Annotated in this window: 57 protein-coding genes and 1 tRNA gene (2 of these 58 cut by a window edge); 32 read left to right on the top strand and 26 right to left on the bottom strand. The window is 65.1% G+C overall.

The annotated features are described in order from the left end of the window. From KUV82_RS02880 to KUV82_RS02845, 8 genes are all read right to left on the bottom strand, one after another. Positions 1-893, bottom strand: partial view of a DUF3604 domain-containing protein gene (locus tag KUV82_RS02880; RefSeq protein WP_219956185.1) — the 5' portion only. Its footprint begins 1,042 nt before the window's first position; 893 of the gene's 1,935 nt are visible here — the first part of the coding sequence; it begins with the start codon at positions 891-893; the stop codon falls past the left edge of the window. Between the two features lie 65 nt (positions 894-958). Further along, complete coding sequence (locus KUV82_RS02875) at positions 959-1,552, bottom strand: exopolysaccharide biosynthesis protein (protein WP_219955402.1); 594 nt, start codon at positions 1,550-1,552, stop codon at positions 959-961. 52 nt (positions 1,553-1,604) lie between these two features. Further along, positions 1,605-2,312, bottom strand: coding sequence for a ParA family protein (locus KUV82_RS02870; protein WP_258319817.1), 708 nt, complete (start codon positions 2,310-2,312; stop codon positions 1,605-1,607). Positions 2,313-2,453: 141 nt separating this feature from the next. Then, positions 2,454-2,903 (bottom strand): MaoC family dehydratase, encoded by a 450-nt coding sequence (locus tag KUV82_RS02865; RefSeq protein WP_219955400.1) that lies wholly within the window; start codon positions 2,901-2,903, stop codon positions 2,454-2,456. Then, a complete protein-coding gene (locus KUV82_RS02860; RefSeq protein WP_219955399.1) occupies positions 2,903-4,321 on the bottom strand; it encodes an aldehyde dehydrogenase family protein in 1,419 nt (472 codons plus the stop codon). The genes KUV82_RS02865 and KUV82_RS02860 overlap by 1 nt, the downstream gene beginning before the upstream one ends. Before the next feature lie 25 nt (positions 4,322-4,346). Then, positions 4,347-5,426 (bottom strand): CaiB/BaiF CoA transferase family protein, encoded by a 1,080-nt coding sequence (locus tag KUV82_RS02855; protein WP_219955398.1) that lies wholly within the window; start codon positions 5,424-5,426, stop codon positions 4,347-4,349. A gap of 10 nt (positions 5,427-5,436) precedes the next feature. Continuing rightward, the gene (locus KUV82_RS02850; protein WP_375541230.1) at positions 5,437-6,588 is read right to left on the bottom strand and encodes an acyl-CoA dehydrogenase family protein; all 1,152 of its coding nucleotides are present in this window, start codon (positions 6,586-6,588) and stop codon (positions 5,437-5,439) included. A 67-nt stretch (positions 6,589-6,655) separates the two neighbouring features. Next, positions 6,656-6,729 (bottom strand) — tRNA-Gln (locus KUV82_RS02845). Between the two features lie 190 nt (positions 6,730-6,919). On the opposite strand from KUV82_RS02845, the gene KUV82_RS02840 reads away from it, so the two are divergent. Together KUV82_RS02840 and KUV82_RS02835 are read left to right on the top strand one after the other, a co-directional pair. Beyond that, positions 6,920-8,131, top strand: a complete 1,212-nt coding sequence (locus tag KUV82_RS02840) for a Ppx/GppA phosphatase family protein (RefSeq protein ID WP_219955396.1) — start codon at positions 6,920-6,922, stop codon at positions 8,129-8,131. 178 nt (positions 8,132-8,309) lie between these two features. After that, complete coding sequence (locus KUV82_RS02835; protein ID WP_219955395.1) at positions 8,310-8,969, top strand: RlmE family RNA methyltransferase; 660 nt, start codon at positions 8,310-8,312, stop codon at positions 8,967-8,969. Between the two features lie 83 nt (positions 8,970-9,052). Here KUV82_RS02835 and KUV82_RS02830 read toward each other — a convergent pair whose 3' ends face one another. After that, positions 9,053-9,745, bottom strand: a complete 693-nt coding sequence (locus KUV82_RS02830) for a c-type cytochrome (RefSeq protein ID WP_219955394.1) — start codon at positions 9,743-9,745, stop codon at positions 9,053-9,055. A gap of 137 nt (positions 9,746-9,882) precedes the next feature. Between KUV82_RS02830 and KUV82_RS02825 the strand changes: the two genes are divergently transcribed. Genes KUV82_RS02825 through KUV82_RS02815 form a run of 3 tightly spaced genes read left to right on the top strand, consistent with a single transcriptional unit; the run spans position 9,883 to position 11,896 of the window. Continuing rightward, complete coding sequence (locus KUV82_RS02825; RefSeq protein WP_219955393.1) at positions 9,883-10,776, top strand: prephenate dehydratase; 894 nt, start codon at positions 9,883-9,885, stop codon at positions 10,774-10,776. 47 nt (positions 10,777-10,823) lie between these two features. Next, entirely contained in the window at positions 10,824-11,018 is a 195-nt protein-coding gene (locus KUV82_RS02820; RefSeq protein WP_219955392.1) for a hypothetical protein, read from the top strand. 8 nt (positions 11,019-11,026) lie between these two features. Then, on the top strand, positions 11,027-11,896 hold the full coding sequence (locus tag KUV82_RS02815; protein WP_258319816.1) for a fatty acid desaturase: 870 nt from the start codon (positions 11,027-11,029) through the stop codon (positions 11,894-11,896). A gap of 9 nt (positions 11,897-11,905) precedes the next feature. Here KUV82_RS02815 and KUV82_RS02810 read toward each other — a convergent pair whose 3' ends face one another. After that, a complete protein-coding gene (locus KUV82_RS02810; RefSeq protein ID WP_219955391.1) occupies positions 11,906-13,006 on the bottom strand; it encodes an isoaspartyl peptidase/L-asparaginase family protein in 1,101 nt (366 codons plus the stop codon). 110 nt (positions 13,007-13,116) lie between these two features. Between KUV82_RS02810 and KUV82_RS02805 the strand changes: the two genes are divergently transcribed. The 3 genes from KUV82_RS02805 to KUV82_RS02795 all read left to right on the top strand — a co-directional run bounded on the left by KUV82_RS02805 (position 13,117) and on the right by KUV82_RS02795 (position 17,482). Beyond that, entirely contained in the window at positions 13,117-14,358 is a 1,242-nt protein-coding gene (locus KUV82_RS02805) for a mechanosensitive ion channel (protein ID WP_219955390.1), read from the top strand. A gap of 104 nt (positions 14,359-14,462) precedes the next feature. Further along, positions 14,463-16,523 (top strand): S9 family peptidase, encoded by a 2,061-nt coding sequence (locus KUV82_RS02800; protein WP_219955389.1) that lies wholly within the window; start codon positions 14,463-14,465, stop codon positions 16,521-16,523. Beyond that, complete coding sequence (locus KUV82_RS02795) at positions 16,520-17,482, top strand: SDR family NAD(P)-dependent oxidoreductase (protein WP_219955388.1); 963 nt, start codon at positions 16,520-16,522, stop codon at positions 17,480-17,482. Before KUV82_RS02800 ends, KUV82_RS02795 begins: the two co-directional genes overlap by 4 nt. Here the strand turns inward: KUV82_RS02795 and KUV82_RS02790 are convergent. From KUV82_RS02790 to bufA2, 3 genes are all read right to left on the bottom strand, one after another. Then, positions 17,479-18,249 (bottom strand): HvfC/BufC N-terminal domain-containing protein, encoded by a 771-nt coding sequence (locus tag KUV82_RS02790; protein WP_219955387.1) that lies wholly within the window; start codon positions 18,247-18,249, stop codon positions 17,479-17,481. The two genes, KUV82_RS02795 and KUV82_RS02790, sit on opposite strands and share 4 nt — an antisense overlap. After that, positions 18,246-19,082 (bottom strand): MNIO family bufferin maturase, encoded by an 837-nt coding sequence (gene bufB, locus KUV82_RS02785; protein ID WP_219955386.1) that lies wholly within the window; start codon positions 19,080-19,082, stop codon positions 18,246-18,248. The genes KUV82_RS02790 and bufB overlap by 4 nt, the downstream gene beginning before the upstream one ends. A gap of 117 nt (positions 19,083-19,199) precedes the next feature. Continuing rightward, on the bottom strand, positions 19,200-19,484 hold the full coding sequence (bufA2, locus tag KUV82_RS02780) for a BufA2 family periplasmic bufferin-type metallophore (protein WP_219955385.1): 285 nt from the start codon (positions 19,482-19,484) through the stop codon (positions 19,200-19,202). Positions 19,485-19,688: 204 nt separating this feature from the next. Between bufA2 and KUV82_RS02775 the strand changes: the two genes are divergently transcribed. The 5 genes from KUV82_RS02775 (at position 19,689) to KUV82_RS02755 (ending at position 23,514) form a co-directional block, all read left to right on the top strand. Beyond that, positions 19,689-19,973, top strand: coding sequence for a BufA1 family periplasmic bufferin-type metallophore (locus tag KUV82_RS02775; protein WP_219955384.1), 285 nt, complete (start codon positions 19,689-19,691; stop codon positions 19,971-19,973). Positions 19,974-20,006: 33 nt separating this feature from the next. Continuing rightward, positions 20,007-20,465 carry a DoxX family protein gene (locus KUV82_RS02770; RefSeq protein WP_219955383.1) on the top strand — a complete coding sequence of 153 codons (459 nt, stop codon included), beginning with the start codon at positions 20,007-20,009 and terminating at the stop codon, positions 20,463-20,465. 27 nt (positions 20,466-20,492) lie between these two features. Further along, a complete protein-coding gene (locus KUV82_RS02765; protein WP_219955382.1) occupies positions 20,493-21,023 on the top strand; it encodes a sigma-70 family RNA polymerase sigma factor in 531 nt (176 codons plus the stop codon). Position 21,024: 1 nt separating this feature from the next. Then, complete coding sequence (locus KUV82_RS02760) at positions 21,025-21,666, top strand: DUF1109 domain-containing protein (RefSeq protein ID WP_219955381.1); 642 nt, start codon at positions 21,025-21,027, stop codon at positions 21,664-21,666. Positions 21,667-21,747: 81 nt separating this feature from the next. Beyond that, the gene (locus KUV82_RS02755; RefSeq protein WP_219955380.1) at positions 21,748-23,514 is read left to right on the top strand and encodes a DUF885 domain-containing protein; all 1,767 of its coding nucleotides are present in this window, start codon (positions 21,748-21,750) and stop codon (positions 23,512-23,514) included. A 13-nt stretch (positions 23,515-23,527) separates the two neighbouring features. On the opposite strand, the gene KUV82_RS02750 is transcribed toward KUV82_RS02755, so the two are convergent. Together KUV82_RS02750 and KUV82_RS02745 are read right to left on the bottom strand one after the other, a co-directional pair. Next, positions 23,528-24,253 (bottom strand): hypothetical protein, encoded by a 726-nt coding sequence (locus KUV82_RS02750; protein WP_219955379.1) that lies wholly within the window; start codon positions 24,251-24,253, stop codon positions 23,528-23,530. A 185-nt stretch (positions 24,254-24,438) separates the two neighbouring features. Beyond that, complete coding sequence (locus KUV82_RS02745; RefSeq protein ID WP_219955378.1) at positions 24,439-25,110, bottom strand: OmpW/AlkL family protein; 672 nt, start codon at positions 25,108-25,110, stop codon at positions 24,439-24,441. A 200-nt stretch (positions 25,111-25,310) separates the two neighbouring features. On the opposite strand from KUV82_RS02745, the gene ispG reads away from it, so the two are divergent. From ispG to KUV82_RS02730, 3 genes are read left to right on the top strand one after another with little or no spacing between them, the layout of a single operon-like run. Beyond that, complete coding sequence (gene ispG / locus KUV82_RS02740; protein WP_219955377.1) at positions 25,311-26,453, top strand: flavodoxin-dependent (E)-4-hydroxy-3-methylbut-2-enyl-diphosphate synthase; 1,143 nt, start codon at positions 25,311-25,313, stop codon at positions 26,451-26,453. A gap of 1 nt (position 26,454) precedes the next feature. Further along, positions 26,455-27,894, top strand: a complete 1,440-nt coding sequence (locus KUV82_RS02735) for an NAD(P)-binding protein (protein WP_219955376.1) — start codon at positions 26,455-26,457, stop codon at positions 27,892-27,894. Between the two features lie 58 nt (positions 27,895-27,952). Next, positions 27,953-28,504 (top strand): retropepsin-like aspartic protease family protein, encoded by a 552-nt coding sequence (locus KUV82_RS02730; RefSeq protein ID WP_258319815.1) that lies wholly within the window; start codon positions 27,953-27,955, stop codon positions 28,502-28,504. On the opposite strand, the gene KUV82_RS02725 is transcribed toward KUV82_RS02730, so the two are convergent. Next, positions 28,501-29,730 carry a hypothetical protein gene (locus tag KUV82_RS02725; RefSeq protein ID WP_219955375.1) on the bottom strand — a complete coding sequence of 410 codons (1,230 nt, stop codon included), beginning with the start codon at positions 29,728-29,730 and terminating at the stop codon, positions 28,501-28,503. The genes KUV82_RS02730 and KUV82_RS02725 overlap by 4 nt on opposite strands. Positions 29,731-29,841: 111 nt before the next feature. Between KUV82_RS02725 and KUV82_RS02720 the strand changes: the two genes are divergently transcribed. Continuing rightward, positions 29,842-30,549, top strand: a complete 708-nt coding sequence (locus KUV82_RS02720; protein ID WP_219955374.1) for a murein L,D-transpeptidase catalytic domain-containing protein — start codon at positions 29,842-29,844, stop codon at positions 30,547-30,549. Between the two features lie 6 nt (positions 30,550-30,555). Here KUV82_RS02720 and KUV82_RS02715 read toward each other — a convergent pair whose 3' ends face one another. Beyond that, positions 30,556-31,923, bottom strand: a complete 1,368-nt coding sequence (locus tag KUV82_RS02715; RefSeq protein ID WP_258319814.1) for a L,D-transpeptidase family protein — start codon at positions 31,921-31,923, stop codon at positions 30,556-30,558. 209 nt (positions 31,924-32,132) lie between these two features. On the opposite strand from KUV82_RS02715, the gene KUV82_RS02710 reads away from it, so the two are divergent. Then, entirely contained in the window at positions 32,133-33,011 is an 879-nt protein-coding gene (locus KUV82_RS02710; RefSeq protein ID WP_219955372.1) for a DMT family transporter, read from the top strand. Here KUV82_RS02710 and KUV82_RS02705 read toward each other — a convergent pair. Continuing rightward, on the bottom strand, positions 33,008-33,163 hold the full coding sequence (locus tag KUV82_RS02705; protein WP_219955371.1) for a hypothetical protein: 156 nt from the start codon (positions 33,161-33,163) through the stop codon (positions 33,008-33,010). The two genes, KUV82_RS02710 and KUV82_RS02705, sit on opposite strands and share 4 nt — an antisense overlap. Before the next feature lie 218 nt (positions 33,164-33,381). Between KUV82_RS02705 and acnA the strand changes: the two genes are divergently transcribed. The 4 genes from acnA to KUV82_RS02685 all read left to right on the top strand — a co-directional run bounded on the left by acnA (position 33,382) and on the right by KUV82_RS02685 (position 37,865). Continuing rightward, positions 33,382-36,057, top strand: coding sequence for an aconitate hydratase AcnA (gene acnA, locus KUV82_RS02700; RefSeq protein ID WP_219955370.1), 2,676 nt, complete (start codon positions 33,382-33,384; stop codon positions 36,055-36,057). Further along, entirely contained in the window at positions 36,057-36,479 is a 423-nt protein-coding gene (locus KUV82_RS02695) for a rhodanese-like domain-containing protein (protein WP_219955369.1), read from the top strand. Before acnA ends, KUV82_RS02695 begins: the two co-directional genes overlap by 1 nt. Before the next feature lie 99 nt (positions 36,480-36,578). Beyond that, a complete protein-coding gene (locus KUV82_RS02690) occupies positions 36,579-37,364 on the top strand; it encodes a hypothetical protein (protein WP_219955368.1) in 786 nt (261 codons plus the stop codon). A 105-nt stretch (positions 37,365-37,469) separates the two neighbouring features. Next, positions 37,470-37,865, top strand: a complete 396-nt coding sequence (locus KUV82_RS02685) for a hypothetical protein (RefSeq protein WP_219955367.1) — start codon at positions 37,470-37,472, stop codon at positions 37,863-37,865. A 607-nt stretch (positions 37,866-38,472) separates the two neighbouring features. Here KUV82_RS02685 and ruvB read toward each other — a convergent pair. From ruvB to ruvA, 5 genes are read right to left on the bottom strand one after another with little or no spacing between them, the layout of a single operon-like run. Further along, positions 38,473-39,498, bottom strand: a complete 1,026-nt coding sequence (ruvB, locus tag KUV82_RS02680) for a Holliday junction branch migration DNA helicase RuvB (protein ID WP_219955366.1) — start codon at positions 39,496-39,498, stop codon at positions 38,473-38,475. Continuing rightward, entirely contained in the window at positions 39,495-40,037 is a 543-nt protein-coding gene (locus KUV82_RS02675; RefSeq protein ID WP_219955365.1) for a DsrE family protein, read from the bottom strand. The genes ruvB and KUV82_RS02675 overlap by 4 nt, the downstream gene beginning before the upstream one ends. 12 nt (positions 40,038-40,049) lie before the next feature. Next, positions 40,050-40,601, bottom strand: a complete 552-nt coding sequence (locus tag KUV82_RS02670) for a DsrE family protein (protein WP_219955364.1) — start codon at positions 40,599-40,601, stop codon at positions 40,050-40,052. Further along, positions 40,594-40,992, bottom strand: coding sequence for a GFA family protein (locus KUV82_RS02665; protein ID WP_219955363.1), 399 nt, complete (start codon positions 40,990-40,992; stop codon positions 40,594-40,596). Before KUV82_RS02665 ends, KUV82_RS02670 begins: the two co-directional genes overlap by 8 nt. Continuing rightward, on the bottom strand, positions 40,989-41,591 hold the full coding sequence (gene ruvA, locus KUV82_RS02660) for a Holliday junction branch migration protein RuvA (protein WP_219955362.1): 603 nt from the start codon (positions 41,589-41,591) through the stop codon (positions 40,989-40,991). The genes KUV82_RS02665 and ruvA overlap by 4 nt, the downstream gene beginning before the upstream one ends. An 80-nt stretch (positions 41,592-41,671) precedes the next feature. Here ruvA and aroC point away from each other — a divergent pair, with 80 nt between their 5' ends. The 6 genes from aroC to KUV82_RS02630 all read left to right on the top strand — a co-directional run bounded on the left by aroC (position 41,672) and on the right by KUV82_RS02630 (position 48,751). Next, on the top strand, positions 41,672-42,739 hold the full coding sequence (aroC, locus tag KUV82_RS02655; protein WP_219955361.1) for a chorismate synthase: 1,068 nt from the start codon (positions 41,672-41,674) through the stop codon (positions 42,737-42,739). Between the two features lie 48 nt (positions 42,740-42,787). Further along, on the top strand, positions 42,788-43,141 hold the full coding sequence (locus KUV82_RS02650) for a thiol-disulfide oxidoreductase DCC family protein (protein ID WP_219955360.1): 354 nt from the start codon (positions 42,788-42,790) through the stop codon (positions 43,139-43,141). Positions 43,142-43,284: 143 nt separating this feature from the next. Continuing rightward, positions 43,285-43,851 (top strand): alkyl hydroperoxide reductase subunit C, encoded by a 567-nt coding sequence (gene ahpC / locus KUV82_RS02645; RefSeq protein WP_219955359.1) that lies wholly within the window; start codon positions 43,285-43,287, stop codon positions 43,849-43,851. Positions 43,852-44,021: 170 nt separating this feature from the next. Next, positions 44,022-45,611, top strand: coding sequence for an alkyl hydroperoxide reductase subunit F (gene ahpF, locus KUV82_RS02640; protein WP_219955358.1), 1,590 nt, complete (start codon positions 44,022-44,024; stop codon positions 45,609-45,611). A gap of 200 nt (positions 45,612-45,811) precedes the next feature. Then, complete coding sequence (gene katG, locus KUV82_RS02635; RefSeq protein ID WP_219955357.1) at positions 45,812-48,028, top strand: catalase/peroxidase HPI; 2,217 nt, start codon at positions 45,812-45,814, stop codon at positions 48,026-48,028. Positions 48,029-48,136: 108 nt separating this feature from the next. Next, complete coding sequence (locus KUV82_RS02630; RefSeq protein WP_219955356.1) at positions 48,137-48,751, top strand: Pr6Pr family membrane protein; 615 nt, start codon at positions 48,137-48,139, stop codon at positions 48,749-48,751. On the opposite strand, the gene KUV82_RS14255 is transcribed toward KUV82_RS02630, so the two are convergent. From KUV82_RS14255 to KUV82_RS02615, 3 genes are all read right to left on the bottom strand, one after another. Then, positions 48,735-49,088, bottom strand: a complete 354-nt coding sequence (locus tag KUV82_RS14255; protein WP_309148091.1) for a Smr/MutS family protein — start codon at positions 49,086-49,088, stop codon at positions 48,735-48,737. The two genes, KUV82_RS02630 and KUV82_RS14255, sit on opposite strands and share 17 nt — an antisense overlap. Positions 49,089-49,294: 206 nt before the next feature. Next, positions 49,295-50,488: a murein transglycosylase A gene (gene mltA, locus KUV82_RS02620; protein WP_219955354.1), complete on the bottom strand. Its 1,194-nt coding sequence runs from the start codon at positions 50,486-50,488 to the stop codon at positions 49,295-49,297. A gap of 28 nt (positions 50,489-50,516) precedes the next feature. Continuing rightward, on the bottom strand, positions 50,517-51,170 hold the full coding sequence (locus tag KUV82_RS02615; protein WP_219955353.1) for a Tim44/TimA family putative adaptor protein: 654 nt from the start codon (positions 51,168-51,170) through the stop codon (positions 50,517-50,519). A 267-nt stretch (positions 51,171-51,437) separates the two neighbouring features. Between KUV82_RS02615 and secB the strand changes: the two genes are divergently transcribed. The 4 genes from secB to KUV82_RS02595 form a co-directional block, all read left to right on the top strand. Beyond that, the gene (gene secB / locus KUV82_RS02610) at positions 51,438-51,974 is read left to right on the top strand and encodes a protein-export chaperone SecB (RefSeq protein ID WP_219955352.1); all 537 of its coding nucleotides are present in this window, start codon (positions 51,438-51,440) and stop codon (positions 51,972-51,974) included. Between the two features lie 27 nt (positions 51,975-52,001). Further along, positions 52,002-53,597: a murein biosynthesis integral membrane protein MurJ gene (gene murJ / locus KUV82_RS02605; protein ID WP_219955351.1), complete on the top strand. Its 1,596-nt coding sequence runs from the start codon at positions 52,002-52,004 to the stop codon at positions 53,595-53,597. Positions 53,598-53,776: 179 nt separating this feature from the next. Then, on the top strand, positions 53,777-54,793 hold the full coding sequence (trpS, locus tag KUV82_RS02600) for a tryptophan--tRNA ligase (protein WP_219955350.1): 1,017 nt from the start codon (positions 53,777-53,779) through the stop codon (positions 54,791-54,793). A gap of 166 nt (positions 54,794-54,959) precedes the next feature. Next, positions 54,960-55,182, top strand: the 5' end (the start) of a protein-coding gene (locus KUV82_RS02595; RefSeq protein WP_219955349.1) for a DUF4136 domain-containing protein. The gene runs 491 nt beyond the window's last position; the window shows 223 of its 714 coding nt (coding positions 1-223); the start codon lies at positions 54,960-54,962; the stop codon falls past the right edge of the window.

The raw sequence follows: 55,182 nt of genomic DNA, 5'->3' as shown, positions 1-55,182 counted from the left end.
TTGATCTGCGTCGCCTCGACCACCGGTTCGTAGCGCGCGCGGCGACGGGCGTAATCCGCGCTCATCGCTCCGCCATCGGGGCCGACAAGGTCGAACATGATGCCGTTCGAAAGATTAGAGTTGTGTGGAATGGCGAGAACCTGCCCGCCGGTGTTGGCCTCATAGGCCTCCATGTAGTCCCACAGCTGTTCAACCTGCGTGTCGAGGCCTGGGAAAGGCACAACCTGCCCGGTCTTCACGCTACCGTCCCTGAACATCACCACGCGGTGGAGGTTGTTGCCATCGGGCATGAGCGTCCACTCGAACCCGGCGAAAGCGGTGAACTCGCCCGGCCGGTTGTAGCGGTCGAGCAGCGCAAGGTGGTTGTCCCATAGATCGCGCGTCGCCTTCGCCTGGCGTTCGGGATCGCGCAGGGCTGCCGGAATTTCGTCGTTGGCCGCCGCGGTGATGAGCTCTGCCACGGCGCGCGTCGACTGCTCCGGGCTTTCGTGCATCATGTCGTACCAGCGCCTGAGCGTCGGGTCGCGCACGAGGATGCGGGGCGAATCGTACAGCCGGCGCGTCGCGCCCATCGCGTCCGAGTGGTCGGAGATGACCAGGAAATCGAGCGGCCGATCGAGCTTGGCCTCCATTCCGGTTGTCGCGGTCACGGTGTCACCGCGGGCGAATTTCAGGGCCTCTTCGGCGCCCAGGCGCACGCCGAAGCCGAACGCATCGACCGACACATCGGTATGAAGGTGGGTATCGCCCCAATAGGGCCGGTCCGGGAACTCGGCGAGCTCGATCGTATCGGTGCCGTCACCGCGCTGCGCTTCGGTCGCCTCGCCGCCGCCGGCAAGATCGCATCCCGCAACCGCCAAAGCAGCCAGCGCGACCCAGCTCTTGCTTATCATCTTCACCGGCTCTCCCCTCCCGATCGCCAATCCGGGCCGAGTGTGCGCCACGCAGGCGGGCGGGGTCAAGCGTTGAGGTAGGCGGCGATGCCAAGCGTCGTGGCGATGAGCGTGAAGACGAGGGAGCCGAGAACCAGCGCGCCGTCGCGTACCGTCAGGGCGAGGCCGAGGATCGCGATCGCCAGCATCGGGATGGTGCTTGCGAAGGGAAGGAATTCAAGCGGCGGCACCGTGCAGCACAAGGCGATTATCGCGATCGCTATCACCTTGATGGCGGGCCCTTCGGTCAGCCGTTCCAGGCGCCCTTCGCTGTGCCGGTCGAGGAATTCGCCCACGCCGCGCAGCTTTTGGACCGCCTTGTGCAACTTGCGCGAGCCGACCGCGCGTTGCTGGACGAAATCGGGCATCCACACATGGTCCCTCGACAAGAGCAACTGAACCGCGATCAGTGCGATGATCAGCGCGAGCGCCGTCGGAACTCCAGGAATGCCGCCGACCGGGGTCATTTCCAGAAGCGCAGGGATCATGATGAAGGGCCCGAAACTGCGCCCCCCGAAATCGTCGAGGACGTCGGCAACGCGCACGGTGTCGCCATGCGTGGAAAGCTCGTCGAGCTCGCCAAGCACTTCGCTCACACTGGCCAGTTCATGATCGGTCACAGTTGCCTCTCTCGCCACCCCAACGTTTGGAGCCGCCAAAGGTTACCGCAGGTCAAAAACAGTCGAGCTGCATCATCTTCACCTCGACCGCAGCGTAGAGCCGCCCCATCGAGCGCGACGCTTCGGACCAGTTGGCGAACTCGGGGAGCGGCTTGCGATGCCAGGCTGCCTGTTCGACCAGGCTGGATTGCGGAATGGTCGGCCAGCCCTTGGCTTCGCTTTCGGCAATCTCGCGGTGCTTGGTGCGCCGCACATCGTACATCGAGAGCACCGGCAGGATCGGGGGGTGCGAACCGGCCGCCCGCTTCACTTCGCTGCGGACCTGGCCGAGCGCTCGGCGCGCAAGGGGCGATGCGGTGACCGGGCAGACGATCACATCAGCTGCGGCGATGATCTGCTCGCTGACCTCGTTCATCATCGGCGGGCAGTCGAGCACGATGCGCCGATAGCGGGCGCGCAGCAGGGCGATGAGATTGGCAAGCTTGGTACGGTGGCCGATCCGCGCGAATTGCAATGGCAGGCTGCGCAGGCTGTCGTCCGACTGTAGGATGTCGAGCCCCTTGTAGTGGGTCGGCTCGATTAGGTCTTTCGGCTTTCCCTCGCGGTGGAAGAGCGAAGCAGCCCGGCCAACCTTGCGCGGATTGGCCTGGTAGAGGAAACCCGAACCACCCTGCGGATCGAGGTCCCAGAGCAGCGTCCGGTGGCCGCCTATCGCCGCGCAGCGATAGGCCATATCGGCAGCCAGGGTCGTTTTGCCCACGCCCCCCTTCACGCTGTAGATCGCGATCACTGCCATCTTGTGTGCGAACCCGCCCCCACGGTTTTGCCTTCTGTCAAGCAAAGCCGGGGTCGGGTCAATCGCGCAATAGCGGCAGGGGTCGCGTCTCCGAGCGGGACGGAGTCAGGCCGATTTCTTTAGCAACGCCGCACGTTCGCAGCGGCACACGACCTCGCCGCGCTGGTTAACCGCCTCGTGCAGGAAGGTGACGATCCCGGCATCGGGCCGGGAGCGGCTTTCCTTCAGGCCGATCACCTCGCTCGTCGCATGCAGCGTATCGCCGATGAAGACAGGCTTGGGCATCACGAGCTTGTCGTAGCCGAGGTTCGCTACCAGGGTGCCCAATGTGGTGTCGCCTACGCTCAGTCCCACCATAAGCGAGAACGTGTAGGTCCCGTTGACGAGGATCTGCCCGAACTCGCTTTCCTTCGCCGCTTCCACATCGAGGTGCAGCGGCTGGGGGTTGTGGGTCATGGTGGTGAAGAAGAGGTTGTCCGCCTCGGTCACCGTGCGCCGGATTTCGTGGGTCAGCTTGTCGCCGATTTCCCACTCGTCGAAGAACTTGCCCGCCATCAGCTGTGGCCCATTACGGCTTTCACTTCGAGGAAGTCGTGGAAGCCCCACTCGCCCCATTCGCGGCCGTTGCCTGACTTCTTGTAGCCGCCGAAGGCTGCGTTCATGTCGTAGCCGCCGTTGATCGCGACGCGGCCGGCACGGATGCGCTTCGCAAGGCTTCGGGCAAGCTCAATATCCTCACCGGTGATCGCGCTCGCGAGGCCGTATTCAGTGTCGTTGGCGATGCGGATCGCGTCCTCGTAATCGTCATAGCCGAGGATCGTCAGGACCGGCCCGAAGATCTCCTCGCGCGCGATGGTCATGTCGTTGTCGACATCGGCAAAGACGGTCGGCTTGACGTAGTGGCCGGTCTCCAGACCCTCGGGCTTGCCGGGACCGCCCGCGACCAGCGTCGCGCCTTCCTCGATACCCTTCTCGATCAGGCCCTGGATCTTGTCCCACTGCGTGCGGCTGACCACCGGGCCGATGGCAGCGTTGCCCTTGGGATCGCCGGGAATCACGCCCTCGGCGGCTTCCTTGGCAGCGGCCTTGGCCTCTTCCATGCGCTTGTGCGGCACGAGCATGCGGCTCGGCGCGGTGCAGGTCTGGCCCGAATTGCCCATCATCGCGACGGTGCCCTTGGCAACCGACTGGGCAAAGGCGCCATCGTCGAGCACGATGTTCGGGCTCTTGCCGCCCAGTTCCTGCGCCACGCGCTTGACCGTGTCCGCCGCATTCTTGGCGATCAGCACGCCCGCGCGGGTCGAGCCGGTGAAGCTGACCATGTCGATATCGGGATGACCCGAAATGGCCTCGCCCACGCCGGGCCCGTCGCCATTGACGAGGTTGAACACGCCCGCGGGAACGCCGGCCGCGTCCATGATCTCGGCAAAGATATAGGCGTTGAAGGGCGCGATTTCCGACGGCTTCAGGACCATGGTGTTGCCGGTCGCGAGCGCGGGGAAAACCTTGCAGGCGATCTGGTTCAGCGGCCAGTTCCACGGGGTGATCATGCCGACCACGCCGATCGGCTCCCACACGTGGAGCGTCGGGCCGTCCTGGCGTTCGAATTCGAAACCTTCGAGGATCTCGATGGCCTTGGCGCAGTGCCCGGCGAGAAGGCCGACGTGCGGCCCATTCGCAAGGCTCATCGGCGCGCCCATCTCGTCGCTGACAGCGGTCGCGAGCTCTTCCTTGCGGTTCTCGATCTCGGCCTGGATCGCGCGCAGCAGGGTGAGGCGCTCTTCCTTGCTGGTCAGGCTGAAGCTTTCGAAGGCACGGCGCGCGGCGGCAACCGCCTTGTCGACATCGGCCTTGGTACCAAAGCTGATGTGGCCGATGGTCTCTTCCGTCGCCGGGTTCTCGACCGGGACGGTGTTTTCCTCGACCGGATCGACCCACTGGCCATCGATGTAAAACTTGGTGCAATCGCGCATCAGAATCTCTCCTTTGCGCGCAGCCCTAGCTCCCTTCGGCCCAGCGCGCCACCACCGCATCGCCATCTTCCGCACTGTCGCGGATGGTGTTGGGTGTGCGATCGAAACGCGGTGCAGGCGCCGTGTGCCAGCGGCCGCCATGCTCCACGAAAGCGCCGCGCGCCTTCATGTGCGGATGGTCCTTCGCGTGGTCGAGCGGGACAACGGGCGCGAAGCAAGCATCGGTCCCTTCGAGCAGCTCGCACCACTCGTCCTGCGTTTTCGTGGCAAAGAGTTCGGCGAGATCATCGGCGTAGCTGTCCCACCTGGACGGATCCATCTGCGCCTCGCGCAGGTGCTCGGGTGCATCGGCTCGCTGGAGCAGCTCGGCGTAGAACTGCGGCTCGATCGCGCCGACGCTGACTTCCTTGCCGTCCTTGCAGGTGTAGCAGCGGTAGAAATGCGCCGCCCCGCCGAGCAGGCCCGCGCCGCGTTCGACTGTGCGCAGCGCGCTGTGCGGCTGGCCGTAGAAGAAGCTCATCAGGCTGGTGACGCCGTCGACGATAGCCGCGTCGACCACCTGCCCCTTGCCGCTCGACTGCCGTTCGAACAGCGCAGCGAGGATACCCATGGCGCAATACATCGACCCGCCGCCGAAATCGCCGACCAGGTTCTGGGGCGGCACGGGCAGCTCGCCGCGCTTGCCGATGGCGTCCAATGCGCCCGTGATCGCGATGTAATTGAGATCGTGTCCGGCGGCCTGCGCCAGCGGGCCGTCCTGCCCCCAGCCGGTCATGCGCGCATAGACGAGGGCGGGATTGGCGGCGAGCATCTCGTCAGGGCCGAGGCCAAGGCGCTCCATCACGCCGGGTCGGAACCCTTCGATCAGCACATCGGCATGGGCAAGCGCGTTCTTGACGAAGGCCTGCCCGTCCTCGCTCTTGAGGTCGACGGCGACGCGGTGACGCGCGCGTTCGACCACGGTGTTCATCGGCTGGTGGCCGGCGCGCTCGATACGCACGACTTCGGCGCCCATGTCGGCGAGCATCATCGCCACGTGGGGGCCGGGGCCGATGCCCTGGAATTCGACAACCTTCAGGCCGGTCAGCGGACCGTTGCTCGACATATCTCTCTCCTCAGAAGCTCTTGGGCAGGTCCAGCACATGCGTGGCCACATGGCTGAGGATCAGGTTCGTGCTGATCGGGGCGACCTGGTAAAGGCGCGTTTCGCGGAACTTGCGTTCCACGTCGTATTCTTCGGCAAAGCCGAAGCCGCCGTGGGTCTGGATGCACATGTCGGCCGCGGCCCAGCTGGCCTCGCTCGCCAGCATTTTCGACATATTGGCCTCGGTCCCCGCGGTCTCACCCGCGTCGAACATGCGCGCAGCCTTGGTGACCATTTCGGCAGCCGCCGACAGTTGGACATAGGCCCGCGCGATCGGGAACTGCACGCCCTGGTTCTCGCCAATCGCGCGGCCGAAAACGTTGCGTTCCTTCGCGTAGGCGCTGGCCTTATCGATGAAGAAGCGCCCGTCACCAATGCACTCGGCTGCGATCAGGATGCGCTCGGCGTTCATGCCCGACAGGATATAGCGGAAACCCTTCCCCTCCTCGCCGATCAGCGCCGATTTGGGTACCCTGAGATCGTCGAAAAACAGCTCGGTCGTTGCATGGTTCAGCATGGTGCGGACGGGCCGGATGGTCAGCCCGTTGCCGACCGCCTCGCGCATGTCGACGAGGAGGACGCTCATGCCCTCGGACGGCTTGGCGCAGTCCTCGCGCGGCGTGGTGCGGCAAAGCAGGACCATGAGGTCCGAATGCTCGGCGCGGCTGATCCAGATCTTCTGGCCGTTGACCACGTAATGGTCGCCCGCATCCTTGGCGAAGGTTGAGATACGCGTGGTGTCTGTCCCCGCACCCGGCTCGGTCACACCGAAGGCCTGCAGGCGCAGCTCGCCGCTGGCGATCTTGGGCAGGTACTCGCGCTTCTGCTCCTCGCTGCCGTGCTTTAGCAGCGTACCCATGGTGTACATCTGCGCATGGCAGGCCCCGCCGTTGGAGCCCGAGCGGTGGATTTCCTCCAGCACCGCGCAGGCCGCTTCCAGTCCGAGGCCCGAGCCGTCATATTCTTCCGGAATCAGTACCGAGAGGAAACCCGCCTCGGTCAGCGCCTGCACGAATTCGGTCGGATAGGCCCGCTCGCGGTCCAGCGCGCGCCAGTACTCGCCCGGGAACTTGGCGCACAGCCGCCGCACCGCATCGCGGATTTCCGGAAAGGTCTCGCTCAAATGTCCGTCTCCCATTGCAACCTGTCTGGCGCGGGAAAACGGCTTTGGCAACGGGGGTATGGGAGAATGGATGCCCCGTGAGGATTCGAACCTCAATTGACGGAGTCAGAGTCCGTAGTCTTACCATTAGACGACGGGGCATCAGCCATCCGGGCGGGCGAGAATCGCGCTGCGCTCCGGAAGAGAGGCCGCGCATCTAGTTTCGACGCTGCGCAAGGTCAACCCCGTCTTGCGCCGCTGCCCTTGCCCCTCCCCCGCTTCGCCGCTAGCATCGCCGCCAAGTCCCCGTGCACGGTGGTTTGCGCGGGAGGAACAAGAAAGCTCTCGACACATGGCGGACCATCCTCCGCCGGACACGAAAAGGGGGCACGGGAAACATCGGGGCGGCAAGTCCGGCAAGGTAGCCGATTTCCGCTACAAACGCCCCTCCCGGCCCGACGCCAAGAACGGCGAGCGGCGCGGTGCGCCGCGCCGTGATAGCGTTCCTGCAAACAGCCCGCCCTTTCACACGCAATCCGGCAATCCCCCACGCAAGCAGGCTTACGCCGCGCTTGACCTCGGCACGAACAACTGCCGGCTGCTGATTGCGCGGCCCTCGGGCGAGAACTTCACCGTGATCGATGCTTTCAGCCGCGTCGTGCGCCTTGGCGAAGGCCTGGCCGCAAGCGGCAAGCTGTCGGACGAGGCGATGGAGCGCACCATGGCCGCGCTCCACGTCTGCGCGGAAAAGCTGCGCCGCCGGAACGTCAGGCTCGCGCGCTCGGTCGCCACCGAAGCCTGTCGCCGTGCGTCCAATGGCGAAGCCTTCATCGAGCGCGTGAAGCGCGAGACGGGCATCATGCTCGACATCATTTCCGCGCAGGAAGAAGCGCGCCTTGCCGTCCTTGGCTGCCATGTCCTGCTCGAAGAAGGCAACGGGCCTGCCATCATCTTCGATATCGGCGGCGGATCGACCGAGCTGGTGCTGGTGCAACCGGGCGAGAAAGTCCCGCGCATTCTCGACTGGCTGAGCGTGCCCTGGGGCGTCGTATCGCTGACCGACACCGTCGGCGGCTCGGACGCGAGCGAGGACGAACGGCTCGACCGCTATGTCAAAATGCGCCGCACCGTGGGACGCAGCTTCGCCGAATTCGCCGAGCGCATTCGCGAGCACACCAAATCGCCCGAGCCCATCCGCCTGCTGGGCACCAGCGGCACCGTGACCACTCTGGCCAGCCTGCACCTGGAACTGCCGCAGTACGACCGCCGCGCCGTGGACGGGCTGATTGTCCCTTCGCAATCGATGCGCGACATCTCGACCCGGCTGTCCCGCATGAGCGCACCCGACCGCAAGCAGCTGCCCTGCATTGGCGACGACCGCGCGAACCTCGTGATTGCCGGCTGCGCGATCCTCGAATCGATCCTCGACATCTGGCCCGCCGAACAGCTTGGCGTGGCCGACCGCGGCATCCGCGAAGGCATCCTGCGCAGCCTGATCGCGGCCGACGCCGAAGGCGAACGCAGCCGCGCTGCGCTCCAGAGAATGCGAGAACAGGATGTTTGAGTGTGGTGTTCTCGGCGTACGGGCCGGACATCCGTCCGTCCCGTGCTGTGCCATCCCTCGCCCCCTCCCGGCCACCCACGGCACGGTATCTTATGGGTGGCCGGGAGGGGGCGAGGGATGGCACAGCCGCAAGCTATCGACGGATGTCGATAGCGCACCCAACAAGGACACATAACTAATGTCACGCTCGGGCAAGGACCGCGACACGCGCGTACGCACCGCCAAGAAACGCACAGCCAGCTCGACCCGCTGGTTGCAGAGGCAGTTGAACGACCCCTACGTCAAGCAGGCCAAGGCCGAGGGTTATCGCAGCCGCGCGGCCTACAAGCTGATCGAGCTCGACGAGAAGTTCGAGCTGTTGAAAGGCGTCACCCGCGTCGTCGATCTCGGCATTGCGCCGGGCGGATGGAGCCAGGTGGTGCGCAAGGTGAAGCCCCAGGCGCATGTCGTGGGGATCGACCTGCTCGAAGTCGAGCCAATCGAAGGCGTCACGATCTTCCAGATGGACTTCATGGACGACGAGGCCCCGCAGGTTCTCGAGGAGGCGCTGGGCGGCAAGGCCGAGCTGGTTATGAGCGACATGGCGGCCAACACGGTCGGCCACAAGCAGACGGACCACCTGCGCACCATGGGGCTTGTCGAAGCGGGCGCGTGGTTCGCTATCGAGAATCTTGCACCTGGCGGAACCTATCTTGCCAAGGTGCTGGCCGGCGGGACCGACAACGACCTGCTCAAACTGCTCAAGCAGCACTTCAGGACGGTGAAGCACGCCAAGCCGCCTGCCAGCCGCAAGGGCTCGAGCGAGTGGTACGTGATTGCGCAGGGGTTCAAGGGCTAGCCTCCCCACTTCCTGAGGCCTGCATCCCACACAAAAAACCCCGCACGAAGCGGGGTTTTTCATAGCAGTCCTGATCGAAGCGATCAGTCGATCTTGGTCGCGCCTTCGTTGTCGCCAGCAGCGTTTGCCGCAGCGACCGGCTCGTCAGCACCCATGGCGCCAGCGGCTTCGGCTTCGCTCGGCTCTTCGCCGGCAACCGAGGCAGCGCCTTCAGCGCCCTCTTCGGCTTCCGCTTCCGGAGCCGCCGGTTCAGGCTTCGCCGGAGCGCCGCCGTAGGTGGCCATGAATTCCATGACATTGGCGCGGTCTTCCGGCTTGCTGAGGCCAGCGAAGCTCATCTTGGTGCCGTTGGCAAAAGCGCGCGGGCTGGTCAGCCAGGCGTCCATCGCTTCCCAGGTCCATTCGCCGCCCTTGTCGGTCAGAGCCGAGGAGTAGGCGAAACCGGCGTGGCCGGCGATGGCCTTGCCCATGGTGCCGTAAAGGTTCGGGCCGATGCCGTTGGCGCCGCCCTGGTCGATCGTGTGGCAGGCCGTGCACTTGGCGAACACGCGCTCACCGGCAGCGGCGTCGGCGCTGGCAAGCAGGGTGCCGAGGTCGGGACCGGCATCGGCACCGCCTTCGGCGGCTTCACCTTCGATGAAGTAACCCGGCTCTGCGCCTTCGGGAAGCTCGCCGCTGTCGGCGTGGAAGAACATGCCCGAGGCGATGGAGCTACCAAGCGCCACGATCCCTGCGAAAAGAACCCAGCCAGCGGCGGTGTTGAAACGATCGTCCATTGCGTAAAATACCCGGCGAAAATCGGTTGGTCTGATGGTTGCGCGCCGCTCTAGTGCGCGCACGCGCCTTTCGCAAGTGCGCAAGCCGCAATAGCGCTTGATGCGAGGGAAACGGCCCCCTAACGCTGCGCGCCACCATGCGTCAGTTCGCCAAGCCTGCCCTCGCCCTCGTCGATTCGATGCGCGCCGCCGCCGCGCAGGACCCGATGCGCGCGATTGCCTTTGGCGGTGCGCCGGGGTCGAATTCGCACCAGGCGGCGATGCAGTTCGCGCCCGATGCGCTGCCGCTGCCCTGCTTCAGCTTCGAAGACGCGCTGGAGGCGGTCGAAAGCGGCGCGGCGGGCTGCGCGATGATCCCGATCGAGAACAGCCAGCACGGGCGCGTGGCGGACATCCATTTCCTGCTGCCCGAAAGCGGCCTTTCGATCGTGGCCGAGCATTTCATGCGCATCACGCACTGCCTGATGGCGCTGGGTCCCGGCCCGTTCGAGGCCGCCTACAGCCACCCGCAGGCGCTCGGCCAGTCGCACAAGTTCCTGTCCGAGCGCGGGATCGTGGGCCTCAGCCACGCCGATACGGCGGGCGCGGCGGCCTATGTCGCCGAGGGCGGAAAGAAGGACGTCGCGGCGATTGCACCCGAACTGGCGGCGGATCTCTACGGCCTCGACATCATCGAACGCGAGGTCGAGGACGCGCACGACAACACCACGCGTTTCGTCGTGCTGGCCAAGGAACCGCTCGATCCCGCAGCCCTCGAAGGGGCGCAGGCGATGACCACATTCATCTTCGAGGTGAAGAACATCCCAGCCGCGCTCTACAAGGCGCTGGGCTGCTTTGCCACGAATGGGGTCAACATGACCAAGCTGGAAAGCTACCAGAAGGGCGCCAGCTTTGCGGCCACCCAGTTCTTCGCCGATATCGAAGGCGCGCCGGGCGAGGCGCGGGTGGATACGGCGCTGGAGGAACTGGCTTTCCAGACCAACGCCGTCCGCCTGCTGGGCAGCTACGTCCAGGCCCGCAAGCGGGGCTGACAGTTAGGTTGCTATTTGCTATCCATCTTCCGCAGAGGGAGTGGACGATGCAGGCAATCCTCAAATCCATAGTCTGGTTGCTGCCGCTGATTTTCGGTGTCGGCTTTCTCGCGCCGGTCATCTCCGGGGGGATGATGGCCACGGGCATTGAAGCCCCCTTCGGATTGAGCGCGCTGGCTTTCGGCCTGCTCGTCGGGGGCACCTGGGGAGCATTCGCAACCCTCAAGGGGCGCTGGATATGAATGCGCCAGTGACCATTCCTGCCGACCTTTCCACGCTGTCAGACGCAGAACTGCGCAAGCTGGAAAACAAGATCGCCCGCAAGCACTCGGGGATGGTCCCCTGGGGTATCGTCGCCTGGGCTTTCGGAAATCTCATGGTCTGGTTGGCGCTTTGGCCCCTGGTGATCCTCGATGTGATCCCCTTGTGGCTCGGCTTCGTGGCCGCCACTTTCAATATGACGCTGGTGTATCTGCCGACGCATGATGCGCAGCACTACATCATCGGCAAACCCGGATCGAAACTGTTCTGGCTCAACCAGCTCGTCGGTCATGCGACCAGCTGGATGATGGTCTATCCCTACGAAGTCCTGCGCGTCACGCACATGGACCACCATCGGCATACGAACGATCCCGAACTCGACGTCGACATCACCAGCCACGCCGACAGCGGATGGCAGGCGGTCTGGCAATCGATCCGCCAGCGCCAGCCCGACGGCAAGCGCGCGGGCGACTATCTGCGCTGTCTAGAGAGGAACGGCCGGTCCGACCTCATCCCGCTGGCGATCGGATACAAGCTGGGCTTCGTTGCAATCCTCATCGCACTGGCGTGGAGCGGCTTTGCGCTAGAGGCATTTTTCCTGTGGTGGCTGCCCTACCAGGTCGCAATCACCTATCTGCTCTTCTTCCTGAGCTGGGCACCGCATAGCCCTGGCATGGGACAGGGGCGCTACCGGGATACCAGGAACTGGCGCTCGAAAGTCGGCAACATTCTCAGCATGGGCATGCAGTATCACGTCGTACACCACCTGCACCCCTATATCCCGCTGATGCGCACGCCAGCCGCCTACCGCGAAATGCGGCCCATTCTGGAAGCGCGCGGCGTAGAGCTGGAAATCTAGGCTCTAGGCTTACTCGTCCGAATAAATCGCCACCTCTCCCGGCCCATCGCTGGTCATGCGGCCGCGATACATGCCGCTGGTATTCATGCTGAAAAGTGCGTGGCCTTCTGAAGTGATGACGATCACGCCGCCATCACCACCTAGCGCGCCGACTTCGCCGATCACCGCGTCGATTTCTTCCTGGGCCTGACCCGCTTCGAGCGCGAACTCGCTGGCGTGGATGATATAGCTCGGCTCGCCATCGCTGGTCAGCGGCACCTCGCGCTGCGCCGCGTCGATTTCCAGCTGATAGCGGTAGCGAAGCCGCGTGCAGATTTCCTGCGCCACGCCGACGCGGATGAAGAACTCGCCCCAGCCGGTGGCCGACACCGCGCAGCTGCGGTTGTCGGCATAGGTGCCCGCGCCGATAATGGGCGCATCGCCAATGCGGCCCCAGCGCTTGCCGGTCATGCCGCCGGTCGAGGTTCCGGCGGCCATATTGCCATCCTGGTCGATGGCGACCGCGCCCACCGTGCCGAATTTGACGTCCACATCGATGGCCGAGAGGCTTTGGGCCTTCATCCGTTCGAGCGATTCGCGCCTGCGCTCAGTCTCGAACCAGTCCAACGGCATGGTCTCGAGCCCCTGCTCCTCGGCGAAGGTTTCCGCGCCCTTGCCCGAAAGCATCACATGCGGGCTGTCGGTCATCACCTTGCGCGCCAGATCGATCGGGTGGCGCACGCCTGTGACCCCGGCTACCGCGCCCGCATCGCGCGTGCGTCCGTCCATGATTGAGGCGTCGAGCTCGATCGCACCGTCCCAGGTCAAAACCGCTCCGCGACCGGCGTTGAACAGCGGGTCGTCCTCCATCGGCTCGATCGCCGCCTGGATCGCGTCCATGGCAGTTCCGCCCTCGCGCAGCACGGCCGCTCCCGCGTCGAGCGCCCGCTGCAGCGCCGCGCGATAGGCGGCGTCCTGTTCCTCGGTCATGTTTTCCCGCGCGATAGTCCCTGCGCCACCGTGGATGGCGATCGACCAGCGCGGCTCCTCCTCCTGCGCAGAAACCGGAACGGCAAATGTGGCGAAGAGCGCGGCCAGCGCGCCGACGATGGGGGTGAAAAATCCTCTCATGGGAAGGGGATAGCACGCCAAGTTATCCACTCAATGCCCGGCCCGCATTTTGTAGATTCCCGACACGCGTGATAGCCCTGACGCTACGGAAACCAATGGGGAGAGGTTTCATGATTTTCGACCGCTATCGTTTCGACGAACAGCTGGCGATGGAACTGGGGGAGAAAATCCTTCTGGCCGTCGTCGCGCTCGTCATCACCTGGCTTGCGGCGCGCGCCGCGAAATGGGCCTTTGCCAAGCTCGTCGACACCGTCGACTTCTTCAAGCGCGGGACCGGCAGCGGCCAGTCGCTCGGGGAATCGCTCGGCAAGATCGTCGGGCTGCTGATCTGGCTGTTCGGCCTGCTCATCATCCTGAACATCCTCGAACTGGGCGGGGTCGCAGGGCCGATCGACAGCCTGCTCGAGAATGTCGTCGACTTCGTGCCCAACCTGCTGTGGGCCGGCCTGATCTTCTTCATCGGCATGATGGTGGCCCGGATCGTCAAGGACCTGGTCGTCACCACGCTGCAGACCGTCGACTTCGACAAGTGGGCCAACCGCGGCGGGGTCGACAACGTCACCGGCAACACCGCGATCAGCAAGACGATCGGCACGATCGTCTACGTCCTGATCGCCATCCCGGTGGCCATCGCCGCGCTGGAACAGCTCGGCATCGATTCGATCAGCGCGCCGGCCTCGGAAATGCTGCGGATGATCTTCGCCGCTGTCCCGAACATCATCGCGGCTGCGGTGCTGCTCGGCATCGGTTACCTCATCAGCAAGTTCGTGGTGCAGATCATCAAGGAAGTCCTGCCGGGCCTCGGCGTCGATCGGGCGCTGGCGGAAACCGGCCTTGTGGGTGAAGGCACGACCGCGTCGGGCATTATCGGGCGCATCGTCCAGGTGGCGATCATCCTGTTCTTCGCCATCGCCGCCACGCGCCTGCTCGGTTTCCCCGAGCTCACCGCGATTCTCGACCAACTGCTCGAACTGGGCGGACGGGTGATCTTCGGAGCCGTGGTCATCGCCTTCGGCTTCCTGATCGCCAACCTGCTGGCCCGCCTGATTGCGGGCGATGCCGGCGGGACCACGGCCGCCACCATCGTGCGCTGGGCGACGATCATCCTGTTCGTCTTCATGGGCCTGCAGTTCACTGGCATCGGCGGGATGATCCCGGCCAACGCGCTTACGATCCTGATCGCAGGCATCGCGGTGGCCGGCGCGCTCGCCTTCGGCCTCGGCGGCCGCGACTGGGCGGCGCGCAAGCTGGAGCAGATGGACAGCGACCTTGGCGGAGGCGCAGCGCCCAAGCCCAAGGCCAAACGCAAGGCCGCGCCGAAATCGGACGATACGCTGCCACCGGGAGCCTGACACCAAACACCCTTCGGGAACGCACGGAAAGGGGCGCGGGATTTATCCTCCCGCGCCCCTTTTTGCTGTGCTAGGCCTGCTCCTTGAAGAGGGAGAGAAGCTCGATGAAAGGCGTTTTTAGCGGCCTGGCGCTGGCTGGTTGCACAGTGGTGTCGGGTGCGGCGATGGCGCAGGCCCCGGCCACGTTTTCGGCCGAAGATGTCTTCGCGCTCGAGTTTGCGGACAGCCCGCGTATTTCGCCCGATGGCCGCACCGTGCTCTTCGTGCGGCGTTCCAACGACATCATGTCCGACCGCACCGAGGGCTCGCTCTGGGTGGTGCCCTTTGCGGGCGGCGATCCGCGACTGCTGGTCGAAGGGGCCGGGGGCGGCGAGTGGGCGCCCGACGGCCGCCGGATAGCCTTCACTGGCCGCGACAGCGACGAGCGCGCGGCGATCTTCACCCGCTGGATGGACAGCGGATCGATCGAACAGGTTGCCAGCCTGCCAAGCACCGCGCGCGACCTTGCCTGGTCGCCCGATGGCCAGTGGATAGCCTTCACTGCCAATGTCGAGGCGGATGTGAAGCCGCTCGCCAAGATGCCCAAGAAACCCGAAGGGGCCGAATGGTCCCCGCCGGTGAAGGTCATCGACCACGCACAATTCCGCCGCGACGGTGCCGGTTTCCTCGACCTTGCCTTCCGCCACGTTTTTGTCGTCCCGGCGAGCGGGGGCACGCCCCGCCAGCTCACCACCGGCCGGTTCGACCACGACGGGCCGGTTTCCTGGAGCCGCGATGGCCGCCAGATCTATTTCTCGGCCAACCGCAACGAGGGCTGGGAACTGCAAACCATCGAAAGCGATATCTACGCTGTCGATGTCGCCAGTGGCCGGCTCGACCAGTTCACCTCGGGCAGCGGCGCGGAAGTGAACCCGCAGGTCTCCCCGGATGGCGCCCGCGTCGCCTTCGTCTGCATGCCGCATGTGAAGCGCCCGGTGTGGCAGGTCGATGTCTGCGTGAAGAACCGCGATGGCAGCGGGGCCCGCAACCTCACCCAGAGCCTCGACCGCGAGGTCGGCGATATCCGCTGGGGCGGCAACCGCGCGATCCACTTCACCTATGACGATCGCGGCATGAAGAAGATCGGGCGGGTCACGCTCGACGGGCGCGTCACGACCGTGGCCGAGGGCCTTGGCGGTACCACCCTGGGCCGCCCCTACACCAGCGGCACATACGACGTGGCGGCCGATGGCTCGCTTGCCTGGACCGCTGGGACCAGCCAGCGCCCGGCCGACCTTGCCGTTCGCCGCAGCGGACGCACGCGCACGCTGACCGCGCTCAACGAAGACATCCTGGCCCACCGTGCGCTTGGGCAGGTGCACGAGATCACATACAGGTCCAGCTTCGACGGGACCGAGATCCAGGGCTGGTATGTCACCCCGCCCGGCTTCGATCCGAGCAAGAAGTACCCGCTGATCCTCGAAATCCACGGCGGCCCGCATGCGGCCTATGGTCCGCATTTCAGCGCCGAGGTCCAGCGCTTCGCCGCCGAGGGCTATGTCGTGTTCTACGACAACCACCGCGGCTCGACCTCCTATGGCGAGGACTTCGCCCTGCTGCTCGAACACAAATATTCGAGCGAGGAGGATGCGGCCGATCACATGTCCGGCGTCGATGCGATGATCGCCAAGGGCTTCATCGATGAAGACAATCTGTTCGTGACGGGCGGGTCGGCGGGCGGGATTGCCACGGCTTATCTTGTCGGGCTGACGGATCGCTTCAAGGCGGCGGTCGCGGCCAAGCCTGTTATCAACTGGCTTTCGAAAACGCTGACGGCGGATAGCTACATCTTCCAGACCTACCACCAGTTCCCCGCCCTGCCGTGGGAAGACCCGATGCACTACTGGAAGCGTTCGCCGCTTAGCCTTGTTGGCAACGTGACCACGCCGACCATGCTTTTGACCGGCGAGGAGGATCACCGCACGCCGATCACAGAGAGCGAGCAATTCTACCAGGCGCTCAAGCTTCGCGGGGTCGACACCATGCTGATCCGCGTGCCAGGCAGCGCCCACGGGATTGCGGCCAGGCCCTCGCGCCTTATCGCCAAGACAGAAAACATCCTCGCCTGGTTCGCCCGCTACCGGACGGACCTTGGCGAGGCAGAACAGACGGGAGAGAGCAAGTGAGCAAGTTCGGTTTCGAAAGCACGGCGGACGAAGTCCTCGAAGGCCAGGACCTTTCGGGGCGCACCGCGCTGATCACCGGCGGCTATTCGGGCCTCGGCAAGGAAACCGCGCGGGCCATGGCGGCAAGAGGCGCGCATATCATCCTTTCCGGACGCGATGCGGCCAAGCTCGACGAAGCGGCCGCCGAAATCGCTGGCGAAACCGGGGCGATGGTCGATACGCTGGTGTGCGATCTCGCCTCGCTCGACAGCGTGCGCACAGCGACCGACGAGGCCAAGGCGCGCTTCGACAAGATTGACCTGCTGATCAACAACGCCGGTGTCATGGCCTGTCCCCTGGGACGCACGGCCGACGGGTTCGAGATGCAGTTCGGCACCAACCACCTCGGCCATTTCCTCTTCACCAACCGCCTCGTGCCGCTGGTCGAGAAGGGCACGGCGCCGCGTATCGTCAACCTGTCGAGCCGCGGCCACCATATCGACGAAGTCCATTTCGACGACCCCAACTACCACGAGCGCGAATACGAAAAGTGGCAGGCCTACGGGCAGTCGAAGACCGCCAACATCCTCTTTGCTGTCGGCCTTGAACAGCGGCTCGCCGATAAGGGCATCCATTCCTATGCGCTGCATCCCGGCGGCATTCACACAAACCTCGGGCGCCACATGTCCGAAGAGGACATGGCCAGCCTGATGGAACGCATCCGCAAGTCGGCCGAGGAAAGCGGCCAGAAGCCGCAGCCGATGAAGACCATCCCGCAGGGCGCAGCGACGACCTGCTGGGTCGCGACCACCGATGCGGTAGCCGACAGTGGCGGGCTCTATTGCGAGGACTGCCACGTCGCCGACCAGGACGACGAGGATACGATGGGCGGTGTGCGCAGCTACGCGATCGACGCGGACAAGGCCGAGCGTTTGTGGGCGATGAGCGAGGAAATGGTCGGCGAGAGCTTCGCCTACTAAGCGAGTTGTTCGACCAGCCCTTCGCCAACCCAGCGAGCCAGCATGGCGCCTGCCTCGGCGATGGCGGCGTCTTCGCCCAGGGTATCGACCAGGCCTGCGCAAACCTCGGCAAAAGTCGCGCCTCGCTGGAAGGCGAGCAGAGCCGCGCCTTCCCACGCGGGCCGCAGCACGAAGACCGGCCGTTCTCCTTCGCGCCAGACTATCGCGCAGTGCGCGCTTTCGAGCGCGGCAAGGTCAGCCTCTCCTTCCTCGCTAGCGAGCGAAGACCAGAGGCGCACGAGGTCGAAAGAGGCTTCCAGCACCGACACGCCCGGAACAAGGGATAGCCTGAGGCCTTCCCAATCCGCTTCGCCGAACCCGGCGCAGGCCGTACCGAACTCCGCCACGCCGAGCGCCTGCGCATCGCGCACCACGAAGACCGTGTGCATGGCCCATTCAAGCGCCGCCAGCTCGGCAACATCGGGGTCGTTTGCGAAAAGCTCCGCGCAGGTTTCCGGAAATCCCGCGCCGGCCAGGTCCAGGGTCCAGCTGCTAGGCGGATGGGCGATGCAGTGATGCGCCGCCGCCTGACGGAAGGCGGCCTCACCCACCAGCCGTTCGGTTCGCTCGAAGGTCGAGCGCAGGGCTTCGATTAGCGCGCTGCGGTAGTTGTTGCGGTAGATCGCAAAGCCGCGGCCCTGACTGGCTTTCCAGCCGGCCGGAAGCGGGGCGGCCTCGTCCAGTATCGCGCCGAGGAAGGCCGCCTGCCGCTGGGCAAGCGCGCTCATGCGGCAACACTCCGGCCAGACGCCGCCGCCATGAAGCGCGCGCGGTCGAGCTCGAGCAGGAGATCGGAGAGCGGAGGGATCTTGTCGTCGCGCTCGATCATGGTCGCGACCGGGCCCGTTTTCATGATGACTTCGGCGTAGAGGTCCCAGACACCGTCGCTCACGTCGCGGTCGTGGGTGTCGACGATGATCTCGCCCGGTTCGTGCCCGGCAAGATGGATCTGCCGCACCCGGTCGAGCGGCAGGCCGGCAATGTAGTCGCGGGCCGAGAAACCGTGGTTGTGCGCGCTCACATAGACGTTGTTGACGTCGAGCAGCAGGTAGCATCCCGTGCGCTGCGCCATGGCGGAGAGGAACTCCCATTCGGCCATCTCGTCCTCGGGGAAGGCGAGGTAGCTCGACGGATTCTCGAACAGCATCGGCCGCCCAAGCGCTTCCTGCGCGCGATCGATGTTTGCGCAGACCGCATCGAGCGCTTCTTGTGTGAGAGGGAGCGGCAGGAGATCATGGCTGTTGTGCGCGCTGGTGCGGGTCCAGCACAGGTGATCGGAGACCCAGAGCGGTTCGATCCGGTCGGCCAGTGCGCGCAGGCGCTCAAGATACTCGACGTCGAGACCATGGGCAGAGCCGATCGACATCGACACGCCGTGCAGGATCACAGGATGCTTGCTGCGCACCTCTTCCAGCACACGCAGCGGCTTGCCGCCCTCGACCATGTAGTTTTCGCTGATGACCTCGACGAAATCGACCGGCACTTCTCCTTCGAGGAAGTCGGCATAGTGGGTGCGCCTGAGGCCCAGGCCAAAGCCGTCGAACGGGGGGATAGCGGTCATCGCGGGTCCTTGATCGGGAAGAAGGTTGGCGGCCCGGCACCTCGGGAGGGGGGACGGAGAGAGTGCCGGGCCGCGCGTTCGGGCTCTTGGGTTGCCCGAATGCTGGGTGCGAAGCGGTTAGCCGAGGTCGCCGATCGTGCCGCCCTTGGCGAGGCAGTCGCCGGCCTTCATGGCCTTGAAGCCGTGGCCCTTGCACTCGTTCTGGCCCTTGCAGGCGTTCTCGGTGGTCGCGCAGTCGGCCTGACCCTTGCACGAGTGGATGCCGTAGCAGTGGACGGTGTCGTCGGAATTGAGCGCGCGGCCGGTGCTGCCGGCGGGCGCGTCAGCGGCAAAGGCCGCCATCGAGGACAGGGCGAAAGCGGCAGCGGCAGCAGCGGCGGCGGGTTTACGAAGTGTGGTCATGATTGGGGTGATCCCTTTTGAATGTGTCGCGGTGTGCAGGAGCGCACACAGTGTCAGCATTCGGCCCGCCACCCCGGCCGGTTACACGGCAGAAATTTTTTCGCGGCCTGTAACGCTTCCCGATCTCTTCCCGAATGACAGGCCAGTTCCGGCGCCGATGCCGGGGCGCCCCCCACTCACGAAGTTTTGAAGAGAGACACTGCCATGAACACCAACTCGATTGCCCGCATCGCTGGCCTCGCCCTCACCGCCAGCGTCGCCGCCGGCCTCGCCGCCACCCCGGCAGCCGCCCAGAAGAAGCCGATGGAAAAGTGCTACGGCGTCGCCAAGGCCGGCGAGAACGACTGCGCCGCCGGGCCCGGCACCAGCTGCGCCGGTACCTCGACCCGCGATTACCAGGGCAACGCCTGGAAGCTCGTCCCCAAGGGCAGCTGCGAAAGCATCTCGACGCCCAAGGGCAAGGGTTCGCTGACCGAAATCAAGCGCTGATCGGCGCTAAGACCTAGTCACACGAGGTAAGCCATGCAGACCCTTCTCGCCCGCTACGACACCCTGGCCGCTTGGCTCGCATCGCGCGTGCCGGAAGGGCTTGCCCTGCTGCTTACCCGTGTGGCCTTCGCCGGGATATTCTGGCGCTCTGGCCGCACCAAGGTCGAGGAGGGTTCGCTCCTCTCGATCAGCGACCAGGCCTATTTCCTGTTCGAGTACGAATACACCGGCCTGCCCATTCCCGTCTCCATCGCGACCCCGATGGCAACCTGGGCCGAGCACCTCTTCCCCCTCCTCCTGGTGCTCGGCCTTTTTACCCGCTTCTCCGCGGCCGCGCTGCTGGTGATGACGCTGGTGATCCAGTTCTTCGTCTATCCCGACGCCTGGTGGCAGACGCACATCCTGTGGGTCGCCATGGCCGCCATCCTGATCTCGCGCGGTGGCGGAGTGTTCTCCGCCGACGCCCTGCTCGCCTCGCGGCGTGCCAGCTGATAGCGTGATCGAAGAGGGGAGAGCGCAATGATTGCCGACGAAGCCAGCCTGGCCCGTTTGATGACGGCCTCGCAGAAGGGCGATGCCAGCGCCTACCGCGTGCTGCTCTCGGAAATCCAGATGTGGCTGGAGCGGTACTTCCGCCGCCGGGTCGCCCCGGCCCAGCTCGACGATCTGGTGCAGGACGTGATGATGGCGGTGCACGCCAAGCGCGCGACCTGGGATCCGACCCGGCCCTTCCTCCCCTGGCTGGCGGCGATCGCCCGCTATCGCTGGGTCGATCACCTGCGCAAGGTTTACCGCAAGGCGGAAGACGAATTGGGCGATTACGACGCCGCCGAAGACAGCGAGGAAGAAGCCGTGATGGCGCGCATGAGCCTCGAGCGGCTCTTCGTTCACCTGCCCGACAAGCAGAGCGAAGTGATCGAGCTTGTAAAGATCGAGGGGCTTTCGATTGCCGAAGCCTCAGCCAAGACCGGCCAGAGCGAAAGCCTGGTCAAAGTAAACATCCATCGCGGCCTCAAGAAGCTTGCCGCGCTCGTAGAGAAAGCAGACTGACATGAACCGGGTCCCCAACCCCCTGATCGACGACCTTGCGGCCGATCTGACCCCTGTGAAGCCGATGAAGCTTGTCCACGGCATTGCCTTGGTGGCGCTGGCCATGGCCGGCACCGTGGTGCTGGTCGAGCTGATCGACGGATTGTGGCGCGGCATCCTGTCGGGCCGCGCATCGGCGTTTTTCTTCATCGCCAACGGCATGCTCGGCCTGCTGGGCGCGGCGAGCGCGCTTGCCGTCATCCGCATGGCCGGCCCAAGGGTGGGCAATTCGCACGATGGCGCGCGCTGGTCGCTGGCGATGTTCGCCATCCTGCCGGCTGCCGCGCTGGTCATGCTCGGCCTTCAGGGCAACCTCAGCGAGGTGACCCAGGACCCCTACGGCATCGAATGCTTCCTCGGCGGGGCCTTCTTCTCGCTACTGACGTTCGGGGCGCTGACCGTGTGGCTGCGCCGCGGTGCGCCGGTTTCGCCCGCTACGGCCGGGACCTTCACCGGCATTGCCGCCGGGGCGCTCGGCAGCTTTGCCTATGGCCTCGCCTGCCCCATCGACACGCTGGCGCATCTTGCCACCTGGCACGCGCTGCCCGTGGTCGCCGGGGCACTTCTGGGGCGGGTCGTCGTACCGCCGCTCGTCCGCTGGTAAGGCACATTCGTCCGGCCCGCGCTTGCCAAGCGGGCCGGACAGGCCCACCCCTCGCCCAGCAAATTCCAGAGGGGAAAGACCATGAAAACCTTTGCCGCCGCGATCGCGCTTGCCGTCGCGCTGCCCGCCGCTCCGCTTCTTGCGCAGGACCAGACCGAAGCGCCCGCGACCCCCCAATGGGTCGAAACGAGCAACGCCTACACGCAGAAGCTGATCGAATTCGAAGCCTCGATCTTCCCGACCGGGGCGAGCTTTGCCGGCTATGAACAGTACGACGGGCTCGTGAACGACATGGCCCTCGACCGGGATGAACGCTACGTCGCCGGCGCAAAGGCACTGCGCGCCGAGTTCACTGCCGCCATGGCAAGCGAAACCAACGCCTACGTCAAGCAGGACCTGCAGATCCTGATCGACGCGATCGACCGCAACATCGAAGGCACCGAGCTCGGCAACCGCTACATGCTCGAGTTTTCCGAAGTGCCGCAGGGCATGTTCCAGACGGTCGGCTCGCTGCTCTCGGAACAGACCGCCCCCAACCGCCGCGCCAAGGCGCTCGAACTGCTACAGCGCTACACCGGCACCTATCCCGGCACCGAGCCCATGACCGAGCTCGCCAAGCGCCGCTTCGAAGCCAGCCGGGGCGAAGGCAAGATGGGCCCCTATGTGGTCGAGGTGCAGGAATCGATCGGCAAGATCCCGACCTTTGCCAGCGGCATCCGCGAGCTGTTCGCCAAGTACGAGATCGAAGGCGCAGAGGAAGCGCTCGACGCGATGGACGCGCAGTTTGCCGACTACGCGACCTGGACCGAAGAGGTCGTGCTTCCTGCCGCACGGCAGGACCCGCGCATGCCCGAAGAGCTCTACGCGCTGGCGCTCAAGAACTGGGGCATCGACATCGATCCGCGCGAAGCCATGAGCCGTGCGCGCCGGGGGTTCTACGAAATCCGCGCCCAGATGGAGGCACTCGCGCCGCAGATCGCGGCCGAAAACGGCTGGAGCGAAACCGACTACCGCTCGGTCATGGGCAAGCTGAAAGAGCGCACGATCCCGAACGAGGAGATCGAGGCCTACTACCGCGACGTGAATGCCCAGCTCGAAGCCAAGATCCGCGAGCACGATATCGTTTCCCTGCCGGAGTACGAGCTCGCCATGCGGGTCGCCTCGGCCGCCGAAAGCGCCGCCCAGCCCGCCCCGCACATGCGCCCGCCGCGCCTGATCGGGAACACGGGCGAACAGGGCACATTCGTCCTCACGGTCAGCAACCCGACCGCAGCGGAAGGCGAAGCCTATGACGACTTCAACTTCCCGGCCGCCAGCTGGACGCTGAGCGCGCACGAGGCACGGCCCGGCCACGAAATGCAGTTTGCTGCTTTGGTGGAACAGGGCGTCAGCCTCGCCCGCCTGCTCTACGCCTTCAACAGCGTGAACGTGGAAGGCTGGGCGCTCTACGCCGAAGCGGAAATGCTTCCGCACGAGCCGATCGAGGGCCAGTTCGTCGCCCAGCAGTTCCGCCTGCTGCGCGCTGCACGCGCCTTCCTCGACCCGATGCTCAACATGGGCCTCATCAGCCGCGAGGACGCCGAGCGCGTACTGCGCGAGGACGTCCAGCTTTCGGGCCCGATGACCAAGCAGGAGCTCGACCGCTACCAGTATCGCATGCCCGGTCAGGCCGGCAGCTACTATTATGGCTATCGCAAGCTGCTCGACCTCAGGGTCGAGGCGGAAGTCGCGCTGGGCGAAGCGTTCAACGAGAAGGCTTTCAACGACTTCCTGCTGAGCCAGGGTATCATCCCGCTGGAGCTGATGGCCAAGGCCGTGCGCGAGGAATTCATTCCCTCGCAGCGCTAAGGCATAGTTGAACTCAGGACGCCGCCGATCCGCCTGTGGTGGGTCGGCGGCGTTCCGTATCGAAGATCGCCACGGCGGCAAGGAAGGTGGCGATAATCATCAGGAATTCGCCGCCGTCCTCGAACCACGCGTGAAATTCGATGAGCGCCCGGCTCTTGTCCCCCCAGCTGGTCGCCGCATCGGCGAGGATGCCGAAGAAACCCGCACCGACCACTCCGACTGCCAGGATCAGGGCGTGCGTGGCAGGACGCAAGTCCGCACGGCGCAGGGCTACCAGTAGCGACACGAGCCACGTCACCCCAACGAGACCAAACAGCAGCACCTCGCCAAAATCGTTGGGCGGCAAAGGCGTGCCTTGCGGCATGGCCGGGGCGACCATGTGCCCGAACCGCTCGTGGATCTGCAACGAATCGTCAGCTGTGAGATAGGCAAACAGCAGGGCGTTCACGAGGTATATCCCGGCCCTGGTGCGCCTCCACATGAGCGCAAGCATGACCGCAGTCGCAGCCAGGAGCGCGTATTCCAGATACTCCCCGAAGCCCTCGTCTTTCGAAATGAAGAACTGGGCGGGAAGAGGGGCGTCCGTCACGGCGCCATAATGCGCAGCTACATCGAGCCCCAGAAGGACGCCGGCATAGGGCAGCAGGAAGAAAGCGACCCGGCGCCACGCGAGGTTGGCGAAAAGTTCGGCAATCGCGTCCCAGGTTTCGCGCCCGAGCACTATGATGCGTGCTGGCATGAGACCCCCTCCTGCGTATTGCGTATGTCTAGCAACTGTCGCCATTCCGCAGCAAAAACGCAATCCTTCGCGCTTGTCTCGCGCGAAAAGTGAGCGATCCCATTCGGGGACGGTGCAATCGGGCCAGAACCCGAAGGACGGGCGCTCACCACTGGCGAGCGCCCGTCGGGTCGATTCACCAAAGGTTAGAAGGTAAGATACACCCCGGCGCTGAGCACCCAGGGATCGAGGCTGTGCTCGGTCTCGATAAGATCTGTCCCTCCGGCCGAGAAGGTCGCGTCTGTTCCGACAAAGTAGCGTTTGGCGTCCAGGCTGATGCCGACTCCTTTGTCGTTGACCGGGATATCGATGCCCGCCTGCAGGACGAAGCCGAACTCGCTGGAAAGGCCCACATCGTCGATGCCAAGAGCCGCGGCGTCATCGCCCACGTCCTCGCCAAAGATCATGAAGAAGGCGGGACCCGCTCCGATATAGGGCTTCACGCCATCGCCAACAGGGAAGTGAAGCTTCGCGGTCACGGTGGCCGGCAGTACGATCGCGTCGATCAGCTCGGCCCCGGCAAGCGCGCCGCGCCCCTGGACCTCGTGCGGCGTGATGCAGCAGATGGTCTCGATCGAAAAATTGGGCGACACGAAGTACTCGGCGGCCACGGTAGGAACATAGCTGTCCGAGACATTGGTCTGGCTGCCGGCCGGCAGGCCGAAGGCATCACGCGTGACATCGGTGATCTCGCCCTCGGGAAGGACCCCTGTTGCCAACACTTTGACGCGAATATCACCGGCTTCTTGCGCCGCGGCAGGCGCAGCCAGGGGCAGCGCCGCAAGCGCGGCGGCAATCAACGGAATACGGAAGGTCATACTAGTCTCTCTGTCCAGTTTATGCCTCCCCAATGAGATGAAATACTATCTCTCAGACTGGTTCCCGCAAATTTGCCGCCGATCGTAGGCCACGCCAGATCGGGGGTCGCAATTCTTACGCAAACCCGCCATATCGGCGGCATAGCAAGGCCGTATTCGCGCGGCCCGACACCGGTCTTCAGAAAGCGCCGAGCAGAACAATGAACGCAATCCGCCCCTGGCGCACGATCGAGCGCCGTCAGTCCCGCCAGATCATGGTCGGCAACGTCCCCGTAGGGGGTGATGCGCCGATCACGGTGCAGACCATGACCAACACGCCGACCGAGGACGTGGTGGCCACGCTCGACCAGATCCGCCGCTGCGAAGAGGCCGGTGCGGACATTATCCGCGTATCCTGCCCGACCGCGGAATCGACCGAGCGTTTCGACAAGATCACTAAGGCCGCGCGCGTCCCGATCGTTGCGGACATCCACTTTCACTACAAGCGCGCGCTCGAAGCGGCTGACAAGGGCGCGGCCTGCCTGCGCATCAACCCGGGCAACATCGGTAGCAGCGAACGCGTTGCGGAAGTGGTCCGCGCCGCCAAGGCCAACGGCTGCGCGATCCGCATCGGCGTCAACGCCGGCAGCCTCGAAAAGGACCTGCTCGAAAAATACGGCGAGCCCTGCCCCGAAGCGCTGATCGAAAGCGCGCTCGACCACATCAAGCTGCTGCAGGACCACGACTTCCACGACTACAAGGTCGCGGTGAAGGCCAGCGACGTTTTCCTCGCGGTCGCCGCCTATCACGGCCTTGCCGATGCGGTAGACTGCCCGCTGCATCTCGGCATCACCGAAGCCGGCGGACTGGTCGGCGGGACGGTCAAGAGTGCGATCGGCATAGGCAGCCTGCTGTGGGCCGGGATTGGCGACACGATCCGCGTCTCGCTTTCGGCAGAGCCCGAGCAGGAAGTGAAGGTCGGCTACGAGATCCTGAAGAGCCTCGGCCTGCGAACCCGCGGTGTCCGCGTAGTCTCCTGCCCCAGCTGTTCGCGTCAGGGTTTCGACGTGATCCGCACCGTCGAAACGCTCGAAAAGCGGCTCGAACACATCAAGACGCCGATGAGCCTTTCGGTCCTTGGCTGCGTGGTCAACGGGCCGGGCGAAGCGCGTGAGACCGATATCGGCATTACCGGCGGCGGAAACGGCAAACACATGGTCTACCTCTCCGGCGTGACCGACCACCATGTGCAGAGCGACGACATGCTCGACCATATCGTCAAGCTGGTCGAGGAAAAGGCCGCCCTTATCGAAGCCGGCGAAGCGGTGGCCTTCGACCCCCACGCCAAGGAGGCCGCCGAGTAAGATGGAACGCGCCCAGACCGATTATCTCATCATCGGTGCGGGCGCGGTCGGCCTCACCTTTGCCGACACCCTGCTCGCAGAAGACCCCGAGGCGCACGTCACCTTCGTCGACAAGCACGCCAAGCCGGGCGGTCACTGGAACGACGCCTACAGCTTCGTCGCGCTGCACCAGCCGAGCACGAGCTACGGCGTAAACTCGCTCGCCTTCCCGGGCGAACATGTCGACTCGACCGGCCACAACGCCGGCATGCTGGCACTGGCGAGCGGACCCGATGTGCTCGCCTATTTCGAGCGCGTGATGGACACGGTGCTGATGCCTACCGGCCGGGTCACCTATTATCCCCTGTCCGAATACCGCGGCGACGGGCGCATCGTGCAGCTCCTGTCGGGTGAGGAAACGCATGTCGAGATCCGCCGCCGCGAGGTCGATGGTACGTTCTACCAGACCTCAGTTCCCTCGACGCATACCCGCAACTTCGCCGTCGCCGACGGCGTGCGGATCGAACCTCCCGGTGCGCTGCCCGGGTTGTGGATGCAGACTGACAACCTGCCCGCACACTATGTCGTGCTCGGCGCGGGCAAGACGGCGATGGACACGGTCATCTGGCTGCTCGAAGCAGGTGTACCGGAAAGCGCGGTAAGCTGGGTCCGTCCGCGCGAATCCTGGCTGATAAACCGCAGCCGCGTTCAACCGGGTGAAGCCGGGTTCGACAAGGCGATGGACTGGCAGATCGCGCACTTCAAGTCAGCCATCGGTGCCAAGGACGGTGCCGAGATGCTGAGGCTGATGGGCGAAGACGGCCATTTCCTTCGCATCGATGAGAACATCGAGCCGGAAATGTTCCACTACGCCACGATCTCCGAAGGGGAGATCGACATCCTGCGCCGGGTGACCAACGTCATCCGGGCCGGCCGCGTGCAGCGGATCGACCCGGGCAAGCTCGTCTTCGCCGGGGAAACGGTCGACGTGCCGGAGAACACGCTGTTCGTCGACTGTACCGCATCGGCCGTGCCCTTCGAAGCGCGCCAGCAGCGTTCGCCCGTCTTTACGCAGGACCGCATTGTCCTGCAGCCGCTTCACGTGCCGCTTGTCACGCTCAGCGCCGCCGTGGCCGCCTATCTCGAAGTCCACGGGAAGGATGATGCGGAGCGCAATGCGCTTGCAACGCCAGGTCCGCTCACCGACACGCCGCAGACCTACCCCTACGCCTACATGACCACCATGGCGAACCGCCGGGCCTGGTCGCAGCATTCCGGCCTCGCCGCCTTCCTGGCGCAATCGCGGGTCGACCCGATGGGCCCGACCCTTGCCGCGCTGATGGCAAAGCAGAGCCCCTTGCTCGCCCGGATGGCTGAAATGGGCGAGTGGGCGCAGAAGGCGACACCCGACCTGATGCGGCTCGGCATGCAGGCGGCTGCGCTCCACGAAAAGACCAGCTGACAGCAACGCGAGCCGGGCTTTACCCGGATTTAACGCCGCAGGGCGCACCATATGCGCCATGCGTGAAGCCGTTTTTCTTGCTGTTGCCGTCGTGGCCTTTGTCGGCGCCGCTTTCGTGCCCGGCGGGGCGATGGATTCGGCTACCGAAAGCGCGGAAACGCTGGTCGAGGCAGAACCGCGCGTGCTTCACGCCGGGTCTGCGCCCTCTGCAGGCAAAGGCGACAGCTACGCCGCATGGGCCGCGGGTTCGACCGCATTGCCGCGATCGGCCGACGGGCATTTCTACGCCGATGCCGCTGTGAACGGCGCTTCGGTCAACTTCCTCGTCGACACCGGGGCGAGCATGGTCGCGCTGACCGGTGCCGATGCCCGCGCGGCCGGCATCCACTGGTCCGACGCCGATGTTCGCGCGGTAGCGCGCGGCGCTTCCGGCCCGGTCTATGGCGTCAACCTGACGCTCGACCGCGTGACCCTCGGCGGTCACGAGGCGCGCAATGTCAGCGCCATCGTCGTACCCGAAGGGCTCGGTATCTCCCTGCTCGGCCAGAGCTTCCTTTCGACGATCCAGCCGGTCCGGATCGAGAACGACCAGATGGTGCTCGGGGGCTAGCGCTCCGCAAGCGGGGTCGCGGCGCGGCCCTTCGCGGTGGTGATCAGATAGTCATAGCCGAGAACGGTAAAGCGCGTCATCGGGTCGAGGCCCTGCAAGCCCTTGTTGCGCAGCGCCCGCTTCACAGGCTCCATCGGAATCACGAAATGCCCTTCGCCGGCATCGACTGGGCCAAGGTCCACTCCGGCCTGTTCCAGGGCCGCGCGCAGCTTTCCGGCGTCGACCTGCTTGATGGCAAACGGTCCATCGGGCGATGGCATGACCCCAATCTGCTCGCCTGCGAGCGGCAGGTAGGCGATGTGCAAGACCTCCATGGCGTTTGCCGCAGCCATGCCCTCAAGGAGTGAGCCGAGGTCGAAGGTCGCCATGGACGAGGTCGATCGTCCGGCATGGGTGGAGCCGCCCTTCAGGATCACCTTGGGCGGCTTGCCCTCGCGGCGCGCGGCCGTGTGATAGGCGTCGAGGAAGGTTTCGCGGATGAGCGCGACCCGGTCGAGATTGTTGTCCAGTCCACGCCCCTTCAGGTAGTGGCCGTATATCTTCGCGCTTCGCTCCATCGCATCGACAAGGGCGAGCTTTACGCTGTCCGCGGCGAACGCCTCACGAAGCGCCGCCCATTGCTCGGGCGTTGCGGCGAAGAAGAACACGGCCCCCTGATTGCCGCTCGAAAAGGCTTCACGCTCTGTCGCAAGCAGCTCTGACAAGAGCGCGCGCGCCTCGTCGCTGGCGCCCTCCTGCAGCTCGGCAAAGTGGATCAGGGGGGAACCTATGAACTCCTGGTCCCAGCCCCACAGACGTCCGCGTTCGAGGAATTTCTCGGCGGCCTGCGCTTCCTCGCGCATGTTGAGGAATGGCACCGCCAGGGGAATGCCTTCAAGCCGCCCGGCAAGCGCTTCGGTCCCGCCATCGGAAAGAACATCGCCAAGCCACTGGGTCGAATAGGGACCGACTTCGATGGCGTAGGTATCGAAGCCGTAGCTCGCTCCCTCGACGCTCATCGCCGTCACCAGGCGGGGAGCATCGGCAAACCCATGGTCTTCGCCAATCGCCACGAACTGGGCATCGGCAAGCTCGGCCCGCAGCGGGTCCGCACCTGGTCCGGCAAGACCGCTTTCGCCGAACTCGATTGCCATTGGCTCGATGGTAGGAGTATCGCCGGCGTCCTGCGCGCTGGCGGGCGCGGCCATGAGCGAAACGGCAAGGGCAGCAAGGGCGGGCAGGCGCATGATCCACTCTCCAATGGTGTATTATGTGAATAACTCACTAAGGAGTGGCGGCAGGTCGGTCAAGCAATCCGTTTATGGTCCCGCAAGGCGTTCCGTGGTAATGCATCACCCATGAATCGGCGCGATATCCTCAAGGGAACGCTGGCGGCCGGGGCCGCAGCCGCCCTGCCCACACGCCTCTTTGCGCAGGCCAATCCCACCGCTGCGCGCGATGCCAGGCTGCTGGCCATTGCCCGCGAGGAGCTTGAACGTGTCGGTAGCAAGGTCTGGCGCAAGGACATTGTCGGCCTCGCCGATTTCGGGCTGCATTCCGCCGAGAAGCGCTTCCACTTCGTCGATGTCGAGAACGAGCGCGTGGCGAGCTATCACGTGAGCCACGGGACCGGTTCCGACGGCGAGCACGACGGCTGGCTCAAGCGCTATTCGAATATCGAGGGGAGCGAAGCCTCCAGCCGCGGCGCCTTCATGACCCGCAGCTGGTACGTGGGCCGCTATGGCACTTCGATCCGCCTCGATGGTCTCGACGAGACGAATTCCAACGCCCTGCCGCGTGCCATCGTGATGCACCAGGCGAATTACGCGACACCCGAGCATGTCGACCGCTGGGGCCGCCTCGGCCGCTCGAACGGCTGTTTCGCGATGGGCCCGGTCCAGTTCGACCGCGCGCTGATCGACTTGTCCGGCGGACGTCTGCTGGTGGCGGGAAGCTATGGCCTCGCCGAAGACGGCAGCACCGTTCGCCCGCCGGTGTCGCAGTACGATCTGCTGCAACGCGACGACGGCTCGACCTTCAGCCGCACCAATCCCGGCGTTTTCTAAGCCCTCTTAGCTGGTCTGCAGGTCGTCGATGATCTCGACGACTTCCTCGCTCGTCTTGCGCGCCCGCTCCCGCTGGCGCGGCGCGTCGAGCGCGGCGAGCACCGGCGCATCACGGCCGTAGATGTCGTCGAACTGGCGCAGCTCGCCGTTCACATCCACGCCGTACGTGAAATAGGTGATATAGGCGGGCCACTGCTTTTCCATCGGATAGCGCGTGTACTTGCGCGAAGCCGTGATCTCGGAAACTTCCTGCTGGATCGCGGGCAGGTCTTCACGGCTCGAAGCGTTGCCGAGCATGGCCATGGTCATGGCCAGCTCGCGCGCACCCTGCACGCGGATGCAGCCGTGGCTAAGCGCACGGTTGTCGCGCGCGAACAGCGCCTTGGCCGGCGTGTCATGGAAGAAGATCGCGTGCGGGTTGGGCATGTCGAGCTTCATCAGGCCGAGCGAATTGCCCGGCCCCGGCTGCTGGACCACAGTGACCCAGCCGTTGGCGCCCTTGGTCGCCTTGTAGCCATTGGCCCGTGCCCAGCCGGGATTGTTCAGCACGCGGGCACCCAGCCCCTCACCCTTCACGATCGATTGCGGCACGGTCCAGGTCGGGTTGAAGATCACCGCTTCGACCATCTCGGCAAGCTGCGGCGTCGCGGTACGGCCGGGTTTGCCGACGACCACGCGGTAATTCTTGATGATCTTGTCGTTGACCGTCAGCCGCAGCTGGTACTCTGGCACGTTGGACAGCAGGTAGCGCTTGCCGAGGTCGCGGGCGAGCCAGCGCCAGCGGTCCATATTCGCCCGGATGAGCTTGCGCTTCGCAGGATCGGTGGTGACGGCAAGCTCGTCGCGCAGGCGCGCATAATCGGGCGAGGTCGGATTGAGCGCCTCGAGCGTGGCTGCGATCCGGCCGGTCTCGGTGGCCGCTTCGAGCAGGCGGTGGGTCGGCAGGCGATCGGCGTCGGGATCGACCACGAACCACTGGCGGCGCGATTCCATCGGAGTGCGGCCATCGCGCAGATCTTCGACCAGCCAGACGAAAATCTCGCTCGCCACTGCGTTCAGCGCGTCGCCTTCGCCGCCCGCGATGGCGGCCTCGAGATCGGCGCTGCGGTAATCGGCGGGCACAAGGCCTTCCGCCTCTGTGCGTGGGATGAAGGCGAGCAGTTCGCGCGCCTGGCCTACCGTCCATTCGCGGACGTAGACCGGCAGCTGCTGCACCACTTCGCCCGATTCCATCTGGATATCGCCAAAGGTCTCGGCAACGCTCGGCTGCTGCGCGCTCATCGGCGTGGATTGCGTGAAATCGGGCAGTTCTTCGCTAGCAACCGTTTCCGGTTCGGGTGGCAGCAAGTCCACCGGACCCGTGTCCTGCGCCATAACGGCACTTGCCCCAAGGGCCGCCGCAGCGGCGGTTCCTGCCAGAAAACGAAAGCGCATCATCGTAACCCTAAAAGTCCCAGGGCGTGCCCCTGCAGCGCGCCCGAAGGGAATATTAACCCAAGCCGGGCCGCTAATCCATCACTCCCGCTTTCGCGCAGCTGAATTAGCGGCTGACGGGCGGGCAAAGCAGCGATACAGCCCCGTGCATGAAGGCGGACAACCCTCTCTTGCCCCTTGCGGTCACCGCCTTTGCGGTGGCGAGCCTGTCGCTGATGGACGCCTTCATGAAAAGCGCCGCCCTGGCCGTAGGCGCGCTGACCGCCGCCTGGCTGCGCTCGGCGCTGGCGACCAGCATTGCCCTGCCGCTGTGGCTCTCGCGCGGAGGGCGCTGGCCCAAACGCGAGGTCCTCAAGCTGCATCTGCAACGCTCGGTCGTGGCGACCTTCATGGCGCTGACCTTCTTTTACGCCATCACCAAGCTTCCGCTGGCTGAAGCCATCGCGATCAGCTTCATCGCTCCTCTGATCGCGCTCTATCTTGCGCGCATCATGCTCGGCGAGACGATCCGAAAGGAGGCCATCATCGCCTCTCTGCTGGGGTTTGCTGGGACACTCGTCATCATCGGCGGCAAGGTGGGAGAAGCGGATTTCGACGAGGAGACCGCGCTCGGCCTTGCCTCGATCCTAACCTCAGCTTTGCTCTACGCTTACAGCTTCATCCTGATCCGCCGGCAATCGCAGGTCGCAGGTCCGTCGGAAATCGCTACCTTCCATTCAGGGGTTTCGGTCGTGCTTTTGGGATTGGCCGTGCCGTTCCTGTTCGAAATGCCCGACCGCTCGACCTGGATCGACCTGGTCGCGGCGGCCTTGCTGACTGTGGCAGGCGCCATGGCGTTTGCCTGGGCCTACGCCCGGGCCGAGGCGCAGGTTCTCGTACCGCTCGAATATTCGGGCTTCCTGTGGGCCTCGCTGTTCGGCTGGTTGTTTTTCTCGGAGGATCTGACCGCACCGACCGTCATCGGCACCGCGATAATCATCGGATCCTGCTGGGTCGCCACGCGCCGGCCCCGGCCTGCCGCCAGCTAGTCCGCCTTGGCGATCGGTCCGGCGGTTGCCGCTTCTGCCGATCGGTCGGCAAAGGTGAAGGCCGCCGTAAAGCAGCCGGCAACGCCGAGCGCCGCAGCCGTGATTGCGATACGAAGGTGCTTTTGCGAGCGCTTCTTTTTCGGCTCTGTCATCGTTTTCTCCATCCCCGGGAGCGTCTTCGCCCTCTCGAGAGTACATGCCCCAATTTAGCCTTAATAAGCCCTGAAGCGGTGCGACCGTTCCCCAAAAGGTCTATGTTGCACTGCCGCAGACTTGATTTTTCCCGCGTTCCGGCGCAGGTGCGCGGCACATTCCGCCGCCCCGCCCATTGGTCGGGTGACGGCCCCCTAACGAAAGGACAGATGCGCGCATGACCCAGGTCGGCAAGGACACGCTCGGAACCCGCTCCACCCTCACCGTGAACGGCAAGGATTACGCCTATTATTCCTTCGCCAAGGCCGAGGAAAAAATCGGCGATGTGTCGAAGCTTCCTTTCAGCCTGAAGGTCCTGCTGGAAAACATGCTGCGCTTCGAGGACGGCGGCTTCACCGTCTCGACCGATGACGTCCAGGCGATTGCCGACTGGCAGAAGAACCCGGCGACCGGCAAGGAAATCCAGTATCGCCCGGCGCGCGTGCTGCTGCAGGACTTCACCGGCGTGCCCTGCGTGGTCGACCTTGCCGCCATGCGCGATGCGATTTCGAAGCTCGGCGGCGATACCGCCAAGATCAACCCGCAGGTTCCGGTGAACCTCGTGATCGACCACTCGGTCATGGTCGACGAATTCGGTCACCCCAAGGCCTTCGAAAAGAACGTCGAACTCGAATACGCCCGCAACGCGGAACGTTACGACTTCCTCAAGTGGGGCTCGAAGAGCTTCCAGAACTTCACCGCCGTGCCCCCGGGCACCGGCATCTGCCACCAGGTGAACCTTGAGTATCTGGGCAAGGGCGTGTGGTCTTCCGAAGGCACCGACGGCCAGATGGTCGCCTATCCCGACACCTGTGTCGGCACCGACAGCCACACCACCATGATCAACGGCCTCGGCGTGCTGGGCTGGGGCGTCGGCGGGATCGAAGCCGAAGCGGCCATGCTCGGCCAGCCGGTCTCGATGCTGATCCCCGAAGTCGTCGGCTTCAAGCTGACTGGCGCGATGGCCGAAGGTGTCACCGCCACCGACCTCGTGCTGACCTGCGTGCAGATGCTGCGCGAAGTCGGCGTGGTCGGCCGTTTCGTCGAATTCTACGGCGAAGGCGTTGCCAACCTCACCCTCGCCGACCGTGCGACGATCGCCAACATGGCGCCCGAATATGGCGCGACCTGCGGCTTCTTCGGCATCGACGACAAGACCCTCGAATACATGCGCCTCACCGGCCGCGACGAAGACACGATCGCGCTGGTCGAAGCCTATTCGAAAGAACAGGGCATGTGGTTCACGCCGGAGAACGAGCCGGTCTTCACCAAGACCCTCGAGCTCGACATCTCCAAGGTCGTACCCAGCCTCGCCGGCCCGAAGCGCCCGCAGGACCGCGTCGCGCTGCCGCAGGTGGACGAGCTGTTCAACGGCGACCTCAAGTCGCTCTACAAGAAGGACGCGCCGGTTCGCGTCGATGTCGAAGGCAAGGACCATGATGTCGGCGACGGCGACGTCGTGATCGCGGCCATCACCAGCTGCACCAACACCTCCAATCCCGACGTGCTGATCGCCGCCGGCCTCGTCGCCAAGAAGGCGCGCGAGAAGGGCCTGGCGCCCAAGCCGTGGGTCAAGACCAGCCTCGCACCGGGCTCGCAGGTCGTCACCGACTATCTCGAGAAGAGCGGCCTGCAGGACGATCTCGACGCCATGGGCTTCGACCTCGTCGGCTATGGCTGCACCACCTGCATCGGCAACTCGGGCCCGCTCGCCCCGCCGATTTCGAAGGCGATCAACGGCAACGACATCGTCGCCGCTTCGGTTCTCTCGGGTAACCGCAACTTCGAAGGCCGCGTGTCGCCCGACGTGCGCGCCAACTTCCTCGCCTCGCCGCCGCTCGTGGTCGCCTACTCGATCCTCGGCACGGTCACGACCGACATCACGGAAACCCCGCTGGGCCAGGACCAGGACGGTAACGACGTGATGCTGGCCGACGTGTGGCCGACCAACGAGGAAGTGCGCGAACACCGCACCAAGAACATCGACCGCGACATGTTCGAAACCCGCTACGCCGACGTCTACAAGGGCGACGAGCACTGGCAGGCGATCAAGGTCGAAGCCTCGGACACCTACACCTGGAACCCGACCAGCACCTATGTGGCGAGCCCGCCCTACTTCGAAGGCATGGGCATGGAGCCGGCTCCGGTCACCGACATCACCGATGCGAAGCCGCTGGCCATCCTCGGCGATTCGACGACGACGGACCACATTTCGCCTGCCGGTTCGATCAAGGAAGACAGCCCGGCAGGGGCGTACCTCAACAGCCACCAGGTTTCGAAGCAGGACTTCAACTCCTACGGCTCGCGCCGCGGCAACCACGAAGTCATGATGCGCGGCACCTTCGCCAACATCCGCATCAAGAACGAAATGGTCCCGGGCGTCGAAGGTGGCGAAACCGTCTACAATGGCGAACAGATGCCGATCTACGACGCCGCGATGAAGCACAAGGAAGACGGCACTCCGCTGGTGGTCATCGCCGGCAAGGAATACGGCACGGGTTCGAGCCGTGACTGGGCCGCCAAGGGCACCATCCTGCTGGGCGTTCGCGCCGTGATCGTCGAAAGCTTCGAGCGTATCCACCGCTCGAACCTCGTCGGCATGGGCGTGCTGCCGGTCCAGTTCAAGGACGGCGACACGCGCGCCAGCCTGGGCCTGACTGCCACCGACAGCTTCAGCATCAAGGGCCTTGCCGACCTGACGCCGGGCCAGGACATCGAAGTCGAGGTTACCCGCGAAGACGGCTCGACCTTCAGCTTCACCGCTCTCTGCCGCATCGATACGGCCAACGAAATGGAATACTACCGCAACGGCGGCATCCTCCATTACGTTCTGCGCAAGCTCGCAGCGGCCTGATGCAGCGCGCGCTCATAGCGGGGCTGGCGGCGGCATCGCTTGCTGCCTGCTCCGCCGATGCGCGTGACGCTGCCGATGCGGATGCGGATGCGATAGCAACCTTCTCGGGCTCGGTCCTTGAGATCGGGCCCGGAGCCCTTGCCGCACGCATTGAGGCCGGCGAGGCGATCCAGTTGATCGACGTGCGCTCGCCCGAGGAATTTGCCGAGGGTCATCTGGAGGGCGCGATCAACATTCCGCTCGACAGCTTCGATCCGGCAACCCTGCCCGATCCCGCAGGAGCCGAGCGCGTCCTCTACTGCCGGTCAGACCGCCGATCGGGGCTGGCTGCAGACCGGCTCGCACAAAGCGGTGCCGACGCCGTGCACATGGATGGCGGGATCCTTGCCTGGATGGACGCCGGGCTCCCGACAGCCGAATAGGCACCTAAGCGCCCTACCTCTCGATCCCATAGCAAAAGGGCGGCCCCGCGAGGGACCGCCCTTTTCGTTTGCCGGAAGCCGGGCCCCTAGGCGCCGCGCTTGATCCGCCACTTGCGGCGCGAGAGGATCGCGGCCGCCGCCATGCCGAACAGCGCCATCATCGGCGGCGCCGGCACATCGGTGCCGCTGCTGGTTCCGCCCGAGCTCGAGCTCGAGGAGCTGCTGCTCGACGACGAGCTCGACGAGGACGACGAACTGCTCGAAGACGAGGAGCTGCTGGAGCCCGAGGAGCTCGTGCTCGACGATACGTTGCCGGTGCTCGAACCGCTGGTCGAGACGCCGCCCGAAGACGAGCTTGACGAGCTGGAGCTGGACGAGCTGCTCGAAGACGAGGACGAGGAACCGCCGCTCGACGAGCCGCCGGAGGACGAGCCGCCGCTCGAACCACCCGAAGAGCCGCCCGACGAACCACCGCTGGAGCCGCCCGAGGACGAGGAACTGCTCGACGAAGACGAGGACGAGGACGAGCTGGAGGACGACGAACCGCCGCTGGAGCCACCCGACGAACCGCCACTCGAACCGCCCGAGGAGCCGCCGCTGGAGCCGCCCGACGAGCCACCACTCGAACCGCCCGACGAACCGCCGCTCGAACCGCCCGAAGACGACGAGCTGCTGGACGAGGAGGAGGAAGAGGAGCTCGACGAGGACGAACCGCCGCTCGAGGAACCGCTACCGCCGCTCGAGCCACCCGACGAACCGCCGCTGCTGGAGCCGCCGCTCGACGACGAAGAACCGCCGCTGGAGGACGAGGAACTGCCCGACGAACCGCCGCTCGAGGACGAAGAACCGCCCGACGAACCGCCGCTGCTGCCGCTCGATCCGTGACCGCCCGAGCTCGATCCGTCACCACCGCCCGAAGACGAGCTCGAGCTGGACGAGGAGGAGGACGACGAGCTGCTCGACGAAGAGGAGCTGCTCGAGGACGTCGAGGTGGAGACGCCGCCGGTCGAAGTGGTCGTGGTGGTCGAAACCCCACCGGTCGAGGTCGAGACACCACCCGTCGAGGTCGAAACGCCGCCAGTGGAGGTCGAGACACCGCCAGTGGAGGTGGACACGCCACCGGTCGAGGTCGAAACTTCACCGGTCGTCGTGGTCGACGTGATGCCGCCAGTCGAGGTTGACGTGGAGCTTCCGCCCGTCGTCGTTGAGATCGTGCCCGAAGAGGTCGAAGTGCCGCCGGTCGAGGTCGTGGTCGAAACGTCGACGATCACGTCGGGCGTCTCGCCACCCGTGGTGGTGGTCGAATTGACGACGACGCTGCCGCCGCCACCGCTCGAACCGGTGAAGAAGCCGCCGAAGAAACCGCCGCCGAAGCCGCCGCCGTAGCCGCCACCGTAGCCACCGCCACCGATCGAACGGGCCGAGCCGCCGCCACCCACAGGTGCAGCCGCCGGTAGCGGGGGAACGGGTACAGGTACCATCGCCTGGCGATAGACCGGCGGGCAGATGTTGTTCGGGTTGTAGGCCGCTTCGGGCGATTCGGCCGGGACACACTCGATCTCGCGCGGGATCGTACGCGCACGCGGCACGGTCGGGCGCGGCACGGCGCGCGGCGTGGCCTGCTTGACGTACTTGACCTGCTTGACCGCCTTGGACTTGTATTGCGGATCGTCGGTGATCGGCTGTTCGGCGACATGCACCGCGCCGCCCGCGAGGAGCGCACCGCCCGCTGCGGTGGCCGAGAGTTTTGCTAGTGCTGACTTGACCGACATAGCCGAGACTTCCTTTTGCGACCGGACAGGGACAAAGGAATTTCCGCCCCGTGCCGCGATCTTTCAGTTCCCTTTCGCGAATCCCCTAAAGTGGAACTCGCGCAAATTTACGGATCGCTAGTGCACCCAGAAAGTAAATTTTTCGCGGAAATGCGAGGCTTGCGCAAGGCCCGTCCCGTTTCGGGACCCTATTGCGTGACATTCTTACCGCAGCGGTAACCCTATGCGTCGAACATATCGCTTTGCGGTTTGGACGGCGGGGTCATCCCGAGGTGGCTCCAGCCGCCGTCGTTCAGGCAGCGCCCCCGCGCGGTCCGGGCAATCAGGCCGAGCTGGATCAGGTAGGGCTCGATCACCTCCTCGACCGTGTCGCGCGGTTCGGAAAGGCCTGCCGCCAGCGTCTCCACGCCAACCGGTCCGCCCTTGTAGGTGGTCGCAATCATGGTGAGATAGCGGCGGTCCATCGCATCGAGGCCGAGCGAATCGACCTCCAGCCGGGTCAGCGCCTCGTCGGCAACCTTGCTCGTGACCACGGGCTCTTCCAGCACACTCGCGAAATCGCGCACACGGCGCATCAGGCGTCCGGCGACGCGAGGGGTGCCGCGCGAACGGCGGGCGATTTCGCGCGCGCCGCCCTCGTCGATGCCCATGCCGAGCAGCCCTGCCCCGCGCGTGACGACCTTGAGCAGTTCGTCCTCGGTGTAGAAATTGAGGCGTACCGGGATGCCGAAACGGTCACGCAAGGGCGTGGTCAGAAGGCCCTGGCGCGTGGTCGCGCCGACCAGCGTGAAGGGCGGCAGGTCGATCCGCACGCTGCGCGCCGAGGGCCCCTCGCCAATGATGATGTCGAGCGCGCGGTCCTCCATCGCGGGATAGAGCACTTCCTCTACCACCGGATTGAGCCGGTGGATCTCGTCGATGAAGAGGACGTCATTGGGCTCGAGGTTGGTCAGCAGCGCGGCCAAATCGCCCGCCTTGGCGATTACCGGTCCGCTGGTGGCGCGGAAACCGACACCCAGTTCCTTGGACACGATCTGCGCCAGCGTGGTCTTGCCGAGGCCCGGCGGGCCGAAGAACAGCACATGATCCATCGCCTCGCCACGATTCTTCGCGGCCTCTATGAACACGCGCAAATTCTCGCGCGCCGCCTTCTGCCCAACGAACTCGCCAAGCGATTTCGGGCGCAGCGCCGCGTCCGGGTCTTCCGGCTGCCGGTCGGGCGAATGGAGGGGGACGGGTTCGGTCACGGGATATTCTGGAAGCCTCTGTCGTGCAATGTCGAGGTCACGACCGTCTGCGAAAGGGTCATGATGACGCCCGGGATCAGGTCCTCATTCGCGATACCGCGATAGTTGGCGGATTGCCCGCAAATGTAGAACTCGACGCCTTCGGCGATCATCGCCTTTACCGCATCGACGCTTCCGTGAGTACGGCCAGGATACTGCTCCTCGTAGCGCTCGCGGCTGACGATGTCGTAGCCCGCCGGTCCATGAACGACGATCGCCACTTCGATATGCTCGCGCGGGACTCCGTGGGCGACGAGCAGGTTGATGTAACGCGCCGCGCTGTCGAAGCGCCAGTTGAGCTCGCCGTCCTCGGCCCCGTCGGTCGCATCGAAGATCGCGCGATACCGCTGGTCAGCGCCGACCGGCAGCTGGTTTTCGACCACCGTCCAGTCGCCGAACTCGGTGAAGATCGGGCCGCTACGCGTCTCAAGTTCCTGAGCAGCGGCGGGCGCGGCAGCAAGGGCCAGGAGCGAGGCAAGAAGGGCAAGCAGGATACGCATGGGTCGTCTCCCTTAAAACGGGTTCACCGAATAACCCGCCTGCTGCAGCAGCGCGTGGGCGGTCATGGCGGAGAGCGCCATTTCGATGCCGGGAATGAGGTCGTCCGGCGTAATGCCATGCGCGGCCGCGCTCTGGCCGCACAGGATCACCCGCACGCCCACATCGAGCAGGTCGCGCACGAGGGCGTGGCTGCCGTTGACACCGCTCTGGCCCTTGGCCTCCCAGGCGCTTTGACGCAGCAGGTCCATCGAGGCGTCGCCATGGACCACCACGGCGACAGCAATGTCCTCCGCCTCTACGCCGGCGGCCGCGTGCATATTGATGAAGCGCGCCGCGCTTTCGATATAGCGGTTCGCCTTGCCGTTCTTGGCCGCTTCCGAAACGTCGAAACTGTGCCTGAGCTCCGTGGCCTCCGGCACAGCCGCGGCCCCGGCGACCGGCGCGTGCGGGCCGAAGTCATCGAACACCGGCCCGGTCTTGAACGCGCTCATGTCCTGCGCTGCAAGGGGCATTGCCAACACGAACAGCGGGATTGCGACAAGGTGCCGCAGCCGATCAGTCATAATGCTCAATTCCCTCTCCGGCGATCTGCGCCCAGCTGTGCTTGCGCTCTTCATAGACAGAGAAGGCGGGCGCGGGGAAATCCGGATCGGCAAAAGCGCCCACGGCCACCGCGACGAGATCGGCTTGCCGGTCGTGGGTGAACCACACGGTCGACCCGCAGGTCGGGCAGAAATGCGTTGTGATCGCCCCACCATCATCACCCTTGCGCTGCCAGCTGCTGTTCTCGCCTGTGAACACCACGTCGTCCGATGCAAACCGCGCCTGTGCCGCAAAGGAAGAGCCGCTGCGTTTCTGGCAATCGAGGCAATGGCACACGGAAACGCGCGCAGGTTCGCCCCGACATGTCGCCGAAAGCTGCCCGCATTGGCATGTTGCCGTTCTGGTGGTCATCCCGCTGCTCTCTTCAACGCGACGCGGATGAGGTCGCCCTCGCTCGCGCCGTCTCCCAACTCACTTTGTGCCGCCGCGACCGCGCGGGCGGCAACGGCCGGCTTGAAGCCGAGGTTTTCGAGCGCGCTGACCGCATCGGCGCTTGCCCCGCCTGCAGGAGCCGCCGGAGCGCCAGCCGTCCCGCCGCCGCCCGGCAGCGCGCCGGCCTTGTCCTTCAGCTCGTTGACGATGCGCCCGGCCAGTTTCGGCCCGACGCCGTTTGCCCGCGCGACCATCGCCGCATCGCCGTTGGCGCAGGCCTGCTGCACCTCGCCGGTCGACAGGGCGGAAAGGATCGCAAGCGCAACCTTGGACCCGACGCCCTGCACCTGCGTGAGCAGGCGGAACCAGTCACGCTCGGCCGCTTCGGCAAAGCCCAGCAGGCGCATATCGTTCTCGCTCACCTGCAGGTCGGTGTAGACGGTGCAAGCCTCTCCCACCTCGCCCAGCGCGGCGAGCGTCTTGGTCGAGCAATGGACGAGATAGCCGACGCCCGAAACGTCGATCACCGCCCAGTCGCTACCGGTTTCGTCGAGCAGGCCTTTCAGCTTCGCAATCATGGTTTGTTCTTGCGGCACAAGACAAGATTGGTCCAGTCACAATGGACAGCGCCCCACAGTTGCGGGCATGAGGCCAATCCATGAGCTGGAATACCTTCGGACGCGCATTGCGCTTTACAACCTGGGGCGAAAGCCACGGCCCCGCGATCGGCGCGGTGGTCGACGGGTGCCCGCCGAGCATCGCCCTTTCGGAAGAGGACATCCAGCCCTTCCTCGATGCGCGGAAACCCGGGCAGAACAAGTTCACCACCCAGCGCAAGGAGCCGGACGCGGTCCGCATCCTGTCGGGCGTGTTCGAAGGCAAAACGACCGGCACGCCGGTCAGCCTGCTGATCGAGAACACGGACCAGCGTTCGAAAGATTACTCCGAGATCGCCAACTCCTACCGGCCCGGCCACGCCGACTACGCCTATGACGCGAAGTACGGCTTTCGCGACTATCGCGGCGGCGGGCGGTCGAGCGCGCGCGAGACGGCGATGCGCGTGGCGGCGGGCGCGGTGGCGCGCAAGATCATCCCCGAGGTCTCGATCCTCGCCTATGTGGCCGAAATCGGCGGTGACCGGATCGATCTGGCCAATTTCGATGCCGAGGAAATCGAGCGCAATCCCTTCTGGTGTCCCGACGCAGAGGCGGCAAAGCGCTGGGAGAAACTGGTCGACGAGGCACGCAAGGCGGGTTCCTCGCTCGGCGCGGTGGTCGAATGCGTGGCCGAGGGAGTGCCTGCCGGATGGGGCGCGCCGATCTACGCCAAGCTAGACAGCGACCTTGCCGCAGGAATGATGACGATCAACGCGGTCAAGGGCATCGAGATCGGCGACGGGTTCGAAGCCGCGCGCCTGACGGGCGAGCAGAACGCCGACCCGATGCGCCCCGGAAACGACGGTCCGCGTTTCGAAGCCAATCACGCCGGCGGCGTTGCGGGAGGCATTTCGACAGGGCAGCCGGTGGTGTGCCGCGTGGCCTTCAAGCCGACGAGCTCGATCCTCACGCCCGTCGACAGCATCACCCGCGATGGCGAGGCGACCGAAGTGCGCACCAAGGGCCGCCACGACCCCTGCGTTGGCATTCGCGGCACGCCGGTTGTGGAAGCGATGATGGCCCTGGTGCTGGCCGATCACAAACTGCTGCACCGCGCGCAATGCGGCTGACCGACACCGGTCCTTGCGCCCTGTTCTGAGCACACCCATCTCAGCAGCATGCCGAGCGACCTGACAGTCTGGTTCGATGGCGCCTGCCCGCTGTGCAGGCGCGAAATCGCACTGTTGCAGCGGCTCGACCGGCGCGGTGCGATCCGCTTTGTCGATGTGGCGGACGGTGCCCCCGAATCCTGCCCGGTCGATCACGCCGATCTGCTGGCCCGCTTCCACGCAAGCGAGGACGGTACGGTGGTATCGGGCGCCGCGGCCTTTGCCGCCATGTGGCGCGCCATCCCCATTCTCCGCCCGCTTGGGCTGCTGGCCCGCAACGGGCTGGTGCTGTCCGTTCTGGAGAGGCTTTACCGGGGATTTCTCCGTATCCGGCCACGCCTGCAGCGGCTGTTTGCCTATTGAACCCTACGGAAAGCTGGACTTTTCGAAAGTTCCAGCCGTGTGATTGAAAAAATCGATGTTCGCTATCGCACAAAATCGCTTTTGTGCATCGCAACACGCCCTATCTGACACCCATCAGTTTCACCCCCTATTTGGAGATAACCATGGGTATCATCGGATCGCAGATCAAACCGTTCACCGCCACCGCCTTCCAGGCCGGCAAGGACTTTTTCGACGTCACCGACGAAGACGTTAAGGGCAAGTGGGCCGTCTTCTTCTTCTACCCGGCCGACTTCACTTTCGTCTGCCCGACCGAACTGGAAGACCTCGGCGAGCAGTACGCCATGCTCCAGAAGATGGACGTCGAAGTCTACGCCGTGTCGACCGACACGCACTTTAGCCACAAGGCATGGCACGACACCTCGGACAAGATCGGCAAGCTGCAGTTCCCGTTCCTGGGTGACCAGAACCACGTCCTCGCAACCAACTTCGACGTGCTGCGCGAAGGCGTCGGCCTTGCCGACCGCGCAACCTTCGTCGTCGATCCGGACGGTGTGATCCAGATCATGGAACAGACCTGCGAAGGCGTCGGCCGCAACGCCAACGAACTGGCCCGCAAGATCAAGGCCGCCCAGTACGTCCGCGCCAACCCCGGCCAGGTTTGCCCGGCAGCCTGGGAAGAAGGCAGCGACACGCTGGCTCCCTCGCTCGACCTCGTCGGCAAGATCTAAGCGGTTCAGCTGCAAGACAGATCGGGCGGCCTAGCGCCGCCCGTACAAAAGCCCGAGCTCAAGAACTCGGGTCGCTGGAAGGCCCGGGGCTCCCCCTCCCCCCCGCCCCGGGCCTTTTCCCTCCCGGAAATTTTCAAGCCTTCCACCCACTCGACGCCCGGAGTCCGCCCATGCTCGACGCAACGATGACCCAGCAACTCAAGACCTACCTCGCCAATCTGCGCGAGCCGGTCGAACTCGTCGCCTCGCTAGGTGACGACGCCAAGAGCGCGCAGACGCGCGAACTGCTGGAGGAAATCGCTGCGCTGCACGATTACGTCAGCGCCAGCTTCGACGGCACCGACACGCGAAAGCCCAGTTTCGTGATCCGCCGCGCAAGCGATGCGGAAAAGTGGGTCCGCTTTGCCGGCCTGCCGATGGGTCACGAGTTCACTTCGCTCGTGCTCGCGCTGCTGTGGGCCGGTGGACATCCGCCCAAGGTCGACGCCGACCTGCTCGAACAGGTTCGCGGGCTCGAAGGCGATTTCAATTTCGAGATGTATTTCTCGCTCTCGTGCCACAACTGCCCCGACGTGGTGCAGGCCCTCACCCTGATGGCGCTGGAAAATCCGCGCATCACGGCGACGCTGATCGAGGGCGGCACCTTCCAGGACGAGGTCGACAGCCGCGACGTCATGGCCGTCCCCGCCACCTTCCTGAACGGCGAGCCCTTCTACAACGGCAAGATGGAACTGGCCGAGATCCTCGCGAAGCTGGACACTGGCAGCGAGGAAAAGGCGGCCGAGAAGCTGAGCGCCAAGGATCCGTTCGAGGTGCTCGTGATCGGCGGCGGTCCGGCTGGCGCGGCGAGCGCTATCTATACCGCCCGCAAGGGCTTTCGTACCGGCATCGCGGCCGAACGCTTCGGCGGCCAGCTGCACGACACGCTCGGCATCGAAAACCTGCCCGGCACGCCCTACACCGAAGGGCCGAAGCTGGCCGGTGAACTCAAGCGCCACGTCGGCGAATACGACATCGACCTGATGGACCTCGCAAAGGCAGTAAAGCTTGTCCCGGCGAAGGAAGAAGGCGGGCTCCACACGGTCGAGCTCGGTAACGGCGCGAGCCTCAAGGCGCGCAGCCTGATCCTTGCGACCGGCGCGCGCTGGCGCAACCTCGGCGTCCCCGGTGAGGCGGAATACCGCAACAAGGGCGTCGCCTACTGCCCGCACTGCGATGGCCCGCTGTTCAAGGGCAAGCGCATCGCGGTGATCGGTGGCGGCAATTCGGGCGTCGAGGCGGCGATCGACCTCGCCAAGATCGTCGGTCACGTCACGCTGATCGAGTACGACGCCAAGCTGCGCGCCGACGAGGTGCTGCAGGCAAAGCTGCATTCGATGCCCAATGTCGAGATCGTCACCAGCGGCCAGACGACGGAAATCACCGGCGCCGATGGCAAGGTCAACGGTCTCGTCCTCAAGGACCGCGCATCGGGCGAGGAACGCCGGATCGAGCTTGAAGGCGTGTTCGTCCAGATCGGCCTCGTCCCGAACACCGAATGGCTGCAGGAATCGGGCCTCGAGCTCACTAAGTTCGGCGAGATCGTCACCGACGAGGAAGGCCGCACCAACCTGCCCGGTGTCTTCGGCGCGGGCGATGTAACCGATGTGCCCTACAAGCAGATCGTCGTGGCGATGGGCGAAGGCTCGAAAGCGGGCCTGTCGGCCTTCGATTACCTGATCCGCACCGAACCGGCCGAGGACATCGCCCAGGCCGCCTGAATTTGACACAGATCAGTCACGAAAGCGTCGTCATTCCAACGGGATGGCGGCGCTTTTCGCATCTGGGGCACGCCTCACCACATCATCGCCTAATCCAATCAATTCCACGCAATTAATCGATTGGACGAATTACATCAAAAGGCGCATCTCCTCATCCATCACAGATTTCAGCGAGTCTCGATTGAGAGGAGAGACAGATAATGGATGCCAAGACAGGTGAAATGAGCGGCTGCCCCTTCCACGGCGACGGCGGGGTCCGCAGCCTGCTGGGCCGCACCAACCGCGATTGGTGGCCCGACCAGCTGCAGCTCGACATCCTCCAGCAGGGCGGGCGCAGCCCCGACCCAATGGGCGAGGATTTCGACTATTGCGAAGCCTTCAACGCGCTCGACTACAACGCGCTCAAGGCCGACCTCACCGCGCTCATGACCGACAGCCAGGATTGGTGGCCGGCAGACTACGGCCACTACGGCCCGTTCTTCATCCGCATGGCGTGGCACGCCGCCGGCACCTATCGCACGGGCGATGGTCGCGGCGGTGCGGGCAGCGGGCAGCAGCGCTTTGCCCCGCTCAACAGCTGGCCCGACAACGGGAACCTCGACAAGGCCCGCCGCCTGCTGTGGCCGATCAAGCAGAAGTACGGCAAGCACATCAGCTGGGCCGACCTCTTCATCCTCACCGGCAACGTCGCCATCGAATCGATGGGCGGCCCGGTGTTCGGCTTCGGCGGCGGCCGTGCCGACGTGTTCGAGCCGGAAACGGTTTACTGGGGCACCGAAGAGCTTTGGGTCGATACGGGCGCAGAAACCCGCATTCAGCCGCAGGAAGGCATGGCGCTGGAAAACCCGCTCGCGGCGATCCAGATGGGCCTCATCTACGTCAATCCGGAAGGCCCCGGCGGCAACCCGCATGACGCAGAAGGCATGGCGCGCGACATGCGCGAAACCTTCGCCCGCATGGCCATGAACGACGAGGAAACCGTCGCCCTGACCGCCGGCGGTCATGCCTTCGGCAAGGCGCATGGTGCCAAGCCCTCCGACACCTTCGGCCAGGCTCCGGAAGGCGAAAACCTTCACACCATGGGCTTCGGCTGGCTGACCGACCCCGAGGAAATCGGCAAGGGTCACATTACCACTTCGGGCATCGAAGGCGCCTGGACGCCGAACCCGACGCAGTGGGGCGGCGACTATTTCCGTCTGCTGTTCAAGTACGACTACGAACTCGTGCAGAGCCCGGCCGGTGCCAATCAGTGGCAGCCGATCAACCCGGACCCCGAGGACATGGCGCCCGACGCGCGCGATCCGTCCAAGAAGGTCCCGACGATGATGACCACGGCCGACATGGCGCTGAAGCGCGATCCGGAATACCGCAAGATTTCGGAGAAGTTCCTCAACGACCAGGCCGCGCTCGACGATGCCTTCGCCCGCGCGTGGTTCAAGCTGTGCCACCGCGACATGGGTCCCAAGGTCCGTTACCTCGGCCCCGAAGTGCCCGAAGAGGACCTGATCTGGCAGGATCCGATCCCCGAAGGCACCACTCCGTCGGACAGCGCCGTCGCCGACTTCAAGAAGGCCGTGCTCGATAGCGGCCTGTCGGTCAGCGCGCTGGTCAAGGCAGCCTGGGCTTCGGCCTCGACCTACCGCAATTCGGACCATCGCGGCGGCGCCAACGGTGCGCACATCCGCTTCGATGCGGTCAAGAACTGGGCGGTCAACGATCCCGAAGAGCTGGGCGGCGTGCTCGCCAAGCTCGACGAACTGCGCGGCGACATCTCGATGGCTGATGCCATCGTGCTGGGCGGCGCGGCCGCGATCGAGAAGGCGGCCAAGGATGGCGGCTTCGACGTCAGCGTCGATGTCACCACCGGACGCGGCGATGCCACCGAAGACCAGTTCGACGCCGAAAGCTTCGAGCCGCTCGAACCCTTCGCCGATGGCTTCCGCAACTACCTCAAGACCAAGGCTTCGGTGAAGACCGAGGACATGCTGGTCGACCGGGCGCACCTGCTCGGCCTGACCATGCCCGAAATGACTGTCCTCCTGGGCGGCATGCGGGCACTCGGCGCGGTCACCAAGCACAGCCAGCACGGCAACAGCATCGGCGTCCTCACCGACAAGCCGGGCGTGCTGTCGAACGACTTCTTCACCAACCTGCTCGAAATGGGCACGGTCTGGGAAGTGGTCGACGAGAGCGGCGACGAGGAGTTCGTCGGACGCGACCGGGCCAGCGGCACCGAGAAGTGGCGCGCCACGCGCACCGATCTCGTGTTCGGTTCGAACTCGCAGCTGCGCGCCATTGCCGAGGTCTATGCCGAGAACGGAAACGAGCAGAAGTTCGTCGACGATTTCGTCAAGGCCTGGACCAAGGTCATGGACGCGGATCGCTTTGACATTTGTTACAAAAAGTACCATAATTAGAGGTCAGACGGCCTGGCTGGTCGTCCACCGAGGGCCCCCGACCTAGCGTCGGGGGCTTTTTTCTTATTTGTCCGTGGTTTACCGCGCAGCATCACAGGTCTTGAAGCTATGGGTCAAAACTACTCCGGCACCGCGCGCATTGTCGCCGGTGTCATTGCCCTTTCGGCACTAGGGGCGCTGGCCCTCCAAACGACACTCAATCTCGACCGAGATGGAACCCCGTTGGTTGCTGCGGGCCTGCTGCTGCGCTTCTTCACCATCTGGAGCAATCTTGCCGCCGGTATCGTGCTGGGACTGGTTGCGCTGGGTCGCCGCGTGCCACCAGCCATCCTGCACGCGCTTGCCACGGCGCTCGCGATTGTCGGCGCGGTCTACTGGGCGCTGCTCTCTGGCGACCACCAACCCGTCGGGCTCGACCGGGTGACGAACCAGTTCCACCACACGCTGGTGCCCGCTGCGACGATCCTGTGGTGGTTCTTCTGGGCCGCCCAGCCCCGCGCGGGTTGGGGCGCCCTGCCCGCCGTCATGGTTGCACCGGTCGCCTATGCTGTCTTCGCGCTTGGCTATGGCGCCCATTCGGGCTTCTACGCCTACTTCTTCCTCGACGCGGGCGCGCTCGGCTGGGGCCAGCTTGCCGTGAACATCGTCGGGCTGGCGCTGTTCTTCCTGCTGGTCGGAGCCCTCCTGATGGCGATCAAGCGCCGCCTCAGCGCTCGCGCTTGAGCACGATGTAGAGCGCGCCGTCACCGCCGTGGCGCTGGTGCGCGCGGCGGACCGCGGCAATGGCCGAATGGTGGCTGGAGGCTGCCAGCCAGTCGAGCACCTTGGCGCGGATTGCCCCGCGCCTCTCGCCTCGATCGGCCGCTTCCACGGGCCTCGGTTTGCCCGTTACGAGCAGGATAGTCCGCACCCCCATGGCGCGCGCCTGCGCTATGCCGCTCATCAGTCGATCATAGGCGGCATCGAGATTGTGCCCATGCAGGTCGAGCGTCAGTTCGGGCTGCAGGGCGCCCGATTTGAGGCGCCGGTCCCAATGCGAATCGAGCCCGCGATCCTGCACGGGTACCGGTGCCGGTGAGGGCGCGGGAACGGGAGGCTTGGGCCTGGCTTGAGGAACGGCACGCGCTTTGGGTTTACGCGGCGCCGGGGGCTGCGCGGGGTGGACCGGAAGCGGCTGCTTTGGGCGCAGGGGATGGAGCGGCCGGACCGTGGCGGCCAGCTTTTCCCAGGCTTGCGCTTCTTCCGCCGAGAGGCCCCGCGGCGAGCTCACCGCCGCGCTTCGAGGCGCTGGATCGTTCCGCGCGGCAGCAATATCTGCGCGGTCCCGCGCGAGCTCATGCCGCCTGCGATCTGGCGGGCATCGTCGCCATTCCCCCAGAAGGTATCGAAGCGGTTTGCGCCCTTGATCGCCCCGCCCGTATCCTGTGCGATCCACAGGCCGTCGGCGACGTCATGCTCCAGGTCGAGGAAGACCGGCGCGCCATAGGGCACGAACTTGGGATCGACCGCGACAGAGGCTTCGCGCCGCACCGGCACACCGAGCGAGCCCAGCGGACCGTCGGTGTCGAGTTCGCGGAAGAAGATCCAGCTCTTGTTGAGCCGCATGACCTCGGCGCCCTCTTTGGGATTGTCGCGGATATAGGCCATGATGCCCTGCATCGAGGTGGCGTAGGGCGTGCCGTCGCCGATCATCCCGCGCTCGCGCATCACCCGGCCAATGCCGACATATTCGCGCCCGTTCTGCCCCGCATAGCCGATCCGCATGAGCGAACCGTCCGGCAGGCGCAGCAGGCCCGAGCCCTGGATCTGGAGGAAAAAGAACTCCACCGGGTCGGCGGCCCAGGCAATTTCCAAGCCCCGATTGGCGAGCGCGCCCTGCTCGATCTCGGCGCGCTCGTAATAGAGGACGAAATTGCCGCTGGCGTCGTAGCGGCCAAGCGGCGGTCGCCCGGTCCGCTCGTTTTCCGGCGTGTCGGCAGGCCAGGCGCGAATGAGTTCGGGCGGCATGGCATAAACCGGTACGTCATAGCCCGGCATGCGGGTCCGGCTGCCGCGGATTTCCGGCTCGTAATAGCCGGTGGCGAAGGCGTCCCCGCCCGCAACCTGCGCGGTTTCGAAGTAGCTCGTGAAGAAACGGCGAGCATCGGACAGCGGCCAGTCGACAGCCGCCTCGCAGGCCGGGCGCCAGTCCTCGCCGTAGGTCAGCCCGCTCGCATCTTCGCGCGTCAGGATCTTGGGGCAGGATTCAATGAAGGACACGAGCGCCGTGCCCGCATCGCCCGATGAAATGCCGAGCGAGCCCACCGCAGCGCCCCGTGCAAGCGGCGCGAAGGCCGCGCTGTCCACGGCCTGCGTTGCCGGCGGGACCGGGTTCGCGGTGCGGGGCGGCTGGCTTTCGGGGACGACACGGATACAGGCGGCCAGCATCAAAGTGGCCGCAATTGCCGTAAGCTTGCGCATGGTCCCTCCCCGCGCGTGTTAGCGGGCGTCAGCCCTCGTCGGTTTCGTCGAGAATCCAGTTCGGATCGGCGGCATCGACATTGCGCATGAACGTCCACACGTCGCGGCTTTCGATCGCATCGTCGAGCGATCCGGCGATCACTGCGCCATCGGCATCGCGCGTAACGGCTGCGATGTCGGCCACGAACAGGACTGCGATCCGGGCGGTGCGGCCGTCCAGCTGCGCGCTGCGAACGGTTGCATCCTCGATCCGGATGAGCCGGTTGTCGAGCGTCTCGCCCGCAGCCTCGCGCGCATCAATCGCGCCGGCGAAGCTTTCGTAGACATCGTCGTCGGTCAGTTCGCGCAGGGTTTCCTTGTCGCCCTTCCAGAAGGCTTCGAGGATCATGCCGTAAGCGCCCTTCGCGCCTTCGAGGAAGCCGAGCAGGTCAAAACCGCCATCGGCTGCCGCAATGGCGCGAACGCCGGCTTCGTTGGCAGGTGCGCGATCATCACCCGGACGCAGCGTGACCGGCTGGCGCACGGGGCGCGGCGCGGCGTCCACCTGCGGCGGCGCTTCGCTGCGTTCGAAACGGTGGGGAATAACCTCTTCCTCATGCTCAGAACGGCGACCGAGCACCGAATAGAGCCGCAGCCCCAGAAAGGCTGCGATCATGGCGAGGATGACGATCTCGGTGATCACGTAACTAACCTGCTTCCCAACTTGGCCAATCGGGCGCGAAACGCCCGCGGCAATCCAACATCTGTCCTGCCCTAGATAGGGAAGAATTACAAACCGACAATGTTCCTGCGATGAACAATCTCTGCTTGCGCGGCAGGGCGTGGAGGTATGGGGCGAGCGCATTGCTACGCGCGCCTGAGAGTGCTAGGCGCGCGCTCCGATGGCCCGGCCAAGCAGCGCGCTTGCGATCCGGGCACCCGAAATCGGATAATTGGAAAGCGACTAGACATGGCCGACGAAGGCGACGTTCTCACCAACCTCAACCCGGATCCCGCAGCCGGCGCAAACGGCGCCGACACCCAGCCCAGCGCCGGCGTGATCTCGCAGTACATCAAGGACATGTCGGTCGAGAACCCGAACGCTCCGCAGTGTTACCAGTGGAACGAACAGCCGCAGCTTGACGTGCAGTTCAACATCGGCGCCGACAAGATCGCCGACGACGTTCACGAAGTCTCGCTGAAGGTCACCTGCACCGCCAAGACGAGCCAAGGCAATCTTTACCTCGTCGACCTCGAGTATTGCGGCCTGATGGGCATGCGCAACCTGCCCGACGATGCAGCGCACGCCTTCCTCTTTGCAGAAGCACCGCGCATGCTGTTCCCCTTCGCCCGCCGCGTCGTTGCCGACGCCACGCGCGATCTGGGCTTCCCGCCGCTGATGCTCGACCCGGTCGACTTCGGCTCGCTTTACCAGCAGCAGCTGGCCGCACGGGCCGCCGAACAGCAGCAGGGCGCGGGTGCGACCCCGCCGGCTGGCGACGCCTGAGCGCCTGAGCGCCGGGGGCTCTAGCGTATGAGCCTGCTGAGGCACGTCGGGACCATCGGCGGGCTGACCATGGTCAGCCGCGTCGCCGGGATGGCGCGCGAGATGATCTTCTCGCGCGTCCTCGGCGCCAATGCCGTCACCGACGCCTGGTTCCAGGCCTTCATCATTCCCAACGTCTTCCGCCGCCTGTTCGCGGAAGGCGCGTTTTCGGCCGCCTTCGTGCCGATGTTCTCCAAGCGCCTGCATGGCGAAGGCGGCCTCGACGACGCGCGCAGCTTTTCCGACGATGTGCTGAGCGTGTTCCTGCCGGTCCTCATCGCGCTGTGCGGGGTGATGATGCTGGCCATGCCGGGCGTCATCTGGGTCCTGGCCGAGAAACCGGTCGACCCTGCCCAGTTCGACATGGCCGTGACCTTCGCGCGGATCATGTTCCCCTACATCGTGCTGGTCAGCCTGGTGACGCTGTTCACCGGCATGCTGAATTCCGTAAGCCGCTTTGCGCCCGGAGCCAGCTTCCCGATCATCCTGAACCTCGTGCTGATCGCCGCCCTGCTGACCGGGGAATACCTCATCGCAACCGCCGGTCTCACCATAGAACAGGTCGCCTACGGGGTGGCCTGGGCGGTCACCGGGGGCGGCGTTCTCCAGCTAGCCTGGCTCTATTACTGGAGCCGGGTCGAAGGCTTCCGCCCGCGGCTCCTGTGGCCGCGCATCACGCCCGAGGTGAAACGCCTCTCGATCATCGCCCTGCCCGCAGCAATCGGCGGCGGCGCCTACCAGATCAACACGCTCGTCCAGCTCTACTTCCTCAACCAGCTGGACGCCGGCGCGGTGAGCTACATGAATTACGCCGACCGGCTGAACCAGCTCCCGCTCGGCATCATCGGCATTGCCCTATCGACCGCGATCCTGCCGACGCTGTCCAAGTTCGTAGGGGGGAACAACAAGGAAGGGGCCGACCGCATCCAGTCCGACGCGATCGAGCTCTCGATGCTGCTGACGATCCCGGCCGCGGTTGCACTTGCGGTGTGCGCGGAGCCTTTCGTCACTATGATCTTCCAGGGCGGACGCTTCACGCTCGCCGATGCAGCGATTGCCGGCAACGTGCTCGCCGCGCTGGTGATGGGGTTGCCGGCCTATGTGCTGGTGAAGGTGCTGGTGCCCAATTTCTACGCCCGTGCCGACACTCGTACACCGGTGGTCGCGGCGTTCATTTCGCTCGGCGTGTTCATAACCGTCAGCGCTTCCGTCCTGACTACGCTGGGCCTGATCGGCGTCGCCTATGCAAGCGTGATCGGCGCGTGGATCAACGTTGCCTTCCTGCTGGTCGTGCTGGCTAAGCGCGGGCACTACCGCATTCCGGGCGTTCTGCTGCTGCGGATCGCGCGCCAGGTTCTCGCCGCCGCGGCCATGGGCGCCGCCCTGTTTTACACCCGCGACCTACTGAGCGGCTGGTACTCGGCCGGACTGTTCGAACGGCTGGGCGCGCTGCTCGCCTTGGTGGCTGCCGCCGCCGTGGTCTATTTCGGCATTGCCTTTGCTGTCGGCGCGATCGACCGACAGCGCGTCGCGGCACTGACCCGGCGCGGCGCGGCCGAAAAGCCCGACGATCTTGCCAGCTGAAGCGCCTGTGCTAAGGCCGCACACAATGACTGACACCCGCCTCTCGATCCGTTCAGCCCCGGCGCGCTTCCTGCTGCGTGGGCGGGCGGCCTGGCGATGGCTTGGACGCTCCTGACCAGAGATTTCCAATCCGGCTAGCCAACCGGCCAGTCCCATCCAGTCTACAAGTGAGTATTCCCATGAGAGTCGTTTCGGGCATCCAGCCCACCGGAAAGCCGCACCTCGGCAACTACCTTGGCGCGATCGTCAACTATGTGAAGCTGCAGGACGAAGCGCACGCATCGGGCGGTCAGTGCTTCATCTTCCTCGCCGATTTGCACGCCATCTCGCAGCCGCATGACCCGGCCGAACTGTCGCAGAACACGCGCGAGATGGTCGCAACTCTGGTCGCCTGCGGCGTCGATCCTGCCAAGACCGTGCTGTTCAACCAGGCGCAGGTCCCCGCCCATGCCGAGCTGCAATGGCTGCTGAACGGCACGGCGCGCATGGGCTGGCTCAACCGCATGACCCAGTGGAAGGACAAGGCCGGCAAGAACCGCGAAGGCCAGTCGGTCGCGCTGTTCACCTATCCCGTGCTGCAGGCTGCGGACGTGCTGCTGTACCAGGCCACCCACGTGCCGGTGGGCGAAGACCAGAAGCAGCACCTGGAGCTTGCCCGCGACATCGCGCAGAAGTTCAACAACGACTTCTGCCCGGACGATGCGCCGCTCTTCACCCTGCCCGAGCCTTACATTCCGCCCGCCGCCGCGCGCATCATGAGCCTGCGCGACGGCACCGCGAAGATGAGCAAGTCGGACCCTTCGGAAATGAGCCGCATCAGCCTCACCGACGATGCCGATACGATCATGAAGAAGGTGAAGAAGGCCAAGACCGATCCCGAACCCCTGCCGAGCGAGGCCAAGGGTCTCGAGGACCGTCCCGAGGCACTCAACCTCGTGACGATCTATTCGGCGCTTTCGGGCCGCGGTGTCGACGAGATCCTGGGCGATTTCGGCGGGCAGGGCTTCGGTGCGTTCAAGCCGGCGCTGGGCGAGGTGCTGGTGGAATCGCTCGCTCCGATCTCGGCCCGATTTACCGAGCTTCTGGCTGATGGAGAGGCGCTCGACGCGATCCTCGCCCGCGGCGCGGCGCAGGCACGCGAAGCGGGAAGCGACACGCTGAACGCGACCTACAAGGCGCTCGGCCTCGTCCGCTAAGCCCTTTGAATGGTTACAACAAATGTGAATCCGGACATTCAATCCGGGTTCATGCCCGCTCGTCTAATGCCCACGACACTTGCCGCCTGTCTGTCCCTCCGAAGCAATGGACTGCGCAATCGGGGCGAACCGTGATAGGCAAGGACAGAACAACGAAGGACAGAGCATGACCAACCGGGCAAAGGGTTGGGGGCGCACCGTAAAGCTCGCCGCCGCACCTATCTTCCTTGCAGGCCTTTCCGCCTGCGCCACGCCGTTCCAGGCCGATGTTTCGCGCTTCCAGGCGCAGCTTCCCGCGCCGCAGGGCGAAAGCTATTTCGTCGTCGCCGACGACCCGGCCCTCGCCGGCGGTCTCGAGTTTTCGCAATACGCCGACCTCGTGGAAGCCG

This window comes from Qipengyuania flava, assembly GCF_019448255.1.
Taxonomy (GTDB): domain Bacteria; phylum Pseudomonadota; class Alphaproteobacteria; order Sphingomonadales; family Sphingomonadaceae; genus Qipengyuania; species Qipengyuania flava_A.
This window is presented reverse-complemented; position numbering and strand designations above follow the sequence as displayed.

What these genes read in the sequence shown, in the direction of transcription:
- KUV82_RS02765 (WP_219955382.1), top strand. Translation starts at nt 20,493, where the DNA reads ATGATTGCCGACGAAGCCAGCCTGGCCCGTTTGATGACGGCCTCGCAG.
- ahpF (WP_219955358.1), top strand. Translation starts at nt 44,022, where the DNA reads ATGCTCGACGCAACGATGACCCAGCAACTCAAGACCTACCTCGCCAAT.
- KUV82_RS02770 (WP_219955383.1), top strand. Translation starts at nt 20,007, where the DNA reads ATGCAGACCCTTCTCGCCCGCTACGACACCCTGGCCGCTTGGCTCGCA.
- KUV82_RS02730 (WP_258319815.1), top strand. Translation starts at nt 27,953, where the DNA reads ATGCGTGAAGCCGTTTTTCTTGCTGTTGCCGTCGTGGCCTTTGTCGGC.
- katG (WP_219955357.1), top strand. Translation starts at nt 45,812, where the DNA reads ATGGATGCCAAGACAGGTGAAATGAGCGGCTGCCCCTTCCACGGCGAC.
- KUV82_RS02710 (WP_219955372.1), top strand. Translation starts at nt 32,133, where the DNA reads ATGAAGGCGGACAACCCTCTCTTGCCCCTTGCGGTCACCGCCTTTGCG.
- KUV82_RS02650 (WP_219955360.1), top strand. Translation starts at nt 42,788, where the DNA reads ATGCCGAGCGACCTGACAGTCTGGTTCGATGGCGCCTGCCCGCTGTGC.
- aroC (WP_219955361.1), top strand. Translation starts at nt 41,672, where the DNA reads ATGAGCTGGAATACCTTCGGACGCGCATTGCGCTTTACAACCTGGGGC.
- KUV82_RS02835 (WP_219955395.1), top strand. Translation starts at nt 8,310, where the DNA reads ATGTCACGCTCGGGCAAGGACCGCGACACGCGCGTACGCACCGCCAAG.
- KUV82_RS02775 (WP_219955384.1), top strand. Translation starts at nt 19,689, where the DNA reads ATGAACACCAACTCGATTGCCCGCATCGCTGGCCTCGCCCTCACCGCC.
- KUV82_RS02790 (WP_219955387.1), bottom strand. Translation starts at nt 18,249, where the DNA reads ATGAGCGCGCTTGCCCAGCGGCAGGCGGCCTTCCTCGGCGCGATACTG.
- KUV82_RS02735 (WP_219955376.1), top strand. Translation starts at nt 26,455, where the DNA reads ATGGAACGCGCCCAGACCGATTATCTCATCATCGGTGCGGGCGCGGTC.
- KUV82_RS02630 (WP_219955356.1), top strand. Translation starts at nt 48,137, where the DNA reads ATGGGTCAAAACTACTCCGGCACCGCGCGCATTGTCGCCGGTGTCATT.
- KUV82_RS02695 (WP_219955369.1), top strand. Translation starts at nt 36,057, where the DNA reads ATGCAGCGCGCGCTCATAGCGGGGCTGGCGGCGGCATCGCTTGCTGCC.
- KUV82_RS02715 (WP_258319814.1), bottom strand. Translation starts at nt 31,923, where the DNA reads ATGGCGCAGGACACGGGTCCGGTGGACTTGCTGCCACCCGAACCGGAA.
- acnA (WP_219955370.1), top strand. Translation starts at nt 33,382, where the DNA reads ATGACCCAGGTCGGCAAGGACACGCTCGGAACCCGCTCCACCCTCACC.
- KUV82_RS02675 (WP_219955365.1), bottom strand. Translation starts at nt 40,037, where the DNA reads ATGCGTATCCTGCTTGCCCTTCTTGCCTCGCTCCTGGCCCTTGCTGCC.
- KUV82_RS02720 (WP_219955374.1), top strand. Translation starts at nt 29,842, where the DNA reads ATGAATCGGCGCGATATCCTCAAGGGAACGCTGGCGGCCGGGGCCGCA.
- KUV82_RS02670 (WP_219955364.1), bottom strand. Translation starts at nt 40,601, where the DNA reads ATGACTGATCGGCTGCGGCACCTTGTCGCAATCCCGCTGTTCGTGTTG.
- KUV82_RS02810 (WP_219955391.1), bottom strand. Translation starts at nt 13,006, where the DNA reads ATGAGAGGATTTTTCACCCCCATCGTCGGCGCGCTGGCCGCGCTCTTC.
- KUV82_RS02760 (WP_219955381.1), top strand. Translation starts at nt 21,025, where the DNA reads ATGAACCGGGTCCCCAACCCCCTGATCGACGACCTTGCGGCCGATCTG.
- KUV82_RS02800 (WP_219955389.1), top strand. Translation starts at nt 14,463, where the DNA reads ATGAAAGGCGTTTTTAGCGGCCTGGCGCTGGCTGGTTGCACAGTGGTG.
- KUV82_RS02830 (WP_219955394.1), bottom strand. Translation starts at nt 9,745, where the DNA reads ATGGACGATCGTTTCAACACCGCCGCTGGCTGGGTTCTTTTCGCAGGG.
- KUV82_RS02745 (WP_219955378.1), bottom strand. Translation starts at nt 25,110, where the DNA reads ATGACCTTCCGTATTCCGTTGATTGCCGCCGCGCTTGCGGCGCTGCCC.
- KUV82_RS02750 (WP_219955379.1), bottom strand. Translation starts at nt 24,253, where the DNA reads ATGCCAGCACGCATCATAGTGCTCGGGCGCGAAACCTGGGACGCGATT.
- KUV82_RS02755 (WP_219955380.1), top strand. Translation starts at nt 21,748, where the DNA reads ATGAAAACCTTTGCCGCCGCGATCGCGCTTGCCGTCGCGCTGCCCGCC.
- KUV82_RS02855 (WP_219955398.1), bottom strand. Translation starts at nt 5,426, where the DNA reads ATGTCGAGCAACGGTCCGCTGACCGGCCTGAAGGTTGTCGAATTCCAG.
- KUV82_RS02665 (WP_219955363.1), bottom strand. Translation starts at nt 40,992, where the DNA reads ATGACCACCAGAACGGCAACATGCCAATGCGGGCAGCTTTCGGCGACA.
- secB (WP_219955352.1), top strand. Translation starts at nt 51,438, where the DNA reads ATGGCCGACGAAGGCGACGTTCTCACCAACCTCAACCCGGATCCCGCA.
- ahpC (WP_219955359.1), top strand. Translation starts at nt 43,285, where the DNA reads ATGGGTATCATCGGATCGCAGATCAAACCGTTCACCGCCACCGCCTTC.
- bufA2 (WP_219955385.1), bottom strand. Translation starts at nt 19,484, where the DNA reads ATGACCACACTTCGTAAACCCGCCGCCGCTGCTGCCGCTGCCGCTTTC.
- mltA (WP_219955354.1), bottom strand. Translation starts at nt 50,488, where the DNA reads ATGCGCAAGCTTACGGCAATTGCGGCCACTTTGATGCTGGCCGCCTGT.
- KUV82_RS02820 (WP_219955392.1), top strand. Translation starts at nt 10,824, where the DNA reads ATGCAGGCAATCCTCAAATCCATAGTCTGGTTGCTGCCGCTGATTTTC.
- bufB (WP_219955386.1), bottom strand. Translation starts at nt 19,082, where the DNA reads ATGACCGCTATCCCCCCGTTCGACGGCTTTGGCCTGGGCCTCAGGCGC.
- KUV82_RS02825 (WP_219955393.1), top strand. Translation starts at nt 9,883, where the DNA reads ATGCGTCAGTTCGCCAAGCCTGCCCTCGCCCTCGTCGATTCGATGCGC.
- ruvA (WP_219955362.1), bottom strand. Translation starts at nt 41,591, where the DNA reads ATGATTGCGAAGCTGAAAGGCCTGCTCGACGAAACCGGTAGCGACTGG.
- KUV82_RS02865 (WP_219955400.1), bottom strand. Translation starts at nt 2,903, where the DNA reads ATGGCGGGCAAGTTCTTCGACGAGTGGGAAATCGGCGACAAGCTGACC.
- KUV82_RS02705 (WP_219955371.1), bottom strand. Translation starts at nt 33,163, where the DNA reads ATGACAGAGCCGAAAAAGAAGCGCTCGCAAAAGCACCTTCGTATCGCA.
- KUV82_RS02840 (WP_219955396.1), top strand. Translation starts at nt 6,920, where the DNA reads ATGGCGGACCATCCTCCGCCGGACACGAAAAGGGGGCACGGGAAACAT.
- KUV82_RS02860 (WP_219955399.1), bottom strand. Translation starts at nt 4,321, where the DNA reads ATGCGCGATTGCACCAAGTTTTACATCGATGGCCAGTGGGTCGATCCG.
- KUV82_RS02805 (WP_219955390.1), top strand. Translation starts at nt 13,117, where the DNA reads ATGATTTTCGACCGCTATCGTTTCGACGAACAGCTGGCGATGGAACTG.
- KUV82_RS02725 (WP_219955375.1), bottom strand. Translation starts at nt 29,730, where the DNA reads ATGCGCCTGCCCGCCCTTGCTGCCCTTGCCGTTTCGCTCATGGCCGCG.
- ispG (WP_219955377.1), top strand. Translation starts at nt 25,311, where the DNA reads ATGAACGCAATCCGCCCCTGGCGCACGATCGAGCGCCGTCAGTCCCGC.
- murJ (WP_219955351.1), top strand. Translation starts at nt 52,002, where the DNA reads ATGAGCCTGCTGAGGCACGTCGGGACCATCGGCGGGCTGACCATGGTC.
- trpS (WP_219955350.1), top strand. Translation starts at nt 53,777, where the DNA reads ATGAGAGTCGTTTCGGGCATCCAGCCCACCGGAAAGCCGCACCTCGGC.